Genomic DNA, 57,671 nt, shown 5'->3' with positions numbered 1-57,671 from the left:
TTCTTCCTATTTCTTATGGATACATCAAAATGCTTGGTGGCGAAGGCTTGAAGAATGCTACAGAAATGGCTATTCTAAACGCAAACTACCTGTCTAAGAAGTTGGAAGGTTGCTTTAGCACCCTTTATACAGGAGAGACTGGGCGTGTTGGTCACGAGTGTATTATCGATGTTCAGCATCTTAAGAGAGAGTATGGTGTGGACGCTACAGATGTGGCAAAACGTTTGATGGACTATGGATTCCATGCTCCAACCTTATCGTTCCCAGTTCATGAAACCTTAATGGTTGAGCCAACAGAGAGCGAATCGGTTCAAGAAATTGACCGTTTTGTGGAGGCTATGATTTCTATTAAGAACGAATGTGAGGAAATTAAGAACGGAACAGCAGATGCTGAGGATAACGTTCTTAAGATGGCTCCGCACGTGGCTACAGAGGTTTCAGCAGATGAGTGGAACCATAAATATAGCAGAATGAAAGCGGCTTATCCGCTTAAATGGATCGAGGAGAATAAATTCTGGCCTGCATCTACTCGTGTAGATAACGGATACGGAGATAGAAACTTGGTTTGTACTTGTGCTCCAATCGAATCTTACCTATAAGATTAATAGAATAAAAAATAGCGCTATCACACGGTAGCGCTATTTTTCATTTACACCTTTGGCTTTGTCGCCCCAATGGAATTCTCGTTTAAAGCTTTCCATAGCTTGTAGTAATCGTTGGCGATATAGCCCAACAAGCCAAACCAAAGGATAATTGCTGAAGTAAGAAAAATTCCCATAATCCCCTTTTTTAATTTCCCCATCGACAAAGATAGCATTGTTGGTGAATTTTGAAACATTAACATTGTTAGATGTGTGGATATTTGTAAGGGAAATTCTTCTTAATCTTTGTATATCGTCTTTTAGCCTGTTTAAGGCTGGTTTTGCACCTGTAAATTGGTGTGAAATATTTTTGTTAGACATCTTTTTATTTTTACGTCGATGCATTTTGTTTAAAAAAGTGTTTTTTTTGAGGCGCATTTCTTCCCATTTTGCGTTTTTGAGCGATTTTCTGAGGAAATGTGTTACTTGCTGAGGCTTTTTAAAATTTGTTGAACAAGATTTGTCGCTCCCTCAAAAATATCTTTAATGCTCGAATCTAGCATGTAGCAGGGGGTTGTGAAAATCTTATTCTCGCCATCTTCTACCACTTCTCCTTTATGGGTATTGGTGTGTTTCGAGCCAAATTCGCTAATTGCAGCAGCAACACCGCTATCGTTACCAATGGTAACATTAACTTTTCCAAGTATTTTGGCAATAACTACAGGAGCAATGCACATTGCGCCAATCGCTTTGCCTGCGCTGTGAGTTGCTTTAACCGCTTTTTCTACATCTGGATTAACGCTCATGTTTGCTCCTTCTGTTGCAAAGGTGCTGAGGTTGAGTGCTGCCCCAAATCCACCAGGAAATAGGATGGCATCAAACTCGGAAGGGTTGTATTCGTTAAGCGGTTTTATATTTCCACGAGCAATTCTTGCCGACTCTACAAGTACGTTGCGTGTTTCGCTAGTTGGTTGACCCGAGAGGTGGTTTATCACCCTTGTTTGGTTAATGTTTGGTGCAAAAAGTTGGTAGGTGGCGCCCGCCATATCAACCGAAAGCATTGCCATTACCGATTCGTGGATTTCCGCTCCATCTTGAACGCCACATCCTGAAAGTACAATTGCGAACTTTTTCATGGGTGTCTACTATTTGATGAATGTTAAAAATTTGACCCGATATATTGGTATTTAAAATCTCGTTGTATGGTTTGTGTCGGCGTTGGAAGCTGCATTTTTTCTTTTTTTCTTGGCCTTCTCCCACCTCCACAGGCTGGCGTCAAATTTGCTTTCCAACTTTTTTTCAACATCGTCGGGTAGCTGGTAAAAAAAATCGATGCCGGTAACTTTTTCGAGGCTGTCAACCGATACTGCGAAGGTTTTTAAAGGTTCTGTACTCCCTTCGTTGGGAAGGATGAAGCCGATTGCCTTAATTTCAGGATCGGTATAGTCGAGTATAGCCTTGTAGTAGTATTTTGGAACAGCCACATGGCTGGGCCCAATAGTTTCCATGTCGCCTTTTAGGATCGGTCCAGTTGCAATATAAAGCTTTTCGTTATCCTTTGCCCATTCCCTAACCTGCTCCTCCAACTTTTTCCAAATTCCACGGTTGAATTCGGGCGTTTGAGGGCTCATGTTGCTAAAGAAGAAGGATTCTTTCATGGTTTCTTCCGACCACGACATGTCTGCAGCAGGGGCAAGGTGTCCTCTGTCGTACCCCGACTTTGAGTAATCCTTGTTGGTGGCCGACCCCGTTGAAACGAGAGGGTCTTCAATAAACTTGTTGGTTCGCTCAAAACCTCCACCAACATTATTGCCGGTTAGCTGGTAGGCTACCCACGATGCCTGCTCATATTTTTCGATGTAGTTAAGGGTATAGGCGGTGTGCTTTACTATTTCTCCTTTTCTTTTTTCCTTAGGAAGCTCGTAATGACTTCCGTCTGAAATATTTTTAGTTGGACTTTGGTTGCTGAAGCCAACCATTGAGGAGATTGCAATGGTTAGCTGAAGTATAAGGTTAATCATGCCAGTTTATTTTACGTAAAAGTAGAAATATTGGGTTAGTTAAACTACCCACACGGTTGTTTAAATATTGTTTGCTGCTGTTCGAATGGCTACATAATCGTTATAAATAGAATAGAAGGTAGTCGGAGTGTGGAATTTTGAAGTTTACACCAATAGCATCATATTTAGGCAAATTAGATTGACGTATAGATGAAACGAAAAGCACTTGTCATATTCTCTGTATTTACGGTTGCTTTGCTACTCTCCTGTAGTAGAAGTAAAGATGTTGAGGAGGTTAAACCAACTCCCGAAGTACCTACATTGCCTGGAGATGTGGAAGCATTACGCTATGTTTTTGACATCGAGGCGTTACCGGAAATCGTACTGGAGGTTACCACTGCTCAGTGGAATACCCTTTTGTCGAACTTCGATACCAACCCGCAGAATGAGGAGTACATTATGGCCAACTACTTGTTTACAAAAACCGGAAAGGAGGCGAAAATTGATAGCGTTGGGATTAGAATTAGAGGAAACACCAGCCGTCGTAGGCCTGAAGGTGCCCATGGAGAGGCTCATAATGGCATTAACCCCAGCTGGCATCATGCCCATTTTGCGATAAACTTTAAGAAGTATGTAAAAAGTAAGCGCTTCAATACGCTACAAAAGATAAACCTGAAGTGGTTTAAGGATGATCCGACCTATTCTCGCGAGGTGTACTGCTACGACCTCTTTGAGCGCTATGGAATTTGGACTGCACCTAAATCGAGCTACGTGCGCTTGACCATAAAGATTAAGGAGGATGGAAAAGCTGCTTACTTTGGCGTTTACCAGCTAGTCGAGAGCGTCGACGAGGACTATATTGCCAATAGAAAAGTAGGTTTTGGCGATACGGATGGCTTTTTATGGAAGGCAAACTATGGAGCCGATTTGCGAAATGCCGATCAGTCGCGTATGGGGGTTGAGGATGTTAAGCTAGATGCTAACCTCTCGAAGTATTTTGTGTACGACCTGAAAACAAACGATAAAAGGCTGGCCGAAGCAAAGGCTCAGCTGGCATCATTTATCCAAAATTTCAATGCAAAGGCTGGTGCAGACTTCCAAAGTTGGCTGCAAGGACAAATGGACGTGCAGCTGTTTCTTAAAACCTACGCCGTAAGCGTTATGGTTGGGATGTGGGACGACTATTGGGGCAATTCCAACAATTTTTATTTCTACTTTAATGCTAGCGGAAAGTTTTTCTTCATTCCATACGATTACGACAACACCTTAGGAACCTCGCTTATTGTTGGTAATTCAGGAACTCAAGACCCAACCAACTGGGGGAAGGATAGCAATCCCATTGTAAAGAAAATTTTGTCGATTCCCGCTTATCGCTCGGCCTACATATCCTACCTAAACGAGCTGGCCAACCCAAGTAAGGATTTATTTGCTTTTGAAAGGAGCGTACCCCGAATTGTTAGGTGGCAAAGCATGGTGTCGCGTTACGTTGCTAATGATACCAAGGAGGATAATACTATAGAAGATAGGCCAGCCAGCTGGGGAAACTGTGGTTTTTACCGTCTACTTAGCGGCGATGGCGCAGGAGGAGGCACAGAGGCCAACTTCTTTAAAACAAAAATCAGATCGATACCTGCCAACTAGATACTCCTCCTCACTTTAAAAGTGGGGAGGCTTTTTTATGTTGATGAGTTCCGCATCCTGCCAATGGTTATCTTTACCTAAACAAATGCTGGTTATGAAAACACCAACGGATATACTATCTAACGTATTTAGAGGAATTGCTTCGGAGCAGGAGCGGGCAAGGCTCGATAGCTGGATTGCTGAATCGGCAGACAACCGCTCGATTTACGAGCAAGCACAGGCAATGTGGCAGGAGCTTGGCTTTGCGTCGGAGGCGTTTACGCAAGATCGTGCCGCAGCCTGGCAGATGATGGCCTCCGAAATAAGGCCGATATCCACCGAGGAGCAAAAATCGTTGAGCCGATCTATCGTAAAAATGGTGGTGTTGATTGCAGCCCTATTTGCCATCGCTGGGGTTGCGTCGTTGGTGCTAAATATAGGAGGCAACTGGCAGGTGAAGGCCTCGAAAAGAGCGGAGCTGCTGCTGCTTGCCGATGGTACCCGAGCGTACATGGATAGCGGCGCAGCCGTTAGGTATGGAAAAACATTTGGAACTCGAAATAGGACGATAACATTAAGTGGAGAAGCGATGCTGGAGGTTTCGCTGGTTGCAGAAAGACCTCTAACCATACGAACTGCAGCCGCGAAGGTGTTTGCAAACGATGCTATTGTAAATGTGGTGGCCGCAGGCGCATCGTCTTTTGAAGTTATTGCCATAAAAGGGGCGGTGGAGGTGCTGGTTGCGGGAAAAACGTATAAAGTTCCGATGCAAAATATGGCTACGCTCGACTCTACAGGAGCCGTTACGGTTATTTCTGCCGACCTAAACCTAATTGCTTGGCGCAGCAATAAGCTTGTGGCGGATAAAACACCCTTGGCTAAGCTGGTAAAGCCAATTGAAAAGCTGGTAGGGAAAAGGCTTGTGTTTAGAGCCAGCGTTAGCATGAGCAATCCGCTAACATTTACCATCTCCCCGGTATCTGCCTTGGCTACCTTAGATACCCTATCGCAGCGGTTAGGATTGTCGTATAAGGAAGATAAAGATCAGGTAGTGTTTTACTAAAAAGGAATATGGCAACTTGATATATGGCTGGCAACAATTAAGGGTTGCCAGCCTTTTTTGTGCAGGTATTTGATGCTTTTATAAAATTGGGTGCGAAAAGTATTAGAGCAATCCTGCTGCTATAAACCTTATTTGGAGCAAGAAGTAGATCTGCTGCAGAATATACTATTGGGTACTTATTAGGTTACAAGTACTGGGTGGTTAGGTGTTTTTTTGCTTTTAAAAATGGCATTTTCAACGAAGGAAACGCCAAAAACAACGTTGAAAACGACGATTTCATCAATGGAGATGCCAAAAACAACGCTGAATTTGCCAAAAACAATGTTGAATTTGCCAAAAACGACGTTGAATTTGGCAAAAACAATGTCGTTTTTGCCAAAAACAATGTTGAAATCGTCGATTTCAACACTTACAGTACCCCCTGTTAACGTTGTATTTGGTGTTTTTGATGTGCCGAATGCTGCTAATGCTTGCGAGTAAAGATGTCTATGTGCTCAAATAATCAGCACTTTTGCTACAGGATAAGGTTCTTCTATTTGATTTACCTGTTTTTTTGAAAAAGAGAAAGGCTACCCGCTATGAGGTAGCCTCTCCTTTTATGATGTTTGCAAACTATTTGCCTACAATTAGCATTTTGGCAACTTTGGTGCTTTTGGTTCTAACCATAACAATGTAGCTACCCGATGTGTAGCTGCTTACATCAAAGTTTACGAGAACTGCTTGGCGCGATTGCTTAAACTCCTGGTTGTGCATTAGAATTCCGCTAGAGGTGTATACCTCTACAATGATATCCTCGGTTTCCTTTGCGAAAGCTTCGATATTAACCAGGTTAGAGGCGGGGTTAGGGTAAACGTTTACATCTATACTTGCCTTTTCGGAGCCCTCTTTAACCTCCACCTTATCGCTGGCAACGCAGCCTTGCTTGCTGGTAACGGTTACGGAGTACTCGCCTTCCTCTTTTACGATAATGTTGTTGGTTTGCTCGCCGGTGCTCCAAAGGAATGTGTACCCGTTGGTAGGAAGATCTATCTTCAGAACGCCTGGTAGCGAACGGTAGATAACATCCTTGCCAAACTCAACAACCGGAAGCGGATAAATCTCGAATTGAGTGCTTTTTTCGAGACCTTTTATCCCGTTTACGGTAGTAAAGCCGGTTACAATCTGCTTTCCAGGAACCTCCTTTATGATATTTTCGGTTTGTTTTCCGAGCGAGGTCATGTTTTCGAACTTGTATCTCTCTTTTCCGGTAGACTTCAAGTCGGTTGGTAGGGTTAAACTTCCGCTAAACTTGTACTCCTCCAGCTTGCCATCAGCCTTTGTAATTTTGTAACTGCATTCGATGCTAACGTTGGTGCCCTTTGCAACGGTAGTGTTGAGGCTTTCGTTGGTAACGAAAACTTCAAATGGTGCAGAGGCATCCTGTAGGCACTTGGTTTCGCTTACAGCGGGATAAACCATCAGGAAGTTCTTCGATTTCGGAACGATGAAGTCTATCTGAACATTCTTGGTAAGGCTACATCCGTTGGCGTTGGTACCTGTTACCTTGAAGATTGCATTTTCGTAAACTGTTGTAATGCGAGAGGTGCTTCCTGTTGACCATAGGTAGGTCAAATCGGTTTTGTTGGCCGTTAATGTTGCCTCGCTCTTATCCGCAACGGTTTTCATGTCGATGCTAAAGGTTGGATTGGCGACCACCAGCATATTTTTGGTGGCCGATTCGTTGCTATGGTTATTGTCGAACTGGTATGATACGTTGGCCACAACCGCTACCGTCTTGCCTTCGGTGGTTGCAGGAATCAGGGCTGTGGTGGTAATAATGGTGGTGGCTTTTGGCTGCAAGTCGTCGGTAAGCGTATAGGTCGCATTAAAGGGAACTCCATCTGCGGTACCGTTTATGCTGATGGTTTCACCTTTTACAATAGCCGATAGTCCGTCGTTTCCAATTTCGAGGATTAACGGATTGCCGGAGGTAGATTGGCAAGCCTTTTCGCTATTCTTTATGCTCTTTAAGGCAATATCGCCAAGCTTAAAGATGACGCGGGTTGCTGCAGATGCCGAACATCCGCTGCTGTTGGTTACCGTAAGCGTATAAGTTCCTGCCGCATTTACCGTAATGCTTTGCTCTTTTCCTACAACAGTAGCGCCATTCTTCCATTCGTATGAAGTATAGCCATCCGGACCTGTAAGTTTTTGGGTGTTTTCGGGAGCTACAATCTCCGCAGGAAGCGTAACCGTAGGAGCCGAATTGATGGTTATGCTCTTTTCTGCCGAATTGTTGGCTGTTACCACCTCGCCTTCTAACGCAACTACAACGTTTACCTTGTAGGTGCCTGCTGTGCTAGTTGGAAGGGTGGTTGTTAGCGTAACATCTATAGTTGCATTGGGTATTAAATCGGCCGTTAAGGTTTTTGTTTGATTAAAGGCCGTTCCATTTACCGATCCGCTAAAGGTAAGAGCAGTCCCGTTGGGAATTGTTTTGGTTCCTGTATTGGTAATGGTAACCATCAGAGGCGCAGCTTCCGTATTCTGGCAGGCATTGCCATTCTTTATAGCGGTAAGACTTATATCTGCGCTAAAAGAAACGGTGGTAGTTTTGGTGGCCGCACAGCCAAAGGCGTTGGTGGCGGTTAGGGTGTAGGTTCCGCTGGTGGTAACCTTTATCGATTGGGTGGTTGCACCTGTATTCCATTCCCATTTAGCCATGTCAGCAGGCCCTGTAAGAGTATACTCTGTTCCAGCTGCGCTGATGCTTGTAGGGAATGCTATTTCAGGAAGCGGATTAACCGTAAGTTCCTTGCTTGCGCTGTTATTGGCGCTTATGCCATCGGCGGCAAAGGTAGCCCCTACGGTAAGCTTGTAGCTATTGGCTGCAAGGGCTGTCACAACTTTTGTAAAGGTATAAGCCTTGCTTTCGCCAACGGCAAGAGGTGCATCAAGGATTAACTCTTCGGTGGCGGTTGCAATCTCAGTTCCTGAAGTTGCTGCTATCTTGTAGGTGAGCGTAATTTTTTCTTTTGCAGGTATGGGTTCGTAGCCGCTATTTTTAATGTTAAGGCTAACTTTTCTACTTTCTGCAGAGAAGCAACCGTTACCTGGAGTTTCTATGGCGGCGGCTTCGGCAGCAATATCAAACTTGTTGAGGGTGACAATAATCTTATCGCTTGCGCTACATCCCTTATTGTTTACCGTCAGAGTGTACTCGCCCGACTGGCTAACGGTGTTGTTGCGGGTGGTAACGGCATTGCTCCAAAGGTAGGTGTAGTCTGCCAATTCGGGGGTAATTGTAGGAAATATGGTGACGTTGGCATTGGTGCTGGTAATGTCATCGCCTAACGATACAGTTGGTGTTTGCGCAACCTGAACGTTTACAACTTCGGTAAAGTTGTTGGCAAAGGTTTCGTCGTCCATCTTAATCATAGCCGAAAGGGCTTTGGTGCCCGCAGCATCAAATACAACCTTTTTGGTAAAGGTGTAGATTGTGTTGCCTGTAGGCTTGAGCTCTTCGGTAAGCGTTATATTTTCGTCAACGGTTACATCACCTACTTTGTACGATACAGGGACTATCGCGCCAACTTTAAGAATGTCATTTCCGGTGTTTCTAATTCTTACAGATACAGGATACTCTGTTGTGCCTGTACAAACGTTGTTGTTGGTGCCATAGCTCGATGTTAAGTCGATGGCCAAGTCGTTACGGATAAAGGTAACGGTAGAGGAGAAATTGTCGGAGCAGCCATTGCCATCGGTAATGCGAACGGTGTATACGCCATTTTTTGATACGGTAATGGCTTGACTAATTTCTGTCGTACTCCAAAGGTAATCTACAAATCCAGCACCAGCATCAAGTTTCGCATCGACATCTTTAGTATTTACCGTCGCAGGGAGAGTAGATACTGGAAGCCCAAAGGTCTTAATGTTGGCCGATAGGGCGTTGTTGTCAGCAATAAGGTCTCCAGCCAGCTGAGAGATTACTTTAACGGCGTAGTCTCCCTTGGTTTGTATGTCGATAGGCTTGCTTAGCGTAGCGTCTAACGTTGTTCCTGCTGCAAAGTCGGAAGTTAGCACAAAGCTATCGGCATGCTTAACCCCATTTACTTCAACTTCGAAAGGGATAGTTGTCCCATTGGGAATGGCTACATTTCCCTTATTTTCGATGGTGATAGATGGCTTTAAACCTGCCTCCTGCGTACATTTTGTTTGGATGTTGTTGAGGCTTTTTATGGCAATATCTTTTATGGCAAAGGTGATGGTTGCCTCCGATTTGGTAGTACAGCCGTTGTTGTCGGTAACCGCGCACCAAATTTTACCACCGTCGGGACCTGGTGCGCTAACCTTATTGGTTTGTAAGGTGGATGCATCGTACCACTTGTAACCTTTATAGCCTGCTCCGGCATCGTAGGTATAGTCTAGCGCTTCCACAACTTGTGTTTTAGGCGTAAGCACAAAGTTGGGGTATCCAAACGATTTGATGGTTGCATCGAGTATATCGTTGGCGGCGTTTACATCGTACATCATGGTAACCGATGGCTTTACGCTGTAGGTTGTTCCAGTTGCCGACATGTCAAAAACGTCGGGGTAGATATATTCGAGGGTTGCGCCGGGAGCTAAGTCCTTATCGAGCTTAAGCTGATGGGCTGGCCCGGGGATGCCCTTAAAGTTTAGCTGAAGCGTAAGGATCTCGTTGGCTCTTATGGTATCTATATCCCTACCTGTATTCTTAATTATAACCTTAAACTGCTGTTTTTGCTTATGGCTGCAGCTATCAATAGGGGTTACAATCTTCAGCATGGTAATGTCGGGGTTGCGCTTGTAAACATCGGTGTTGCTACTAACCTTACAGCCCGAAACAGCGTCGGTGAGGGTAACGCGGTAGGTTATCTTATTGTTGGGGGCAATAAAGTCGGTAATCTTTGCGATTCTTGTATCACCACCACCTGCGCTGGGCGACCAAGTCCCGTTAACTTTTGTCTCCCAATCTACCGTATATCCAATCGAATACTCGGAAATATTAAATTGATGCTGTTCTTTTACTCCAGCAAGAAGGTAAACAGTAGGACCAAGGTCTACAACTGGCTTGTTTACTCTAATAGTTTTGGTAAAGCTGTCGTTGTTGGTTTGGTAGAAGTTATCTGGATCGTCAAAAGATTTAATGATGATCTCGTACTTTCCACCTCGGTCCATGTTAATGGTCTTTACGGTTGTAAAGGTTTGTTCCGCATTAATGGCAAGATCGGTTGGTAGCGTGAATTCCTCCTCGAATTTTTCTACCTTGTTAACTACGGTTAATAAAGGCTTAGAGTAGTTCGATTGGAAGGCTACCTTAATTTTAGTGCCTGCTTTTGCAGTCTTTATGCCGTAATTTTTGATCTTAAAGGTGATTTTTTCTGCGTTGGTATAGCTTGCGCAGATATCGCCTGTTGTAATTTCTACGGGTGCAACAAGTGCCGATACGCCAAAATCGTCGGGTGATTCTTTTATGGTGAAGGAGTTGATTGCTGCTCCCTCAAAAATGTTGTTTTGGGCGTCGCTGGTAAAGTTAAAACGGAATTTTATTCCCTTTAATCCGTAAAGCGATGCAGGTAGGAGGTGGTTTACCGTTAGCCATCCGTTGCTGTTACCCGTAAATCCAACCTTTGCAGCGGAAGCAATGGTCTCCTGCTTATTCCAATTCCATAGATTATCCCATGCGTCGGTATTATTTCCAATAGGCTGCCATGTTTGGCCATTGTCTGCCGAATATTCGACGGTAAAGCCATCCTTCCCCTTCTCTGTAATGTAGTTGGTTTTGAATTCGAGCATCGGTTTTTCGAGACCAACGATGTTAAAGCAAGGTCCCGTAAGGGTAGACCTAGAGTTATTCTCGTAGTTTCCGTTTAGGTTGGTAATCCACATTTGATCATTCGGAGAATCGCCTTGGATGTTGGTAATGGCAGAGGTGCCATGCTTCCAGTTCGCTCCTTTGGCAAACCAGTCGTCGGCTACATCAAAACTATTGTTGTAGGGGGTGTCAAAGGTACGGGAGATAAAGACATTTGTGGAGAGCGTATCGTTAGATAAGTCCTCGTCATTGGGTAGCAGCAGCTGCGCTTTTACGTTTATATCTCCGTAAAGGTTGGCCGGAAGCGTTTGAGTTAAGGTAACCGTTGCTTCAGTGCCAGGCGCAATATTTTGCTGAATATTGTCGTTAAGAACCGTTGTTTCATTCAGAAATATCTTAACAGGAATAGGAGCAACAGCCTCTTTAGAGCCTGCATTTTTTACCTTTAAGGTGATGGGTTGGCCTGCAGTGGCGCTACCGCAGCTGCTTGTTGGGCTAATGATGGCTCCCATTGCAAGATCTTTTTCCATAAAGTTTCCGATTACCGAAAAGTCGTCAATGTTCCAGCCGGTAAACTCTCTGGTATCGTTGGAGTAGGAGAGGGTGAAACGAACTCGAATCTCCTCTTTGCGGTCAAATTCGGATGGAAGCGTGATGGAGTGCGACTGCCAGCTGTCGTCGAGAGCATAGGTGGAGTTGTACCATACGGTTTTCCATGTAACGCCGTTGTCATTACTCGCTTGCACTTTTAGTGTGTCAAAAAGATCGGCATTCAACCATCTCTTGTAGTTGATTACGACGCCTCTATAAAAGGATGCGTTTATTTTGGGAGATGTAGCGGTGTAGGGAGCATTGGATCGTACATTTGGATCGTAAACTCCATCGTGGGTTAAGTCGTTACCCAAAACTTTGGTGCCGCTATATGCGATGGAAGGGTCTGGGTTTCCGTATAGTCCCTTTTTACCCTGGGGTACATCAATCTCAAAATCTCCGTTTATAGCCCATCCTTTGTCTGATTCGAAGTCATCGAAAAAAAGATTCTGCTTTATTACTCTTGTTCCAGGAGAATTGAGTACTGTTGAAGGCGCTTTAACCGTGTTAACGAGGATTCCATCAACAGGAATAGATGCATCTACTATGTTTTTACTTTTTGCTGCAGCCGAGATGTCGTAGGTTACCCATATATAGGTATAGCCAGTCTCTAGGTTGGTGTTTGGACTAAATGTTACGCTTGATCCGTTTAAAGACTCGGCTGCAAGCAACGTCGACGTGTTGAAAAAGGGCTCCTTGGTCGCATATAGCTTTACCTTTGTAATATCAGCAACGTTTGTTCCTGTAGCATTTACGGTAAGCTTGTTTAGTATGGCGTTTCCTTGGTTTCCAGATATCCTTAATCGGGTGCAAAGGATCGGGTTGTTATTGGTTCCGTTAGGGATTATATCTTCAGAGGCATTTTCGATGCTTGCCGCGGCCAAAAAACGATCTAACGATCCTGTTTCCTCTATTTTTATTTCATCGAGACAAACCCCCATACCCCAACGGCTTAACCCTTCGAAGGCAAAGTAGACCTGTTTTTGGCAAGCTTCGGCTGGAATGGCAATTTGAAAATCTCTCCAGCTATTTTGGATAAAGTTGTAGGTTTGTAGTAGCCTCCAGCCACCAGTTGAACCGACCTTATAGTATACCCGTAAAATGTCATTGTTGATTCCTGTAGCAACCCTCCATTCGTGAAGAGCTAACCAGAAGGAAAGCGTGGGGGTAATCCCGAAACTTAAATCGATGGGAGGTGTTATCAAGCGTGTTTGCTCTTTTCCGATACCTTGGGTGAAAAACCAAGAGTTGAAGGTGCCCTTGTACGCATGGTTTGGATTTCGGAGCATATCGAATTTTTCGGACGGGGAGCTGAGGTTCGGATCTGCGGGGTTGTACCCTCCGTTTCTAAATCTCCAAGGAATGGAGCCTTCAATAGTTTCTTCCGACCAATTATTGGGTTTTTTCCCTAATTCGAACCCCTCACTGAAGTAAATCGTCTGTGCTTTGACAGCGGTTAAATCGCTAATAATGAAAATGGATATGCACACAAATATCCTCAACAACCTTTCTTTCATATTCCCTCATTATTTCTTATAGCCAATATCGACGGGAAATTTAGCGTTAAAAAGCAGTTAAAAAAAGGTGAGATGTTAAATTTTTTAATGTCTTTTTTAAAAAAACTTTACTTTCTTTATCCTTGTGAATGGGGACATATAAGGGGCTATCCCTTAACTATAGATTATACATTTAAGGTTGTTGGATATGAGATTGGAGGTTGTGCCTAAATTTATTAGGCGCTTTGTGCTTATTTGTTGTTTCTCCATTTTGGGACTTCATTCGTTCGCACAGGTAGATACAGAGTTTTGGTTCGTCGTTCCTGATGTAACTTCATCGCATGGTGCCCCAGGGGGGAAGGATGCCTTACTCACATTTTCGAGCTTCGATATGGAGTCTACGGTGACTATTTCGATGCCGGCAGATTCTCGGTTTGTTCCCATAGTGGTCACGATTCCCGCTCACGCTTCTCGAACCATAAATCTGAATAATTTTATTGATCCTGCAGCAGGAGTTCCTGATTTGGAGAATAAGTATGAGAATGGAACTCCCGGAATTCCCAATAAATGCGGTTTGAAAATTTCTGCGACAACGCCAGTAACTGCATACTATCAGATTAAGAATCCATTGAATGCTGAGATTTATGCGCTGAAAGGCAAGAATGCGCTAGGATCTAAATTTTATGTTCCTTTTCAGACTCGACGAATAAATGGAAACTATGGCGTTCAGCCATATTCTTCAATAAATATTGTTGCTACAGAAGATAATACGCTTGTTACAATTACTCCAAGCCAGGATGCTTATATGCACGGTATTGCAATTCCTAAGGGAACCAGTAGACAGATTGTTTTAAAAAAGGGAGAGGCGATATGTGTCGTTCCTGCATTAAAAGGTGGGACACCCTCGAAACCTGGGAGCCCGAGCAAGGCTGCAGCTGATCGGTTGGCGGGAACATTGGTCACTTCCGATAAAAAAGTTGCGATTACGACAAATGACGATTCCGTCTCAGGGCTAACCGGTTGTGACGACACTATTGGTGATCAGATACTAAATGAAGATGCGTTAGGTAAAACATTTGTTGTTTTTAAAACGGGACTTTTTGCAGCAGACGAGGAGGACTGTTACATTACAGCTTACGAGGATAACACTGTAATTACAGTGAGAAATAACAATGGGACAGTTCTTACTTCTGCTACAATAAATGCTGGACAGCAGCATCGGGTCGTTCTTTCAGGAAGTTACTGTTCTCTGAATGCTGATAAGCCGGTTTCTGTGCTTCATGTCGGAGGTTTTGGTTGCGAGCTAGGAGGTGCAATGATTCCTTCTATTGATAAGTGTACGGGGAGTACGCAGGTTGCCTTCAATTATTTACAGGAATCAGGTAAGACTTTTAATGTAAATATAATGGTTCGATCTGCAGGTAAAGATGAATTTTACCTCAACGGGAAAAAAATAAATATTGAAGTTGTTGCTGGAACAACATGGAAGCAGCTTCCTGGAACAGACTGGTGGTTTCTTCAAATATTGGACTGGAGGAAGGCTACATCTCCAGATTTGATTGTTGGTACTTCCAATATTCTTAGTAATAAGGGGGATTTATTTCACTTTGGAGTCTTTTATGGCGGACCAAATAGTAGTTGTAATTATGGCTACTTCTCAGATTTCAATGAGTTGAAGTTGTCTGCCAATGTATCGGGAGTTGATGCTTCTTCTGTAAGAGTTTGTTATGGAGCACCTGTGCAACTTTACGCTCAAGGTGGAACAACCTACAAGTGGACTCCTGTTGATTATTTGAGCGATCCTGCTATTTACAACCCTGTTGCTAATGTGCCTGCAGCAGGAACTAAGCGATACACCGTAGAGATTTCTGGTGCTTGTGGAATGAAGGCAACTAAGGATATTGATGTAGAAATTTTTGATCCAATCAATGCGAATTTTAGTGTTGATAATATTACAGGATGTTCTCCTTTAAAAGTTACTTTTAAAAACACGTCGTTAAATGCCGCGCTCCTCGACTGGAATTTTGGTGATGGGACGGTTGCTTCTTCTAGTAAATTTGATCCAGCAGGCCTTGTAGAGGAATTTACCCATGATTATGTCAATAATACGGATAAGCCTATTACCTACACTGTTCAGCTGGTAGCAAAAAACGCAGGCTACTGCGGGAGCATTATTGAAAAGCAGATTACGGTTTATCCTGCTGTAACTGCATCTTTGAATCGGGTTGATCCAACTCCTACATATTGTTCTCCGCGTACAGTAAAGTTTGAAAATACGTCCCCAACAACGGCATTACCAGCTGGGGATATCTCCTTTATTTGGGATTTTGGCGATGGTGTTAGCTTAAATACGAAGAATCTGTCTGTTCAACATGAATTTACAGTTCTAGATAAGGCAAAAAAGACGCATGACGTGACTTTGACTATGATGAATAAGTATGGTTGTAAGTCGGTTGCGAAAGATACTATTGACGTGTACGGTAAAGTTGATGCATATTTTACGCTTGATAAAAATACAGGTTGTCCTAATCCCGATTTTACGGCAGTAATTACAGATGCATCTTCGGGTATGATTGCTTCTAAAACGTGGAATTGGGCTGCCAACGGATTTTCGCATGTGTCGCCTACAGATCCCAATGTACACATAATTACAGGTGCTAACTCTACTGCAAATCAATCATCTAAAGATGTGCGGACAATACAACTTGAGGTTACAGGCGCTGGAGGTTGTAAGGATACTCATCAGGAAACGGTTACGATTCTGCCGTACGTGAATGCTCTTTTTACATTTGGAAGTACAAAAACTTGTGACGGGACTATAGCTAACATAACAAACAACTCATCCGCTGGATCTACGAGTTTTTACTGGGAATTTGGTGATGGAATGACTTCCTCAGACAAGAATCCAATTCATACCTACTATAACAATACTACTGCTCCTGTAAACTATAGCGTAAAGTTAACCGCTAAATCTGATGATGGTTGCCAGAGCGTTTATACCTTGCCTACAACTATAACTGTTTACTCTAAGATTGATCCAAACTTTGTTGTTAAAGACTTAGGAGGTTGTGCTCCTTTTAATGCGACTATTGTAAATACATCAAAAGGAAATCCTGCAAATAAGTACGAGTGGACTTTTAACGACGGATCTCCTGTTTTAGTTGAAAATGGATTTGTATTAGAGAGGCAGCATTCTTTTGCGAATACAACCGCAGATCCTAAGGACTATTCTATAGATCTGAAAGTTACCAATGAGGGTGGATGTTTTGAAACAAATTCTCATTTTGCGAGAGTGTACCCTCAGCCTGTTGCCGATTTTTCGTTAGACAAAAATTTGGGATGTAATCCGCTGCCAGTTGCTTTTAGAGCATCAACGGCAGAGGCAAAGTACGACTACTCTTGGTCGTTTGATGATGCTGGTACGGGTGTTGGTGCAAATGTTTCTCATACGTACAATAATTTTGATCCGATTAACAATGTGCTGTTTAATCCGACGTTAACAGTTAGCTCCATATATGGTTGTTCTGCCTCTAAAACTAAACCAGTTACGGTTTACCCATTCTTAAAGGCGGCTTTTACGCTTGAACAGCCTTCCGTTTGTACTCCATTTGATGTGACAATTACTCCAAACTCTTTGGGTGCAACTTCTTATGTTTGGAACTTTGGAAATGGAACGGCAACTAAAACAACTGGAACTCCGTTTACGGTAAACTATGATAATGTAACGGCTGCTCCTCAGAATTATACGATTTCGATGGTTGCTACCAATGCAGGAGGAGTTTGCCAGGCAACTGCGGCAAGTGCAACCATTACCGTTAATCCACGAGTTGAGGCAAAGGGTGCTTTTACTGTTGACGACAAATGTACGGGAACTGTTACCTTTACGAATACCTCTAAAGGAAGCACAAAGTATACATGGGATTTTGGTGATGGACAGTCGCTAAATGTGACTACAACAGCACCCGTAAAGCATGTGTACGAAAACAGAACGGCCGCACAAAAGACCTTTAGCGCAGTATTGACGGCAGAAAATGACAAGGGGTGCAAATCGATACAAACATTTTCTGTTGCCATAGAACCTAGGGTGGAATCCTCTTTTACATTTGATGTATTGGAGAAATGTACTCCAGTCAAGGTAAATTTGGTAAACTCTTCGCTAAATGGAACCGAATTTAAGTGGGATTACGGCCATACTATTGGTGGTGTTGCTCAGGTTGAAACGCGCACAAGTAAAAATCCTTTTGAGAAGATATTGGATAGCGAAGAGCCTTCGAATGTGCTAACCTATACCATAACGCTCACGGTTACCGATAAAAATACGGGGTGCTCTGCCGTATCCACTCGTGATATTACAATTTATCCTCGTGTTGTTCCCTCGTTTGTGGCAACTGTTGTAGATAAGTGTAAGGGGATTGTGTCCTTCGAAAATAAAACGACAGGCGCGAATGGCTACAGCTGGACATTTGGTGATGAATCTTCAACCTATAGTACCGATAAGTTGGATCCTGTAAAACATGCCTACCTTAATAGAAATGCTGCGGATAGAATATTTAATGCTCGATTGAAAGCGGTAAATGCTATTGGTTGTATTGCTGAAGTTGTTCAGGATGTTACAATCGTTCCTCGTGTCGAATCTAGCTTTACGTTAGACGAGTTGGATATTTGTACGCCTGTTAGGGTGAAGCTAACCAACACATCGCTTAATGGTCAGGAGTTTCAGTGGGATTACGGGCATACAATTGGGGCGGTTCCTCAGAAAGAGGTAAAGTCTGATAAAGCCGCGTTTGATAAAATTATTGATAGCGAATCTCCTAATACGATTCAAAATTATCCAATTTCATTAACCGTTGTTGATAAGAATACTTCTTGTTCAGATGTGTTTACAAGAACCCTAACTGTATATCCTCGCGTAATACCATCATTTACGCCTGATAAAATAGCAGGATGTTCAGATCTGCCAATTTCAATTACTAATACTTCGACAGGTGGAGTTCTCGCCTACGCATGGGATTTTGGAGATGGAGAATCGGCCAAAACGGCTGCGGTTGATGAGGTTGTTAACCATACGTTTATCAATAGAGGTGCAGTCACTAAGGCTTATACAGTGGCGGTTACGGCTGTAAATCAGAAGGGATGTAAGGCTATTGCTAATAGAACAATAAATGTGTATCCCAAGGTGGAGGCGGCCTTTACTTTTACTCAGCCCTCAAAATGTACGCCATTTCCAATTGATGTAACGAATGCCTCCTTGAATGGAACCGAGTTTAGTTGGGATTTTGGCCATTCGGTTAATGGAACAAAGCGCGACACATTGACTACCGATAAAAATGGATTCCGAACTTATATTTATAATGAGGGAGCGGCGACTAATACCTATACGATGAAACTTATCGCTCGCGATGTCACAACTGGATGTTCTGCGGAGGCAACAAAAACTGTAGATGCACAGCCCGAAGTTAAATCTGCTTTTGATTTGAGCTCCAATAGAGGATGTAATCCGTTGACGGTTTCATTTACAAACAATACAACAGGAGCCTCTGGCTATACTTGGTCTTTTGGTAATGGTATAACATCTTCAAAGATTACTCCAGATCCTATTGTTTACAACAATACGGATACCGTAAATGTGAAGATTTATAATGTTACGTTAGTCTCCAGAAATGCTGATGGATGTACCAGCACTTCAACTAAGCGTGTTGATGTTTTCCCTAAGGTAATGGCCGATTTTTCTTTAGATAAGATAGATGGGTGTACTCCTTTGGCCGTGAATGTAACGAATGCTTATCCATCTTCCGCCTATCGTTATGAGTGGACTTTGGGGTCAAATGGACAGAATACAACGCAGCAGATTCCTACTTTGAATTTTATTAATTCAACGCCCGATTATAGTATACAAACTGAAAAAATTAAGTTGAAAGTGTTCTATAAGGGCGATGCAGGATGCTTTAAGGAGGTCGAACGTTCTGTGAATGTCTACCCAGGAACGCATAGTGATTTCGATATGGATGTTACTGAAGCATGTAACCCGCTCGTGGTAAACTTCACTAATCGTACAAAATCATTCAGTAATGCAACTTCGTATAGTTGGACATTTGGTGATTTAGGGAGCTCGGCAGAGGCCAATCCCAAATTTACATTTACTAACTTATCGAATACTCAGAATAAAAGTTATTCAGTTCAACTTCGATCTAGTTCGGCTCATGGGTGTACAGATTTTACGACTAAAACAGTAGTTGTTCGTCCTGTACCTAAGGCTCAAATGGTAATTGGCACTTCAACTGGTTGTGCTCCTTTTAGTGTTGATGTTAAGAATTTATCGGTAGGAGCAATGCCGTCTTACATCTTTTGGTTGGATGCTGATAGAGATAATTCTATTGTTCGCAATGGAAATTCTAACGTTCAGTTTAGTATAGACAACTTGAATGATGTAACGAAGGAGACTATTGTTTGGCAAAAAGTTGTGAGCGATTTTGGCTGTAAAGACAGCACCTCGCAAAAGGTGTATACTTATCCTCATGTGAAATCGTTGTTTAGTTACACACCTTCAGATGCAGGATGTAATCCTCTTACAGTAACTTTTGCCAATGAGTCGAAGAATGCAACCTATTTTGACTGGGATTTTGCTGATGGAGTTACTGCTCATATTGCTTCGCCTAGCCATGTATTTCAAAATTTAAGTCAGGATGACAAGACGTTTAGGGTTAAGCTGACTGCAAAATCAGAATTTGGATGCGTAAACTCTTCTACTAAAGATTTTACGGTATTTGCAGCGCCAACAGCATACTTTACAATAGAACCTCCTTTGCGAACCTATCCCGATGCGTCATTCTTGATTACGAATAAAACCGCTCCAATGTCTCCAAATTGGAACTATGAGTGGACTTTTGGTGATGGAGGTAAGTATGTCGGTATAACTCCACCTGTCTATACCTATAAGACATGGGGACCTGAGGCTAATGAGTATAAGTACAATGTAACATTGAAGGTTTCCAATGGGAATTGTAAAGATGAGATGACTCAATTTTTGTATTTAAAGCCAGGTGTTCCTATATCTATCTTTTCCGCAACTACAAGTAGTAGCTGTGCGCCTTTAGAAACACAGTTTATGCATCAGGCTAAGTACTATAAATCTTTGGAGTGGGATTTTGGAGATGGAACTAAGTCTACAGAGGAGAGTCCTAAGCATACGTATCCTAAACCAGGGAAGTATCATGTTCAGCTAACTGTAAAAGGCGATGGAGGGACAACATATTCCTACCATACGCTCGATGTTTTCCCGAATCCTATAGCCAGCTTCAAGTTGGCTCCAGCGGAGGCTATGCTGCCAGAAGCGAAGGTGCATTTTTATAATACATCGACTGAAGGTTCTACGTTCTCATGGGACTTTGGGGATGGCGTTGGATCTTCAACGGTTCAATCACCAGAATATTTGTACAAAAATTTAGGGAACTATGATGTCCGATTAACTGCAACATCAGCCAACGGTTGTGTTGATGATACGCTGGTAAAAGCAGGTGTAAAGGTTATTGGCGAAGGGATTATTAAATTCCCTAATGCATTTATTCCTAACATAAACGGTGGAAATGGCGGAGTCTTTGAAACTCCAGATTATAAAAATGAGGTTTTCCATCCTGTAAGTGCTGGTGTTGTGGTGTACAGGCTCCTTATCTACAATCGTTGGGGGAATCTCCTATTTGAAAGCAATGATATTAATGTAGGTTGGGATGGCTACTATAAGGGAAAACTTTGTGAGCAAGGGGTGTATGTATATCGAGCAACAGGTCGATATACAAATGGTAAGACATATGATGTTAGAGGTGATGTAACATTGCTTCGCTAAACAAGAGGATTTTTGTTATGAGTTTTAAAAGATTTTTATTATTGGTAGTGTTGCTTTGTGGAGCAATGCTTTCAAAGGCACAGGATCCTCAGTTTACGCAGTTTTACGCCAACACGCTCTACTTATCGCCCTCTTTTGCTGGGGCGGTAAAAGATTCGAGGGTTTCTGCGAGTTTTAGAAATCAGTGGAATGGAATTGCCAAGCCGTTCAATACCTATAATATTTCGCTCGATCACTATTTTTACAACATTAAAAGCGGCTTAGGCCTTATTGCTATGAGGGATGGAGCTGGAGCCTTGAATTTAGCAACGACATCTGTCGGTTTGCTGTATTCATACAATATTCCTATTACCTATGAATGGTATGTAAGACCTGGAGCGGGATTTTACTACTCTCAGCGCTCAGTTGATATGTCTGGAGCCAAATTTGTAGACGAAATGATCCCTGGAGGCCCTACATCATCAACCACAAATTTAAATGGAAAGATGTCGAATAGGGAGTTAGACTTTTCAGCATCTGCGTTGCTTGTTGGTAACAATGTTTGGATGGGGGTTGCTGCAGACCATATGCTTCGTCCAGATAGGAGTTTGTTGGGGCAGGAGGATCGGCTGCCTATGAAGTTTTCAGTTCATGGAGGCTACCGTTTTGTAATTAAAGGATACTACATGCGTACCGTTCGTGAGAGCGTTACGGCTGCTTTTAACTATAAGCAGCAGGCTAGCCATAAGCAATTTGATGTGGGGCTATACTGGTATAAGCAGCCCCTAATGGTTGGAGTATGGTATCGTGGTATCCCCGTTGTTAAAAGCGATTTTGGGACTGATGCTTTAGCCTTTCTTATTGGTATTAAGGTTCCTAATTTTAATATAGGATATAGTTACGATCTTACTTTGTCCAATTTTGGAGTAGACTCTGGCGGTGCTCACGAGATTTCTATTACTTACGAATTTAGCACCGTTGGTCGAAAAAGGTGGAAAGCTGTTCCTTGTCCAGAATTCTAGCCTTCTAAAAGAGCCTATTTTTTGGAGTAAAGCGGTATAGCGTAAAGAAATTCGTATATATTTGCATCAAACACGAAAATCTAAACTGTATGAAAAAAGGAGCTTTAATTTTTTATGTGATCATTTCAGTAGCCGTTGTGGCGCTTTACGTACTTTTCTTCGTTAAGGGTGGTAGCTCAGAACCACAAGTCGTAGCTCCTGCAGGTTCGAATGGTGGCACCATTGCTTACGTAAATATTGATACTCTTGTGGCTAAATATGATATGGCTACAGATTTAAATAAGAAACTAGAAGATAAAACAAAGAAAATCGAAGCTGATTTTGGTTCGAAGGTACAGAGCTTTCAACGTGAAGCTGTAGATTTCCAAGATAAGGCTCAAAAGGGGTTAATTACCCGCTCTCAGGCAGAAGATATGCAAGGGAAATTACAACAAAAGCAGCAGTCGCTTTCTCAGCAAGAGAACCAATACCGCATGCAGCTAGCCGAAGAACAACAGGTGGCTCTTCGTAATATCCATGCTAAAATTGTTGAATTTCTGCAAGAGTACAACAAGACTAAAGGGTATTCTATGATTATTAGTACGACTCTATATGGTGGACCTGTACTTGTTGGAAATAAGGCCTTAGATATTACTAGCGATGTAGTAAAGGGTCTTAATAGCAAATACGATAGCAGCAAGTAGATTTAACCTGATGATATAAGAAAGGCCACCTTAAGGTGGCCTTTTTCTGTTTAATGGCTAAAAATCAAATATCACATCTCCTATCTCTTGTCAAAAAGATGGTTGCATGTAAAAAATATGCTCGCTATTGCTTACTTTTATAACGAACTCAAGTCAACGTGTAAAGTAATGCTAATGCGTAAATAAATGGGAACAGAAAAACATCTTAAGCAATGGCACACCGTGGAAGTTTCCGATGTGCTATCCGATTTGAAAACTCAGGAAAAGGGGTTAACTAGAGATGAGGCTGCTCGGAGATTGGAGGATTATGGCAAGAACGAGCTGGCTGCAGAGGAGAAGGCTTCGTTGTTGTCAATACTTGCTTCGCAGTTTATCAATGTGCTAATTATAGTGCTACTAGTTTCGGCTACAATTTCGTTGATACTAGGTAAGCAGGTCGAGTCTATTTCTATTTTTATCATAGTAATTCTTGCTGCAGTGCTTGGTACGCTGCAGGAGTTTCAGGCAGGTAAGGCGCTGGAGGCGCTTCGTCGCATGGCATCTCCGTCAGCAACTGTTATTCGTGATGGAGAAACAACCGAAATTCCGGCGTCAGATTTGGTGCCTGGCGATATTGTGGTGGTGAATTACGGAAACAAGGTTCCCGCCGATATCCGTATTATCGAGAGTAATAACCTACAGGTAGAGGAAGCTGCTCTTACGGGAGAATCTTTGGCGGTAGAGAAGATGACTGCCGCTATTGAAGGTGATAATGTTCCTCTTGGTGATAGAAAGAATCTTCTCTTTATGGGGACTTCAATTTCGCATGGAAGAGGGAAAGGAATAGTTGTAGGAACTGGGGCTAATACGGAGTTTGGGAAAATAGCGTCTTTACTTCAAAATACAAAAACGGAGCAGACGCCTCTTCAAAAGAACTTGGATAAGCTGGGAAGCCAAATAGGCATTATTGCCATTGTGGTGGCATTGGCGCTATCTACATTCTCTTATATCTTTAATGGAGGTACCATTCTCGATGCCTTTATTTGGGCTGTTGCGCTAGCGGTTGCTATCATCCCAGAAGCATTGCCTGCGGTGGTAACCATAGGTTTGGCTTTGGGCGTAAAGCGAATGGTTAAGCGCCAGGCGCTTATTCGTAAGCTTCCTGCAGTGGAAACCTTGGGTGCCGTTAACGTTATCTGTACCGATAAAACGGGAACGCTAACTAAGGATGAAATGACTATCCGCAAGGTATTTGCTGACAGCTTAGTTTTTGATGTAGATGGTAGTGGGTATTCGCCCGAAGGTGCAGTTAAGCACAAGGGAAGCAAAGTAACCCATGTCGATAACGCGATTCTTTCGAAGGTGCTTACCTATGGAATCCTATGTAGCGATGCCGAGCTGAAGCTTACAGAGGAGGGGTGGGACGTGCTTGGCGATCCAACCGAAGGTGCAATTGTTACAGCGGCAAAGAAGGCGCATATAGATACGATTGCTGTCGAGCGTAATAACCCTCGTGTAGAGGAGATTCCTTTTTCGTCCGATAAAAAATATATGGCGACGGCCCATAAGACGGATGCCGGGAAACTGATTGTCCTTAAGGGCGCTTTTGAGGTGATACTAGGTAAATGTTCGAAGGTTGATACTAGCGCTGGTGCTGTTACAATTACCTCCGATATCGAAACAAATATTCTGAAGGTTACCGACGAGTTTGCTTCGCAGGCATTACGTGTTATTGCGGTAGCCTACTCTTTTGTGGCCGACGATGTAGCGCTCGACGAATCGATATTGAAAGATTTAACCCTTGCTGGTTTTGTGGCTATGATTGATCCTCCACGTGAGGAGGTGAAACCTGCCATTGCAACCTGTAAGAAGGCAGGTATTCGTACCATAATGATCACAGGCGACCATAAGGCAACCGCGTTTGCAATTGCCAAGGAGTTGAAGATTGCTGATAGGGACTCGCAGGTTTATTCAGGTGTAGAGGTTGCTAACATGAGCCAGTCTGAACTTGATAAGGCGGTGAATGAGGCTTCAGTGTTTGCTCGTATTGCTCCAGAGCATAAGCTTCGTATTGTGGAGTCGTTGATGAACCAAGGTAACGTTGCCGCCATGACTGGGGATGGAGTAAACGATGCTCCAGCACTTAAGAAGGCTAACATTGGTGTGGCAATGGGTATAACTGGTACCGATGTAAGTAAGGAAGCTGCTGATATGATTCTTACCGATGACAACTTTGTTACCATTGTTTCTGCGGTCGAAGAAGGTCGTACCATTTTTGAGAACATTAAGAAGTTCCTTATTTTCCTACTTAGCGGTAATGCGGGAACCGTTTTTGCCCTAATGCTAGCGTTTGCCTTTGGATTAGAGCTCCCAATGACGCCTGTTCAAATTCTGTTTATAAACTTTATTATGGATGGACTTATTGCTATTGCAATAAGCTTAGAGCCTACAGAAGCGGGTATTATGGGACGTAAACCTCGCAAGGTGGCCGAAGGTATCATTTCGGGTAAAGGGTTGCTTCGTATTATGACGTTAGGCGTTGTTATTGCTATCGTAACTTTTGGAGTTTACTACTTTGCTCATAAGGTTTACGGATTAGGACTTGTAGAATCACAAACGCTATTCTTCCTAACCCTAATCTTTGCACGCCTATTCAATAGCTTAAACAACCGTTCGCTTAATGCTTCGGCGTTTACCATGAATCCTCTTACCAATAAGCCGCTAATCGTTTCTAGCATAATTGGGATGCTGGTAGTGTGGACAACAACTGCCGTGCCCGTGCTTCAAACTGCATTTGGCAATACCTATATCAACCTACAGGGATGGCTGGTGGCTGCCGCTGCTGGTGCTGTAGTCTTAATCTTTGGGGAGCTGTTTAAGCTGCTAAATAAAAATAAGATTTAGGATTATTTCTTTTCCATTATAGGCCTCCCACAGCAATGCTGGGAGGCTTTTTGGTATCTGTACTATTCGTTATGATGCCGAGGGGCTCTCAAGCATATATTTTAGGCTTAGGCTAGCTTAAAAGTTATAATTGGGCAACAAATGTTGGCAAGGAGTGTTATATTTGGCGCAATGAGAAAAATACAACATATACAGCGAATTTTTGCAGCAACTCTTTTTGCTGTAATCGCGCTTCTTGCTTCAGGAAGCTATGTTGCCTATTTCTCTTCGTGCGAGGGTATGCAGAAAAGCTCTGTTTCCATAAACGAGCTCTCGTCTTGCTGCTGCTCCGATGCGCCTACTGCTGGCAAACTTTCTAATCCATCCGAATCGGTTAACGAGGAAGGGTGCTGCAGCTTATCATCCAAAATTCTTAGCGTTGATGACTACTCGTTTAGTCCTAAGCGTGTGCTGGATGATGGCGGTTCTATGCAGAGGCTTTTTACTCATTCTGTTTTTACTCTAGTAGCTGTTGCTCCTCCTACCGCTTATGGTTGCTGGAGAGACGATATCCCGCCTGATAAGCGTATACTCTCGGGTACCGATATAATTTTCGGTATAACCCGTCAGCTGCGTCTGTGATTCATCTATTTTAAGTCTTACGGCTTTTAGCCGTTGTGGCATGATGCTACAATGCGCTTTTCTGCACCTGTTGCTGGCGTTTCGTTTCGAGGCCAGAATTTGGTACAGGATCAACCCAAAGCGGGCTGCTGCCGAGCGTTAAGCGCAGTGCCTCGCCCTATGTCTCATAATAGATGAATCGAAAAAATGAAGAATATAATGCTTTTAGGCTTCCTTTTGCTTGCTTGGGGAAGCGCCCACTCTCAGGGATCAAACGCTGTGGGGGTGGTTTATGGAGTTGGACCCGATGGCGCTAAAACGCCACTGCCGGGTGCTAGCGTAGTTTGGTTGGGGACAACCAAAGGGGTTACCTCCGATGCGAAGGGGACGTTTAAGCTGCCCCAATCGAAGGTAGGAAAGAAGTTGGTGGTAAGCTTTGTGGGCTACCGCAACGATACGGTGGCGGTTTCATCCTCGTCGAAGCCTATGGAGGTGCTGCTTAACGAGGCAGGCGTAGCAATGGAGGGGGTTACCGTTCGGGCACGTACTGGCGGCAGCTTTATCTCCAAGCTAAACCCCGTAAAGGTGGAGGTGATTACCCAAAGCGGCCTCCAAAAGCTGGCCTGCTGCAACCTTGCCGAGAGCTTCGAGAACAGCGCTTCGGTTACGGTTGGCTACTCCGATGCGGTAACTGGCGCCAAGCAGGTCGAAATGCTGGGCTTAGCCGGTATTTACAGCCAAATGCTAGAGGAGAACATATCGCTGATGCGAGGCGTGCCTGCCGCTTACGGTTTAGGTGCGGTGCCTGGCTCTTGGATGCAGTCCATTCAGGTTTCGAAGGGGGCCAGCTCGGTGGTTAACGGCTACGAATCTATAACGGGGCAGGTTAACGTGGAGTACAAGAAACCCGAGAGCACCGATCCGCTTTTTGTGAACCTTTACGGCGATTCGGACAGCCGTTTTGAGCTAAACGTAGATGGTGGAGGAAAGCTAAACGAGAGGTGGAGCGCCATGGGGCTGGTGCATCTCTCCGGAAATTTTGCCGAAAAGGATCATAACAGCGATGGCTTTATGGATATGCCTCTGGCTAGGCAGGCCAACCTATTTGGACGGCTAAACTACATGGGCGAAAAGCTCGAGTCGCGTACTGGTTTTAAGTATCTAAGAGACGAGCGTACGGGTGGCCAGCTCGGATTCGGCTTGGCCGATAAGGGATCGTCGGCTATTTGGGGAACGCATATTGCCAACGAGAGCTTCTCGGTGTTCAATAAGACCGGCATCCCCTTTGCCGGAAAGCCCTACCAGAGTATTGGCGTGGTTACCAGCTTTACGCACTACAATCAGGATGGATTTTTTGGGCTAAGGAACTACGATGCGCAGCAGAACAGCGCTTACGCCAACTTCCTTTTTCAATCCATCATCGGAAATACCAACCACAAGTATGTGGCAGGCGTTAGCTTCTCGTACGACGATATTCGTACCGATTTAGACAGCCGCTCGTTTGATAAAAGGGAGGTTGTTCCGGGGATTTTTGCCCAGTACACCTACTCGCTGGGCGAAAAGTTGAACGTTATTGTAGGCGCAAGGGGCGACCATAGCTCCCGTTACGGGTGGCTCTTCACCCCACGGCTCCACCTAAAGTATGCCATCATGCCTAGCCTATCGCTAAGGGCCTCGGCAGGCAAAGGCTTCCATTCTCCCAATCCGCTTTCGGAAAATCTGGGCGTTTTGGCCAGTTCGAGGGAGGTTACCTTCTTGGAGGATATCGGGATGGAGCGTGCTTGGAACTACGGCATCAACCTAACCAAGGAGTTTAAGCTATGGGGAGGCCGCCCGGCGTCTATTAGCGTAGATTACTACCGCACCGACTTCCAGAACCAGCTGGTGGTGGATATGGAGCGCGACGCCAGCCACGTCTACTTCTACAACCTGGCCGGCAAATCGTACTCCAACAGCTTTCAGGTCGATTTGAGGGCCGAGCCATTGGAGCGGTTTGAGGTTTACCTGGCCTACCGCTTTAACGATGTGAAGCAAACCATCAACGGGGTTTTGGAGGATAAGCCGCTGGTGGGCAAGTACAGGGCGTTGGCCAACCTGTCGTACGCCACGCGCTTCGACAAGTGGAAGTTCGACTTTACCGCCCAGCTAAACGGTAGGAGCAAGCTCCCCGACATGAGCGGCTTTCCCGAAAAGTACCGTATGGGCGACTACTCGCCCGTGTACCCGATGCTCTTTGCGCAGGTTACCAAAAAATTTAGAACGGTAGACCTGTACGTGGGCGTCGAAAACATTCTCGACTACCGCCAGATGCACGCCATTGTGGGTGCCGACGCCCCATTTGGGCCCTACTTCGACTCGTCGATTATTTGGGGACCGCTGATGGGCCGCAAGATTTATGGCGGGCTGCGCTGGACCATCTCCCGAAATTAGCGGATGATCCCTATCTTGCAAAAAGAAAGATGTTGTATCAGAATCATAAAAACAGACGAATATGAAACGAATTTTAGGAATGATGGCGGCCGTGCTGATGGTGATCGTTGCCGCCGCTCAGGCAAAGGTGGAGACCGCCACCATCAAAACAACCATTCAGTGCTCGATGTGCGAAAAGCGCATAATGAAGAACATCCCCTTCGAAAAGGGGGTGAAGGATTTGAAGGTGAATGTGGACAACAAAACCGTGTGGGTGCAGTTTGATGCCTCCAAAACCAGCGTCGACAAGATTAGAGCGGCCATTGCCAAGCTGGGCTACGATGCCGACGAGGTGAAGCGCGATGCCAAGGCCTACGACAAGCTGCCCGCCTGCTGCAAGGAGGATTCGGGCATGGGGAAGCACTAGCAGCCCCACTTGCGGTCAGCTGTGGCGTCTTCGGTATTGCTGATTTTTGATAATCCCTAAAGGGTGGATGTTGGCAGCGCTGCCAGACGCCTAGTTTTGGGCTACAAGTATGGCCTGATGGTGGCAAACGGAGCCTTTTTATGGTGAGGCCGTAGCTTAAACGATAGCGGGAGGCTGTTCTTCGGAGCAGCCTCCCTTTTTGTTTGGGGATGGCTGCGCACGCTTGGCACTTACCACCTGCCGATGCGGTGCGTAGGCCCTTTCTGAGGCTGTCGGCGCCCACCGAATGGTCGCTGGTGCTTTCGAAAAGCGCCTTTGTAGCCCCTTACAGCTCGGTACTTGGGTGCGTTGGGTATTCGACGGGTGTCGAATGTTATCTAAACTTAATGAAAACCCATTCATCACCGGTTGAATGTTAATCAAAGTTATTGAAAAGCCATTCGTCACCTGTTGAAAGTTAAATAAAGCTTTTAGAAATCCATTCAACACCTGTTGAAAGCTAATTAAAGCTTTTTGAAGGCCATTCGTCTGGTGACGAATGGCTAAAAAGCGAGCAGAGGCTCTATTCGCCATCCAACGAGCCAAGATTTGGACGCCTAGGGGTGGGGTAGCCTGTGCATAAATCCCCCTAAAACGGTATTGGAGGTATTTGTAGGGTGCTTTGTTGGGCGTTTGTTCCTTTTTAGGTGCTTGGCTTGTAGGTTAATTTGGGTGCTGCTGCTTTGGCTGGATGCTGCGGGTGTTGTTGCCCTTAAGGACCGTTTTGACGGGATGTTTTGGTTGTTTTATGGTAAAAAATGAAATTTGAGTGTGAAAAAAATATAACAATAGCAATTGAATGTTAATGATTGTTTTCTATTTTTATCGGAGTCTAACCAACTATCTCGATTATGATAGAAGATTTAAGATACCGAAAGCTTCTCTTAGAGGAAAAACAAGCATTTGCGGACGAGTTTCTTACTGCCGCAACCAAGTATTTTAAAGACAAGCCTGTCTATAAGGATTTGCTCGAATCCGTTGACACCTGTTATAATAATCTAGTAAAAACAACCCAAGGAATTGGGCATCCGGAGTTTGCTGCCGAGCTGGTGGCTGGCGACGACATGCGCGATGGCGGCTTGGGTGGGTTGAAATCGACGGCTACCCGCGGTGCATCGCGCCTCGATCCGGCCTGGCAGAATGCCGGTAGGCTGGTGCTGCAAGCTTTTCGGAAGTTCGACGAGGGGATTGCCTACCTGCCACATGCTCAGGAAACGGCCGTGGTGGACAACCTGCTAAATGAGATAGACAAGAATCCCGATTTAAAGAAGAGCATAACCATCATACAGGGGGATATTTGGGTGCAGGATATCAGAGATGGGCAGCAGATGGTAAAGCAGGCCTTGGCAAAGCGTACCGGAAGCCAAGCCGACAAGATGGCTGAGTCTACCTTTGAGGCATCCATCCCGCTTGGCGAAAGCATCGGTAAGCTTGTTCGCTTTGTGAATAACAAGCTGGAGTTTGAGTCGACACCCGAGCTGGTGGCGTTTGCCAACGAGGTAAATAGCGTTATTACGCGCTACAAGGCTGGGCTTAAGACGCGCGAGACGCTGCACAAGCAGGCCATCGAAGACGAAAAGAAGAAGCGTGAGGGTAAAAAGTAGGCTGGTGGCGTGTTTTATGCTCCAAGTTAGCCCGTAGGGAGGATTTGGGGAGCCATTTGCAGCTGGCCGCATAGAGGCAGGACCTTGCGCGTATGACGAAGCTCGATCATCGACTATTAGAATATAAAAGTTTAGTGTTATTTGAATAGGGTTCCCCATCTGCGAAGACAAGAGCCTTAAATTAATTCATTCAAGGCAGGTGTTGCTCTCCACAAGGGGGTAACACTTGTTTTTTTGGGGGATGCTAAAGAAAGCGCGGCTTGCAATCTTCCGTTTGTGGCAATTAGTATAGCTGCAGAGGATGGATTTGCGGGGATATAAAAAGCAAATAGCCTGGCTGAAAAGTATCACGATACTGCTTTTTAGCCAGGCTATTTTTATAGGTTACTCTTTAATGAGCTTTTTGTACTTCACGCGGTGGGGTGTTACATCGCCAAGGCGCTTCTTCTTGTTCTCCTCGTAGTCGGTGTAGCCCCCTTCGAAGAACACCACCTGCGAGTCGCCCTCGAAGGCCAAAATGTGCGTGGCGATACGGTCGAGGAACCAGCGGTCGTGCGAGATTACCACAGCGCAGCCAGCGAAGCCTTCTAGGCCTTCCTCTAGCGCACGTAGCGTATTCACGTCGATGTCGTTGGTAGGCTCGTCGAGTAGCAGCACGTTTGCCTCCTCTTTAAGCGTTAGCGCAAGGTGTAGGCGGTTGCGCTCACCTCCCGAAAGGTTCTTAACCAGCTTTTCCTGATCGGCGCCACCGAAGTTAAAGCGCGATACGTAGGCTCGGGCGTTGATTGACTTTCCGCCAAGCATCATCAGCTCGTTTCCTTCGGAGATTACGTTGTATACGCTCTTCTCCTGGTCGATGCTTTTGTGCAGCTGGTCGGCATATCCCACCTTTACGGTGTCTCCAACCGAGAAGGTTCCGCTATCTGGGGTTTCAAGTCCCATGATAAGCTTAAATAGCGTAGTTTTTCCTACCCCATTCGGACCGATAACCCCAACAATACCTGCTGGTGGAAGCGAGAAGTTCAGGTTTTCGAATAGCACCTTGTCTCCATAGGCCTTGCTTACGCCCTGCACGTCGATAACGTGGTTGCCCAAGCGGGGGCCGTTGGGGATAAATATCTCCAGCTTTTCTTCCTTCTCCTTGCTATCCTCGTTAAGCAGCTTGTCGTAGGCCGAAAGGCGCGCCTTGCTCTTTGCCTGACGTGCTTTGGGAGCCATACGTACCCATTCGAGCTCGCGTTCGAGGGTTTTACGGCGCTTGCTTTCCGTTTTTTCCTCCTGCTCTAGGCGCTTGCTCTTTTGTTCTAGCCAGCTGCTGTAGTTGCCCTTCCATGGAATACCTTCTCCACGGTCGAGTTCAAGGATCCATCCCGCAGCGTTATCGAGGAAGTAGCGGTCGTGGGTAACGGCAATAACGGTACCCTTGTACTGCTGTAGGTGCATTTCGAGCCACTGGATACTTTCGGCATCAAGGTGGTTGGTCGGCTCATCGAGCAGCAGCACGTCGGGTTGCTGAAGCAGCAGGCGGCAAAGGGCCACACGGCGGCGTTCGCCTCCTGATAGTACGCCAACCACCTGGTCGGGTTCGGGGCAGCGAAGGGCGTCCATGGCGCGCTCTAGCATGCTGTCGAGCTCCCATCCGTTTACGTGGTCGATCTGTTCGGTTAGCTCGCCTTGGCGTTCGATAAGCTTGTTCATCTCATCGTCGCTCATGGGCTCCATAAACTTGGCGTTTACCTCTTCATACTCCTTAAGCAGATCCACAACGGGCTGTACACCCTCCATTACGATATCCTTAACGGTTTTGCTCTCGTCGAGCTGAGGCTCCTGCTCGAGGTAGCCTACGCTGTAGCCAGGCGAGAACACCACATCACCTTGGATAGACTTGTCTAGTCCAGCAATGATGCGTAGTAGGGTAGATTTACCCGAACCGTTTAAACCGATGATACCGATTTTGGCTCCGTAAAAGAACGATAGGTAAATGTTGTTTAAGATCTTTTTATTGTTGTTGGGGAGAACTTTGCTCACCCCAACCATCGAGAAGATAATCTTTTTGTCGTCGGACATATTGTTGTTAGATATTAGACTTTACAAAAGCGATATGCGATTTGTGATATGCGATATGTGATGGGTTCTCATGTCTCACATCGCAAATCTTACACCTCATATCTAGTATCTGGCAATTCGTTCGATATCCCAACGGGTGAAGCCGCCTCTTTGAAGGGCGTTTGCCTTGTGGTAGCCGTAGAAGTAGAGCTTTGCATCGTCGGTACCGAAAAGCATCTTGTAGCAGCGGGCGTAGCCATCACCTTTAGGGTAAACCAAAAAGGAGACTACCGTGTTTGGGCGGCGTTCCTCTACTGCTTTGATGATCTCTTCGCGAGATACGAAGCGCACGTCATTTTTTACCTTTTTGTTCATGCGCTCTTCGCTAACGCCCGAAGTAACATCGTCCTTGCAAATAAGGATGGTCTTATTCTCGAGCTCGGCTACGTTTTTGTTGTAGTAGCGAAGGCTTTCATCTACGACTTTTGGATTCCTTTTTAGGTTGTCTACGTGCTTTTGTAGGAACTCAAGCAGGATTGGCAGCATGTAGGTATTCTCATCAGCATCGTCGATGGTGGTGCTAAAAGGGATGAAGCCAAGGTCGGGCATTTCGGCATAGGAGCCGGCATTGCCACCTACCGAAAGGGTTAAAAAGTAGTAGGGCTTTTCGCTCTTATCGTTGCTGTAGGTTACCTCGCTAATTCCTAGGAACGAGTTTTTGGCATCCGTTCTCATGTCTTCAAACTCCGTGAATCCGATATACTTTACCGGTGTTACCTTCCAGTACTTTTGGATGTTCTCCTTTACCGTAAGATCCAAAAATTTATTCTCGTTGAATAGCAGCACGCTGGTGGTTGACTTAAAAAAACGGTCGATATCGGAAGGTAGCGGCTTCTTTCCTTGCGAGAATGCCGTTACCGATAGCGTTGCTACAAACAGTAAGGTTACAATTTTTTTCATTGTGTTTCGAGTTGGTTGTAAGTGAACAAAAATATAAAACGAATTCGGAACGATGCTGACGTTGAGCCTAATTAGCTCAATATACAGCAAATGCTTTTTGGTGCTAGGCTATGGCTACTTCTTGGCCATCTTTTTAAGATCGGACTCTAGTAGGCCGTCTGTTTTTGAACCCGAAATGCGGTGCATGTCGTAGTAGTAAAGCATTCCATCTTTTGCTCCAAACACCATTTTGTAAACGCGCTCCTGCATGCGCTGTCCTTCTGGACCAACCTTATGCACGAAAAGAACGTTGTCGTTGCCATCGGCAATTGCCTGCTCGATATCTTCGGGGGTTACAACCTTTAGCGGGAATGGGTAGTACTTGCGTTGAACGGTAATATCGCGAAGCTCCTTTGTCAAGTCTTTTTCGGTGAGCCAAAGCTCCTTTTCCTTAATCTTGGGTGCATTGTCGCTGTAAGGTTCGAGCATGTCGTTTTTTAGGATAGCAGGGTTGGCCTTCATGGCTAGGATATGCTGCTGCATAAAGCGAACAACGCCCTCTACCTTGTAAACGAACGACGCCTCGTCGGCTTTGGCGTAGGCCATTGGCACGCCTATAACCTCGGGCATGTCGGTAACCTTGCTGGTTGCCGATCCGTTTAGCGCACAAAGGTGCGTGTAGTTTATCGAAACATTCTCGTCGGGAAACTTAAAGGCAACAAGCACTAAGAAGGACTTGTCGCGCTCTTTGCGCATTTGCTCGAATTGAGATGCAGAGATGTACTCGAACTTGGTAACCGTCCAGTTTTTCTCCATAATCTCCTTCATCTTCATATTGTAGGCGCTCATTGGGTTGCCTTCCATTACCACGTAGGTGGTGTTTTTTAGAAACGTGTTTACATCGTCGGTAGTTGGTTTGTACTTCCCCGCAAAACCAGCAGCTGCAAGTAACGACAGCAGCACCACAGAAACCAATTTTTTCATACGAATATAGTTTTTATCAAAGTGAATACATGGTTGGTATAACAGGTTCGGGAATCATCCTCCGGTAACCCATTACGCGTTCTTTTTCGTTGTTGTAATATGCAAGTGATTGTCCCCTCAAGTAGTAGCCAGCCTGCTTGGTTGATGGTAATCCGCATCCAAAGTTAGTTTTTACCAGCAGATCACAAAATACGGATGCGCATGATTGCTGTGGTATACGAAAATTCATTTTTAGGAAATGGTATTTTAATGGTGCAGTGAGGTTAGGCATTCGAAAATTCTGCTATTTTCGACAAATTATAATACACCCATTATGAAACTTGTAAAAGAAGAAGACTTAATGAAGGCAACCAATCTTCAAGGGATTGGTGGTGAAGGGATTGCTAAGCTGCTTATGTTTGTGCTTGGTTTCAATAAGGTAAATGACATTTATTCGAAGATTGGTAATAATACGGGGCTTGACTTTATAAAATGCCTGCTTGATGAGCTGGATCTCAAATACGAAATAAACCCAGAAGAGCTAAAAAGGATTCCACAAGGTGGTTTTATCACCGTATCGAACCATCCATTTGGAGGTATAGATGGGATTTTGCTAATGCTATTAATCCTAGAGCAACGTCCCGACTTTAAGGTGATGGTAAACTTTTTGCTTCAGAAGATTAAGCCGATCGAAGATTTCTGTCTCCCTGTAAATCCTTTTGAGAGTAAGAAGTCTATCAACTCGAGTCTTGCGGGTATTAAGAGCGCCATTAAGCATGTTAAAGATGGGCATGGTTTGGGTATTTTCCCGGCAGGGGAGGTATCTGCATTCAACCAAAGCTTATTTAACGTGGCCGATAAGCAGTGGAACGATTCGATCCTGAAGCTAATAAAGGGGGCCGAAGTGCCAGTTGTTCCTGTTTACTTTCATGGATCCAACTCCAACCTGTTCCACCTGTTGGGGATGGTGCATCCGATGCTGCGTACCGTAAAGCTTCCATCCGAGCTGCTAAACAAGAAGAATAAGACAATTAAGATACGTATTGGCACACCGATAACCGTAGCCGAACAAAAGACGTTTGCCGATGGCGATATTGCCAGGTATGGCCGCTACCTACGTGCGAAAACCTATGCACTTAGCTCTCCGATTACCGATAGCGAGGTGAAAAAGTTCTTCAAACCCCGTATTCCGAAGAAGACGGTTGTGGAGGATATTATTGCGCCAGTTGAGCCGAACATTGTAGAGGAAGAGGTACGTAACCTGAAGAAGGATTACCTCCTTTTTACCAACAAAAACTATTCGGTTATTTGTGCACCTTCGGTAGAGATGCCTAACATCATTACCGAGATAGGGCGCTTGCGCGAGGTAACCTTCCGTGAAGTAGGTGAGGGAACAAACCAGAAGATTGACATCGACGAATTTGACCTATACTACAACCAGCTCTTTATTTGGGACGATGACGAAAACCGTATTGTAGGTGCTTACCGGGTAGGTAAGGGGCAGGAGATATTGGATCGTTACGGCAAGAAAGGGTTTTATATCCAAACGCTATTTAAGATTAGCGACGAGTTTGCCCCTACTCTCAGTCAAAGCATAGAGCTGGGCCGTTCTTTTATCGTATCCGATTATCAGCGTAAGCCGTTGCCCCTGTTTTTGCTTTGGAAGGGTATTCTCTACTTCCTGTTAAAGCATCCGGAGTATCGTTACCTCATTGGACCAGTAAGTATTAGCAATAGGTACTCCTCCTTCTCGAAGAAGCTAATTGTGAACTTCCTTAAGGAAAACCACTTTGACTATGAGTTTGCCAAGATGGTTACTCCGCGTAACAAGTATAAGGTTAAGTTTGACAATATTGACTCTGAGATTATTATAGAGCAGGCCGATGCTGATATCAACAAGATTGATAAGTTTATTAGCGATGTGGAGCCGGAGGATTACCGTATGCCTGTATTGCTGAAGAAGTACCTGAATCTTGGAGGTAAGATAGTGGGATTAAACGTTGATCCTCTTTTTAACGACTGCATAGATGGTTTGCTGGTGCTAGACCTCTTTGAAGTTCCATTCAACGTTATTACCTCACTATCAAAGGAGATTAACGACAAATCTATTCTAGAACGATTTAATCAGTCGGATTATACCTTCGAAGAGTAGTCGAAGGGGCTGTATAAGAAAGGTATCACGATATGGGTATCACCCCAATTGCGAATTACTAAGCATCTGCTCTAGGGATGTGTTAAGGTTGTTCGTGATTGGTAGCGTAGAGTTTGGCAACATTTGCCAACTTTTTGCAGGTGGTACGTGTGTTGTGATACCTTTTTTTTATTTCTTTTTCCTGTTTTTTTACTGTTTGTGCAGTCTGTTAGCTTAAACTGTTGACTTTTCAGCTTAATCGCCTTAACTTGAGGAATATTTTGGTGAGGTAGCTTAAAAAACAGTTAGGATGGACCAACAAATAAACCCAGTCGGGCGTGCTGTAAGGCGTGCTTTAGGTGTGATTGGATTTACCACTCTTGGAGTTATTAGCGTTTATAGTCAATCGGTAAGTGAAAGTAGGCCTGTTATTCCTAACCTTTCACCCTCGTCGATGATGGTGCTGCAGCAGCGCGGAGTCGCCGAAAAGGCGCAATACGCTAAGGCGTTTATCTTAGAAAAGGCTTCAGGGAAAGTTGTTGTAAATGGAATCGCAAAAGTAGATTTGGCAGCGATACGGCAATCGGAGCTGTTAGCCATCGGTATTTCTATCGGCAGCCAAATAGATGATATCTGGACGCTATCAGTTCCCCTCGAAAATCTAGAAAAGCTATCGGCTCTTAGCGGGGTTGTATACTTTGAGGCGGATATGCCTATCCGTCCGAAGCTCGATACCGCTGCCATCTTGGTTAAGGCAAACCGCAAGCTCTTTAATGCCATATCCCTTTCGGGTTACAACGGTAAGAACGTGGTTGTCGGTGTTGTTGATGGTGGTTTTGACTATACGCATCCCAGCTTTGAGGATAGCCTTGGACAATCGCGAATTTTATCGGTATGGGATCAGAATGTTTCGGGGACACCACCCAACGGTTTTGGGTATGGGGCGGAGCTAACCTCGTCTAACCAAATAAAAAATGCGCATACAGACACGCCATACGGCACTCATGGCACCCACGTCCTTTCTATAGCGGCGGCAGGAACGGCAGCCGCTCCATTTGTGGGCATTGCCCCTAAATCCGATATCATCTTAGTTGCCTACAAGGGCCCTAGCACCGAGGAGGAGTACATGTCCACCTCGTTGAGCGGGGTGCTAGATGGGGTGAAGTACATATTCGATAAGGCCTCGCAGCTGGGCAAGCCCGCGGTTGTTAACCTTAGCCTTGGCTTTCACATGGGGCCACATGACGGAACCTCCCTTTTTGACCAGGCGTGCGATAAGCTGGTTGGCGAGGGGCGTATCCTTGTTGGGGCGGCAGGGAACGAGGGCATGCGAAAGCTCCATTTGGGGTTAAACTTTACGGCCAACGACACCCTGTACCGAACATTTGTAGGGTTAGGAGGCTGGGGTGCTACCAGCGTTGACTCGTGGGGCGAGGTGAATAAGAACTACTGCATTCAGCTGTCGCTTTTTAACAAGGTAACGGGAACAGACATCGCCAAGACAGATCGGATTTGTACTTCGGACAATCAGTTTTACGGTACAGTACTGAAGGGTACAGAGGGCTACAATGCATCAATCTCCATCTACGCATCGTCTGCAGCGGCAGTAAACGGCCGTCCTCGGATAACTATTTATGCCAATAACCCAACAGGCGCTTCGCTGAGGATGGTGGTAACATCGCCTAGCAGGGATAAGCATCAGGTTAACTTCTGGAACGACGCCTACGGCGACGCCTCCAACTTTAATAATATGGGGTTGGCGGGCTATGCCGAAGGGAATGTCTCGACATCGGTTGGCGAAATAGGGGGTACCGGTAAGCGCATAATCAGCGTTGGCGCCTATACCTCCAAAAACACCTATCGCAACCTATCCAACTCTAGAATTGAGGTGTCCTACTTTACGCGGGTAGGGCTTATTGCCCCATTCTCGAGTAGAGGTCCAACGGTTGATGGCAGAATAAAGCCAGAAATAACCGCACCCGGCAACGGGGTGGTTGCTGCACTCAACTCCTTTTGCACTGGCTACAACGTTAACTCGACTAATGCCGTAAAGGCGCTTACGCACCAAGGCCGCTCGTACATATTCGGTTTGATGCAGGGAACATCGATGGCCTCGCCAATGGTTACGGGAGCCGTGGCCCTGCTGCTGCAGCAAAATCCGAAGCTGACACCCGAAGAGGTGAAGCTGCTGCTCGCAAAGGGGGCCATACGCGATCCGCAAACAGGATTGATGGATCGTGCGACAGATAACATCTGGGGGGCAGGTAAGCTCTCGGCAATAGGAGCCTTATCTGCGCAGGCTGGTAAAGATTTGCTCGCCGAGAAGAATAAGCGGACAATCGGTATTGATTGCAGGCAGGTAAATAGCACCAGCGATGGGGTTATTGATGTTGTTTGTAAGGAGAGCGGGCGGTTTAACCTAAGCGTTGCCGATCTATCGGGACGAGTTTTGTACAACGGATTTATAGAAGATCATAAGATAGTTGATTTAAGTCCATTTGGTAATGGTTTGTACTTTATAAAGGTCTATGGGATTTCGACTAATGGGAAATGCAAGGTGGCTGTAGTTCGTTGAACTGTAGAGTTATGAAGCATTGTTGTGTTTGGTTGCATAGACGGCAACGTAGAGCAGTGTCGGGGCTTATTTGCGCGCTGCTGCTTTCGTCGTGTATTGATGACGCGTACGATTTTAGTAAGGTGGGTGTAGATGTGGCGCTAAACCCTAGCGTTGCCATTCCTATTGCCGAGGGGACAATGTCCATCGCTCAGCTTTTCCCAGACGACACCACCGGAAATCCGATTGTAAGGGCCGACGAGAATAAGCTGGTGCATCTCTACTACAAGCAGACCCTGGCAACCATTACCTACGACGATTTTGTGGGTAAGGTTGAGGATCAGCAGCAAAAGGTAAGCCTGCTGCCGATACCTGTAAACTTACCCGTAGGGTATCCTCTGAAAGGAAATATGGATGTCAACTTTCCGCTATCGCTTACCAGTCCCGATCAGATAATTGAAAGCGTGGAGCTGGAGGATGGCCAGCTGACCCTTGAGCTGCTTACCAATATGGTGGTAAGCTCGAATGGGGCGCTAACCATATCTTCGGACGATATTACTATGGGCAACGGGCGCCGCTACGAGGCAACCTTGAGTCCCACGATAAGAAAGAAAACCGTCTGGCTAAATGACGCCGTTATCCGAACCTCCTCGTTGAATAAGGTAAAGTTTTCGCTCTCCTTTAGCCTTACAAAGGTTGATAAAAGGCCTGTGTGGGATACGGTTATGTTAAAATTCAGCCTAACCAAAATGAAGTCGAAGGCAACGGTAGGGTATTTAGGGCGCAAGCTGTATAACCTAAGCATGGGGAAGATAGATCTGAACTACGGCAAGAAAATATTTGAGAGCGAGGAGGCCCTGATAGAGGCGCCAGTGGTGAGGCTGGAGTTTGAAAATGGGATAGATGTACCCTTTGAGTATAGGTGCTCCGACATCTCGGCGTATGCCAAGAATCAGACATATCACATATCCGGATTCCCCGAAGCAACGTTTATCCGTAAGGGGGCTACCATAGTGCCCAAGGAGGTAAAGTCGTTTGCAACGTTCGAGAGCACGACTAACTTGATTACCGTGCTTTCTAGGTTTCCCGAATATATTAACTTTAGCGGCAATGTTGTATCTAACCCTAAGGGAGAGGTAGTTACCAACAGAGTTGAGCGTGGGGATAAGATAATTATTAAAGGATATATGGATTTGCCGATGCAGGTGCTGCTAAAAAATGTAGTTTTGTGCGATACAATTAAGTACAACTTTTACGATATCGGCAATAATAAGGATATTGATATTTTTAAGGTAATGCTAACGCTATATAATGGGTTTCCGGCTGATTTTAAGCTGAATGCCTATATGCTTGATGAAAATAAAGTAGCTATTGATACGCTTTTTAAGGATTACGTGAACGTGAAGAGCTCGGCGGTATTGAATAGTATTGCAACATCGCAAACCAAGACAGCGGTGGATGTAGAGTTTAAGCAATCGAGGCTTTTGAAAATTAAGAGAGGAAGGTATTTGGTGCTGCGAGCATTGGGAACAACAGCTGGTGCTTCGGAGGGGACAAAAGTAAAGATACTATCCACGAATAGCTTGAACGTTAACGTTGTGGGGGCGGCTCAATTTAGGCTGAATAATAAGTAGAGAATGAAGATTTTTGTAACTATCATACTGTTGAGTATTGTCGTACTGGTGAAGGCTCAGGATAAAACGTTGATGTTTCTGGATGCTGTACCTCAAAGCAGCTACCTAAATCCAGCTTTCATTCCAGATTATACGCGCTATGTAGGGATTCCGATAATGTCGGCCACCTCGTTTAGTGCCAACAGCTCCACCTTTTCGCTTCTGGATGTGGCCTCGACCAAAAAGGGGATTAAGGGAGACTCCCTAATCTTTGATAGCAACCGCATTTTAGATAACCTGAAGGCCAACAACAACGTTCGGATGGATGCCAACGTGGATATCCTCTCGTTTGGCTTTATGAGAAAGAAGGTGTACTGGTCGTTTAATATGAGCCTTAAGTCGTTTGGCAACGTGTTTTACCCCAAATCGTTGGAGACCTTTAAAAATGGGAACGTTGATTTGGCCACCATGACGGCAAAGGATATAATCCTAAACGATGTAGATGCGAACGTTTACCTCTACTACGAAACGGGCTTTGCCGTGTCATATCCGATTAACGATAACCTGAGAGTTGGGGGGCGATTTAAGCTGCTTAGCGGAGTGAGCGCGGTTAAAACGGCGCAGTTTAGCTCGAGCGTTAAGACCTCGTCCGATTTTAAGACGAGTACCGTTGAGGCGCATGCGAGCGTTTACGCCTCGTCGAAGAGCTTGGAGTTTGAGACCGACGAGAAGGGGTTTGTGACCGGGGTATCGCTATCGGGAAACATTATGCGCTTTCCGTACCTAACCAACCTAGGGATGGCTGTCGACCTTGGTATCGAGGCAAAGCCGCTTCGAAACTTTAGGGTATTTGGTAGCTTGGTTGATTTGGGGTTCATCTCGTGGAAGTCGGACTGCTCTAAGATATACACCGATGGGAGTTACGCCTTTAATGGCGCCAACCTGACACCCGATAAGAATGGGAATATAGATTTTGATCGTGCGGTAAAGGATGTTGTCGATACCCTTCGAAATAAGTTTAAGGTAGAGCAGGGGGAGGCAACCTTTTCCTCTGGGCTGTTTACCAAGCTGTATGCCGGTTGCGAGTATCAGTTTAACGGATGGCTAAAGGGCGGCTTTCTTTTAAAGGGAGCAATTTACGATAAGGTGATTGATCCGGCCATTGTTATCTCGGCAAAGGCCACGCCCGTACCCAACTTTAGCGGATTGCTAAGCCTATCGTACTACAATAAAACATTGAATAACGTGGGGGTGGGTGTTGTTGTGGGGAGCTCGCCCGTGCAGTTTTACTTGGCCGCAGATAACATACTATCCCATTTTATAAAGAATAATACCGATCAATCGTTCTATAGCAGCCTTCCTATTCCAAGCCGAACCCGATCGGTAAACGTGCAGCTTGGGGTAAATATCCTATTTGGCGAGCGGAGCTACAAGCTACCCTGGCGATGGAAGGTATTTGAGCAGGGAAGAGGACGGAAAAAGTAGGAAGCTCCTTCCAAAAAGAATCACAGCACTACCATTATAAATAAAAAAACTACCCCAGCTTGCAGTAAGTAGGGGTAGCTTATTATTATGTGCATATCGTAATGGGTGATATCCCTTTAAGATATCACACCTTTCTTATTCTGATAAGAATGGATACTTGTAGTCGGCTGGTGGATTAAGGTTTTCCTTAATAGAGCGTGGGTTGGTCCAGCGGATAAGGTTAAGGTAGCTACCTGCCTTGTCGTTTGTACCAGAAGCACGGGCACCACCAAAAGGTTGCTGACCGACAACTGCACCAGTTGGCTTGTCGTTAATGTAGAAGTTACCAGCGGCATACTTTAGGCGCTCGAAGGCTACCTCTGTAGCATACCTATCGTTCGAGAAGATAGAGCCGGTAAGGGCGTATGGAGAGGTAGAGTCAACCAAATCGAGGGTCTCCTCAAACTTCTCGTCCTCGTAAACGTAGATGGTAAGCACTGGTCCAAAGATCTCCTCCTCCATGGTTACGAAATGAGGATCGTGCGCTTGGATAACCGTTGGGTTTATAAAGTAGCCCTTGCTCTTATCGTAGGTACCACCAAACACAATCTCAGCATCCTTTGTGTTGCGAGCCTTCTCGATGTACTGGGTAATAGAGGTAAATGCAGCCTCGTCGATAACGGCATTTACGAAGTTGGTAAACGAGCGAACGTCGCCCACCTTTATATCGGCAAGCATTTTACCAACGCTCTCCTTTACGGTTGCCCACATCGACTTAGGAAGGTAGGCACGAGAAGCGGCCGAACATTTCTGTCCTTGGTACTCGAATGCACCACGAACAAGCGCTACGGCTACCTGCTGAGGATCGGCTGAAGGGTGAACCATCACAAAGTCCTTTCCGCCAGTTTCGCCTACCACCTTAGGATACGAACGGTAGGTTGGTAGGTTTTTAGCCATCTCGGTCCAGAAGGCGTTGAAGGTCCAGGTAGAACCAGTGAAGTGTACGCCAGCAAACTCCTTATGCGAGAAGATCTCCTTACCAATAACCGAACCCTTACCAGGGATGAAGTTGATTACGCCATCAGGAAGGCCAGCCTCCTTGTAAATCTTCATCAGGTAGTAGTTAGATAGGATTGAGGTAGTGGCAGGTTTCCAAACCACCGCGTTACCCATAATGGCGGGCGACATGCACAAGTTAGATGCAATGGCGGTGAAGTTGAATGGGGTAACTGCAAACACAAAACCCTCAAGCGGACGATACTCTACACGGTTGATGGTGTCGGTAATCGACATTGGTTGGTCGCTATAAATTTGCGACATGTAGTATGCGTTAAAGCGAAGGAAGTCGATAGTTTCGCAGGCAGAGTCGATCTCGGCTTGGTAGGCATTCTTGCTTTGACCAAGCATGGTGGCGGCATTCATTACGGCTCTGTACTTTTTCGAGATAAGCTCGGCTATACGAAGAGCGATAGATGCCCTCTCTACCCAAGGTAGCTTTTCCCATTTAGCGCGAGCTTCGACAGCAGCTTCGATGGCCATCTTAACCTCCTTTTCGCCAGCCATGTGGTAGGTGGCCAAAACGTGGTTGTGGTCGTGTGGCATAACCACCTTTCCGATGTTGCCTGTTCTTACCTCTTTTCCGCCAATAATTAGTGGAATTTCAATCTGTTGAGCAGCCATTCTTTCCAATTCAGCCGTTAGCTCTTTCCGCTCGGGTGAGTTGGGAGCATACGACAGAACGGTCTCGTTCTTCGGCTTTTCAAATTTAAAAATTGCGCTATTCATGATTGTAGTATTAAGTTCTTCTTACAAATCAAAGTTAAAAAAAACAAATAAGTATAACAATTTATGGCGATTTTTCGCTTTTTATTTACACAATGTAACGTATAGCCCCTAAATGTGCTTAATCGGCAAGCTTGCGTTGCCTGGCGAGCGTTTTTGTGGAGCCCCATGCAAGATGCTCTATGCTGGATTTTTGATTTGGCGTAGATGTGGATAGGTTATTCACATTTTGGGTTGTTTGATCTGTTTTTATGTAAATAAGTAAAGGTGGCGTTTGATGGGTGCTTTGTTCGGGAGAGGCTTTGTTCTGTAGAGGCTGTCGCCTCTACAGAATCTATTCTGCAGGCTGTAGCCTGCAATGATAGGGTCGACGAAGGCAGGAGCCTTCGCCGAACGGAGTTTCTGCGGTGCGAGCCTTCTCGCCGAACGGGGATTACCGATGCTGCCATATGAGCAGCCGCTGTTGCTATGGTGCTTTGTAGCTGTAAGGGGATGTGGCGCCATTTTGCATTTCAATTTTAAGACTTTTCCATTCTGCTTAGTCCGATTACAGGTGGGCGCACTGCCGTTGCAGGTGCGCTTGGGCTGTGTGCTGCCGTGTGCTGCCAATGTTGCCTCGTGCGGAGCCGCTGTATGAGGCATGATCTGTAGCTGTGCATACGTGTGGAGGCGTTTTGCGGCTGCTATTTCGCTCTTTACGGTTGTGTTTAGGGGTATTGCAGGTGGGAGTAATGCCGCTGCAGGTGCGTTTGGGCAAAGTGCAGCGCTGCTTTGGCGGTGTTGCCCCATGCGTGGCCTAAGTATACGGCTTGACCTCTATAAGTATATGCGTGAGTAGCCATTTTGCAGCTGTGATTTGGCATTTTGCAGCCGTGATTTTGATTTTTGCATAAAAGATGGAAGTAATACAATGTTATTTTTGATGGGTAGAAAAAATCAAATTAAAAGTATAGAAAAAATTAAAGCTATAAGCTGTAATTAAAATGTGTAAAATAAAGATTTGTAATGGTTTAGTTACGTATTTTAACTATTTACTTTTTGTTGGTGGCGCCGTAAATTGTCCCTGTGAAACAAATAACAAGGAGTATGAACAGTAAGACAATTTTATCGAATCCTATCTTATTTCAGAACGAACAATCGGCCGTTGTTTGTGATATTTACGATAGCAATGAGGAGCTGCAAACTATTCCAAGTCTAAGCGACATTATGGAGGAGCTTAGAAGTACTGTTAAGGGGATTGACGCGATTATTGTTGGGCTTAACGAGCAGAACATCGACTACCCATCTATGCAACAGATTTTGCTGAAGAGGTTGGTTGGTGATATGAAAAAGCCAATCTCCAAGCTGGTGGCGTATGCCTCTACTACTACCGACGTGATGCTACAGCACAGCGTTAACGTGAAGCTCTCTGATTTTGTACGTAAGAGCGAGCAGGAAAGCTTTGAACGTATTGACAAAATGATGGCGCTGATAGTTGAGCACATGGTTCATATAGAGCCATTCTACTACACGATGGCTAGCCTTAAGAAGCTGCAGGATGGTGTTGCAGAGCTTAAGGAGCTAGCAAAGGATAAGAGCAGCAGCAAAAACTTATGCGAGACGCTGAAGACCAAGGCCAAGGAGCAAAGCGTACAGCAGAAGAGCATTTTGAAACAGGTGCAGGTGCTTGTATCTAGCGTAGACGATGTACACCACCGCGATGTGACACAGATGGTAAGCGCAATTAAGGCAAAGCCTTCGCGTACCCCTGGCGAGATGTCGATATCGGCTATGATAAGAGGCTGCGACGGGAAGGAGCTGAACAACGCAATATTGGAGTTTTACTACGATCCTGATGGCTCTATTTACGATAAGTACTCGGAGCATAAGGAGCTTATAGGTAAAGATCAGCTGCAGCCTACCTTTACCCGAATTACCACCACCATGGGCATCTCTAGGTGCAAGAATGTGCCGGCAGGCTACTACACCGTATTCTGTAAGATGAACGGCTACGAAATTAAGGTGGGCTACTATCCCGTAAACGACCATAACCTTACCCGTATTTCGTTGGTGCTTGATCCGCTACCCGATAGGCTACCTCGCTAGCAGTGGGTGTGCTACCCTATACCAAAGCCCGGCTAACAGCCGGGCTTTGATGCTTTATGGGGAGGGAGAAGTAGGCTGATTTGGAGCAATGGCAATTGCAAGCGGGTATAAAAAAGGTAGCAAGTATTTGCTTGCTACCGCGATATTTTAAAAGAAGATGATTTTGAATTAGAAGAGGTCAACCTGATTTTTAGGGGATGTTTTAGTGAATTAACTATTGATATATATAGTTAGATGTAATCCTGTAAAGTTCTTTCTTCTGAAATATATCCCAATTTTTTATTTTTCTCTAAAAGAATTATTCCAAGTCTAAAAAACTCATTAGGAGTACTAGACCACTCAGAAAGAACGTCAATCATATTCTCCATATCATTAGTTCTTGCCATCCTTGAATCTGCTCCTCTAGTTCCATAAGTTAAGTTGCTTTTTTCTTTGCCAGTCAATAAAATACAAACTAATTCACGAATAGGTTTGCTAATTTCATTGTCTTTGGGTAAGAAAGTTCCTAGAAATTTTTGTATGTTGCTGTAATAAAGATTGTATGATTTCTGAGGATCTTGTAGTGGGATTTCTAAAATTTCAGAAATATTTTCAGGCGACTTAAGAGTCGGAAATAAATTGTGCTCTTGAGAACTGTTTGCTTCAACTATTTTTTCAACAGCACTAATTAAATCGTCAAGTTTCTGTTTTGAAATTTCCATAATTAAGTTCTTTTAGTTAAATGGCTATGCGATTCAAGTTGTTTTTTATATTTTCAATGGCTTCCTCTAAAGAACGTCTCGGTATCGCATCGAATTCGACATATCTGATTGATTCTTTTGTTTCTTTAAGCATGTGAGTGTACTTAGCGAATTCTAAAGGTTGCTTTTCTTTAGGTAAAGTTTCTAAGTAGACACCATATAAAATACTGATATCAATATGTAGATTTTCTGATAATGTATTCATTTTGAATGGGAGGGATACAATTTTGTGTAATTCTCTCTGAATGTTGGGATGTACAAGTACATCAATAGCAAACTGATTTGCTCTTTCTTCGTTTAAAAGAATATCTGGATTTTCGGGATTGGATACATGATATTTCATTGTTTCAAGTAAGTCAAAATCATTGATTACATGATATAGTTCATGGAGAAGGGTAAGCCATAGTTTATGATATTTTTTTTTCATATCTGTTATGACGATACAAGGCTTTCCATCTAAAATCATTGTAACACCAAATGCACCTGTTTTAGGAATGTATGATTGAGTTAATACAGTTATACCTAATCTGTAAAGTATTAAAACTACTTTTTCATAGCCATGTTTTGAGTCAACTGTAAATTCTCTAATTCTTTTAAGAAACTCTAAAAGCAGTTCTCTATTATATTCATTTGGATTATTTATTTTAGAAAATGAATAAATAGAGCATTTTAGCCAAAAGGTTTTCATTTTTTGCTCTTTATCATGAGCAATTGAGGCCTTTGACTTACTAAAAAGGGTTGGCATTAATGATGTGTCGTCATATTCGTAGATAGACTTAAAGCCAAAAAAATCGCAGATTTGTTTTTCGAATATATCTATTCTTGCACGCTTAGGAATAATTCCTAAATTTTTCAGAGTAGGGATATCAAAATTTCTTGCTATGTAAGATAAGCGTTCTGAGTTTTCTATTTGTTTTAGTTCTTCGTCTCCGATTTTCTTGTTGTATAGCGAAATAAATTGACTCTCAGTTAAATTTAGGAGTTTCATTATTTTAATAGCCTGATTTAGTTTTAAATCAGTTTCACCCTTTAAAAACTTAGACAGCGTCTCCCTATTGATACCTATTTCTTCTGCAATAGCGGATTCTACGATTCCATTATCTACCAGAAATGCGTTTAACATTTCAGCTAAGGAGGTGTTGCCGTCTATGATAAAATTATCTGAGTTGCTTTTTGAAATATACATGGGGTATTGTCGGATTACGTCAAAATGTGTGTTATTGCATACAATGATACATGTTTCATTGTATACAAATATACAATGAAAGTTTGGCTTGCGCGAATTTTTAAAAAGAAATATTCAAGAGAGTTTGGCTGAAAAAAAGTTTATTAAACGTTAATTTTGTATTGTGTTTTGAATTTGAGGAGAAAAAAGAAGGAGCGGTAATTTGAATCTGAGGATTTTACTACAATGAGATCATCTGATAAAGGAATGGAGTTTGTTTTTTAAGAGGCTTAAGTTTATGGTCTATACCATTGAAAAGAATGATACTGCAAGTACAATTGTGATTGAGGTGATGTGTTTTAGTTTTTCTGGGAACGGCGACTGCCTATTGCATAATTGAATCCGCAAAAAGATTGAATAGAAAGTTATCGGCAAGTTGGCTAGATGGCGTAGGGTAGGGGTGAACGATAGTAGAAGCAGGTGCGATTGCTCTATTGGTCGATAATTGTGCTACCTTAGAAACCTAAATAATTCTACGATTCTATGAGTAAACCTAAGAATTATAGTCATTGGATAACCTTGGCCATATCTCTCCTTTTTGGAGCTTTTGTGGGTGTCTTCTTAATGGTATTTATTGACCATCTGACAAAGGGCTCATCGCACAACGACCTTTACCCCCTTTGGGCGCTGCTCATTTTTTTTGCTAGTTTCTTTGTGCAAATCATTGTCCACGAGGTTGGTCACCTGGTTTTCGGGGCAATTTCGGGCTACCGATTTGTTTCGTTTCGGATTCTTCGGGTGATGCTAGTCCGCGATAACGGTAAGCTGAAGGTGCGACGCTACCATATTCCCGGTACTGGTGGGCAGGCGCTAATGATGCCTCCCGAAGGTATTCAACCCGTTCCTTACGTGCTCTACAACTTAGGTGGGGTGCTGATGAACTTTATTGTATCAACTAGCTGCCTGTTGCTGCTGTTCGTATTTAGCTTTACCTCTTTCTTTTCTGTAATAATTCTTGCCACGCTCGCTGCATCGGGAATCCTAATTGTGCTTACCAACGGAATTCCTATGGTGGTATCGGGAGTTCCCAACGATGGGAAGAATCTCTTCACCCTTAAGAAGGACGACTATGCGCGCCACGTATTTTGGTTGATGCTTCAGGTTAATGGGCTGCAGAGTAGCGGTACGCGGCTGCGTGACATGCCTGAGGAGTGGTTTGTTCTACCCGAGCAGCCCCGCTACGGCAGCTACATGCACATGTTCGTCGCGCTGCTGCGTGCGGGTTGGCACATGGATAGGAAGGAGCTGGCGCAGGCTACCGAGTGCCTAGATCTTATCCGCCCGTTTGCCCCTAAGCTGGCAATGCTTTACCGCTTGGAGTGGCAATGTGAAATGCTTTTCTGCGAGCTTATGGGGGCACGTCGTTCCGATGAGGTCGAGGCGCTTTACACCAAGGAGTTGAAAAAGTATGTTGGCAAGAGTGAGCGCTACCAAGTGGGGAAGAAGCGGCTGCTGTACGCCTACGCTCTGCTTGTGGAGAATGACACGGCTAAGGCCGATAGGCTTTTTGCCGAGGCCAAGCGTTTGGCCGAGCGATCGCCAAATAAGGGGGAGGCTAAGAGCGAACTCGAATTGATAGAATGGGTGCGCGAGATGGCTGGCAAAGCCTAATTGATAAGTAGCTTGATAAAATATACCTGATCTGAGAATGAAAAATCTACTTGCAGAATACCATGATATTTTTGAGGATAGTGAGAGATGGAAATATTACGACAAACTTACCATTGAAACTAATCCTTTCCACATGGGATGTGGGCACGATAACAATGAAAATGCAAGGCGTTTTATTGAGTCTTATTTTGGAGCAGCAAACAAGGATGTGACTCTTTTAAAAATGGACAGATCAAACCGCCAACTTCATTCTGTTTCATCTTTTTTTCTAGGAATCCTGATTAAAGAAAAGCTCTTCCCAAAACTTTTAGAAGAAGGGCCTGGGTTTCTTTACTTATGGTTTCTTACCAGTCTTTACCACGATATGGGATATGTGGTTGAATTAAATAAGGAAGAATATCCTCCAGAAGAAACTTGTTTAGAATTACTTAATCAAAGATTGGGGTGTTGGCTGCCAATTTATTCTACGTATTATGACCTTCTCAAAGAGGGAGAATCAAGTTCCCTTTACTCGGTTGAAACGATAAAAAAATACTATGAATATTGCCGTACATCGTGTATTAATACTGTTAATCATGGAATTGTGGGAGGTTTAGTACTTTATCATAGGCTGAATGAAAATTATGTAAAGTGTCAAGAACTTGCAGAAGCTTATTATAAAGAGAGAGGAGAAGTATTCAACCCTGATGATTTTAAATACAAAGGTCTACATTATGATAAAAACCACAAAAAGTATTATAGTATAGCCGCAAGTACAATTATGGATCACAATATTTGGCTTGCAGACAAAAAATCAAGAAATACTTATCAAGAAAATGACCTTAAAGAGTTGATTCGTGGACCTCATGCATGTAGTCCAGAAAATCAGTTTCTTTTCCTACTCGCACTAGTTGATACTATTGAACCGATCAAATTCTTCAACCAGCATACCCCTGATTGCTTATTGGGAAAAATTAGCATTGAAGTAGACGGGAATAACGGGATTGTTACCTTGGAGATTGATAATCGTTGCATAGCATTTGAGGATTGGTTCAAAAAGATTAAGAGTTTAGAAAGATGGTTTAAAGTCAGTGTTAAGGACTCTAATAATATAATTACGATAAAATTGGTGTAAATCTCCAAAAGCCTTTAATCTACGGTTATATGTAGCAGCGTCAATTATTTTTTTATTGAGGATAGACACGAATTTTGCTATATAGTAAAAACAGCAGGAGCCGCACAATACGATTCCTGCTGTTCGTTATTGGATAAAAGATCTACTATTAGAGTTTGTTTATTACGAGTTCGGTGCGCCTATTCTTGGCTTGCTCGCTTTCTATTTCATCAGCTCTACTCAATTACATTTTGTTACTATTCTTATGGCTCTTCACCATCTTGGAAAACGTTTTTTCGTACTTACGTTTTTCATGAACGGAGGTGTTATAGTGCCATGCCTCCCTACGGAGCTTAAGGTAGCTTTCGTAAACGCCTCTGTCTATTTCTCCATTTTCGACGGCTTCGATTACGGCACATCCTTTTTCGTTAATATGCTGGCAATCGTTGAATCGGCATTTATCCTGATAGTCTGATATATCTAAGATTTCCGATAGGCTATCGGAATTGTCGTTTGTAACGCCAAATAGCTTTACACCTGGAGTGTCAATCAGCACACCCGAATCGGGCATTAAAACCATTTCTCTACGAGTGGAGGTATGCTTACCCTTTCCTGTTGAGTCGCTAATTTCACCAGTCTGCAAAATGTCCTGCCTGCAAAGCGCATTTATAAGCGTACTTTTACCTACTCCCGACATTCCTGTAACGACAATTGTTTCGCCCGTAGCGATATATGCTCGAAGCCGATCGATGCTTTCGGGCTTTTGTATGCTCGTATAAAAAATGGGCAACCTACCGGAGATATGCTTCAAGGCTCTACCTGTTTCGTCTGGATTGAAGCCTAAGTCTGCCTTCGTTAAGACTAAGATTGGCTGAATTTCTTCGTCTGCGGCTTGAAGCATAAAGCGTTCAATTCGGCGTACATTAAAGCTGCTGTCTAGGCTTTGCACGATAAACGCTTTGTCTATAAATGAAGCTACCGCCTGCCTTTCTGAGATTGCTCCGCTTTTTTGCCGGTAAAGCGCCTTTTGTCGAGGGAGTAGGTCTAGGATGATGCCTTTTTGAGCATCTAAAGGATTAAAGATGACCCAATCGCCAGTGCAAGGATATTCGGAGCTGCTCTTTCCGTAAAGCATATTGCCCGCTAGCTCGCAGGTATAAAAACCTGCTTCAGCAACCACTTCGTAGCAAGTTTTATGAGTAACGGTTACTCGTGCGTGTATGAGGTCTTTGTAGTTGGAATTTTGTTTTTGTTGGAAAAGATTCTCGTTCCAACCATATAGATACAAGTTATTCATTGCTTCCGTTTTTAAACGCAAGTGAAACCTAAAGTTATGATAATATAAAGATGCTTCAGAGAAGAACTCTCCGAAAATGAAGGGACAACCTGTACGTAAAATACAGATTGTTTACTTAACCAAATCCGATTTAAATGCTATTGACATAGGCTGCAAAGGTAGGACTTTTTGTTTTAACTGCAATTACAACAATTTGAATATAAAACGGAGGGCATTGCCTTGCTTCTGGTAGGCTAGTCTACTCCCTTTCAAGTTGTATTACCGATTAAGATAAAAGGAGCGAGTATAGTGGCATATCGCATGCCTATATAAAAAACAGCAGGAGCCGCGCAATGCGATTCCTGCTGTTGGTTATTGGATAAAAGATCTATGGCTAGAGTTTGGTGATTACGAATTCGGTGCGCCTATTTTTGGCGTGCTCGCTTTCGGGGCACTTCGATTTCTTTGGCCCTTCGCAGGCGCACTTGTTTATCAGGCGGCTTTCGCCATACCCCTTAAAGGTGATTCGTTTTGCATCTATCCCCTTAGATACGATGTATTCGGTGGATGATTTCGCACGCTTTTCGGAGAGGGTCTGGTTAAACTGGGCCGATGATCGGCAGTCGGTATGCGAGCCCAGCTCGATCTCCATCGTTGGGTTTTCCTGCATTACCTTTACGATCTTATCCAGCTCGACAGAGGCATCGGGGCGGATATCCCATTTTGAAAGGTCGAAGTAAATGGGGTTTATGCTTATCAACTTACCGATATCCTTGCCCACCTCAAATGGTTCGAGGGTGATATCGAGCTCCGACATCATGTCTATTTGCCCCGGACGGGTTATCCTCTTAGAAAAGGTTAGCTGCTTGGGGATGTACCCGTTTCGCTCTAGGTTAATCTTATAGGATAGCTGATCGTTCATTTTAACGCCTTCGAGGACCTTTAGGAAGCTACCGCTTTCGTCCGTATTGAGCGAAAGGAATGGGGCGCCCGTTTTGGCATCCACCATTTCGACCTTTACCTTATCGAGCGGCTTGGCGGTGCGCTTATCCACTATTAAGGCATATAGCGATACGCTAAAGGTAGGTGTTAGCGGAACGGTAACCTCTACGCTGCTCTTCCCCTTGGGGAATGTTGAGGCGATGCTTCCATCGATAAAGCTGAGCTTCGACCCGTCGACCTTAAAGGCTAGGGGATCTTCGACGATGAAGGTGAATCGGCCTAGGCTGTCGGAGGTAGCGCTGCCCAGCTTGGTACCCAACGAATCGGAAAGCGTGATGGCTGCATTAGGAAGTACCTTTTGCGTCTCCTTATTAATCGACACGCCCTTTATTATGTAGTCTGTCGAGAAGGGGCGCTTTAGCGTGAGCAGGTAGATATCATCGTCGCCAGCGCCGCCAGCTCGGTTGGAGGCAAACAGCGCGGTTTGCTTGTCGGCCGAGAACTGTATGCCGAAATCGTCGTTGTTGCTGTTTACGGGTAGGGGGATTATGCGGGGATTGGCGGCACCGTTAGGCGTTAGCTTGGCGTAAAGGATGTCTAACCCACCATGAACGCGCTGTCCATCGGAGGAGAAGAAGAGGACGGTGTTGCCATAAAACGAGGGGAAGATTTCATTCCCTTTAGTGTTTATGTTCTTCCCGGCATTTACAGGCTGGCTCCAAACCCCATCCTTTTTGTACGAAAGGTAGATATCCATCCCTCCAAAGCCGTTGGGCATATCGGAGGCAAAGGCAAGGATGTCGCCCCGCTCGTTGAGCGATACGTGGGCCACGTTGTAGCTGTCGTTGTTGAATGCAAACGGGGTTTCGTTTGTCCATTTAGCCCTTGCGCTATCGTAGGTATAGACCATCACCTTTAGTATCGATTCGCTTTGTTCCTGCTTGCGTATCTTTAGGTAGGAGGTGAGGTTTTGGGTTACGTAGAGCTTCCGCTCTGCCGCGCTGTAGAACGATGGGCCGTTGTTGTAGCGCGAGTTGAGCTCGTCGTGTACGATAGGCTTTGCCGTGCCCTTGGCCTCCCTAAGCGAGTAGAAGTCGTTGCCCGTCCAGCCATGTCGGTTGTTGAGGTAGTCGTTTACGAACTGGTTGGATGAGTATAGGATGGACGATCCGAAGAACGCCGCCCCGATTTCGCTGCTTGGGGTGTTTATCTGCTTGAGGTTTACTATGGAAAAGCCCAGAGTATCCTCGAAGTAGTAGGGTTTCTGATTCTCTATGGCATCGAGGATGTTGCTGTAGGTAACATCCTTTCCATCCGAGGGGTTGTTGATTTTTGCCACCTCCTTAGCCCTGTCGAAATTCCCGAGCTGCATCAGCGTTTGGCTGTAGTAGTAGGGTTCGCGGTTCTCTAGCAGGCCTCTTTTTTCGAGCACCGCATAGGTGGCCGCAGCGTTGCTGTAATCCTCCACCAGGCGGTAGCAGTCGGCCAGCCTATGTACGGCCAGCTTGTTGGTGGAGTCGGCATTAATAGCCTTCTTGTAGCTAGGGATGGCATCGGCATAGGCCTTCGCCTTGTAGCTCTTTTCCGCCTTTCGCATGCTCAGCGACTGCGCCTGAACGCCCATCTGCAAGCATGCAAGCAGGGCTACAACTAAAAGTTTCTTCATCATCTATATCGCTAAAAAATACGTGGGGATACAATCTTTTTGGCCTTAAGGCTAAAGTCGTAGCCGAAGCATATCTCGTGGGTGCCATGGTTGTACTTCGAGAGCTCGGATGTGGTGTGGTCGTACGAATACCCGATGCGCAGCTGCGGCGTGAGGTAAACCGACGTGAGGAAGGTTATCGCATCGCCGCTACGCCAGCCGGCCCCTACCCAAAAGGTATCGCGTATTACCAGCTGCCCGGTAAGGTCGAGCTCGATAGGTGCGGCATTTACCACCTTAAGCATGGCGCTGGGTTGAAACTTGAGCCCATCGTTTAGGTTGAAGTAGGTTCCAGCCGTAAGGAAGTAGTGCATGTACTTATAGTCGACCTTATTGATAACCGAAAAATTATCCTTTGGGTCTATCTGATTCTTTATAAGACGGGGAATGGAGAAGCCCACGTAGTACCTGTCGGTATAGTAGTAAACGCCAAAGCCTGCGTTGGGCATCTTTGCCCTGGGCGAATCCTCCTGAAACTGTACATCACCCGGATCGGTTGTTTCGGCACGCGAATAGTACTCCTTTATCAGACCGAGTGCGGTAGATAGGCCAAATGCAAGGGTGGAGTTCTTAAAGCGAATGCTATAGGAGTAGGAGAGGTTAAGGTAGTCGGTAGAGTTTACCCCAATCTCATCCTTCAGGTAGTTAATGCCCAAGCCAACGCGCTCCTTGTAAACCGGTGCGTTGAGCGATATGCTCTTGGTTGTAGGGGCACCCTTCATTCCGACCCACTGGTTGCGGTACAGTCCGACAAGCGAAATAGCATCGCGCGAGCCCGTGTAGGCTGGGTTAATGGCCACCTCATTCCACATGTACTGCGTAAACATGAAATCGTACTGAGCCTTGCCTGTTTTTGGCGCTAAGCTAATCGCCGCAAGGGCGATTAGCGTTAGTACCAGCTTATTTATTTTTTTCATAATTACTCTATTGCTTAGGGTTGGGTTAACGCTTAATTACAACGAAGCTAGTTTGTGGTTTCGAGCCATCTCCCAAATCGAGAATGTAGTAGTAGGTTCCATCCGGAAGATCTACACCGATATGTAGCCCCTTGCCACCATTCTTTCCGTCCCAAGAGTTGTCGTAACCCTTCATCTGGTAAACGATGTTACCCCAGCGGTTGAAGATTCTTAGCACGTTGTTTGGATAGGTTTCCAACCCCTTAATTACAAAGCGATCGTTAACGCCATCGCCGTTAGGCGAGAAGCCATCGGGGATTTTTACATCCAAGCCGCTAACCGTAACGTTAACGGTTGCTGTTGCGCACATTTGAGGATTACCGTTATCGCAAATCCTGTAGGTGAAGGTGTCCTCGCCAACATAACCCTTGTTGGCCGTGTAGGTTACCGTTCCATCACCGTTAACCACAACGGTTCCGTGCTGTGGCTGATCGAGAATTGTCAGCGTTTCGGGAAGCAGCTGGCTATCGGGATCGGAATCGTTAGCTAGTACGCTTATTGTAACAGGCGTATCACCCTTAGTTGTGGCATTGTCGTTTGCCGCAACAGGTGGCTTTATGTTGTTAATTATTTGGGTAATGACGATGTTGACTGATGCCGTTGAGCAATCGCCATTTGCATCGCATAGCTTATAGGTAAAGCTGTCATTAGCCGCATAGCCACCCTTTTGAGTATAGGTAAACGAGCCATCGCTATTAAGAATAACCTCGCCATGAGCAGGAAGACCAACCAACGTAAAGGTGTTGCCACCATCGCCCGAGAGCTTATCGTTAGCCGCTAGATTACCCGAAAGAAGGGCCTTTTCGTCGATCATAAAGCTATCGTTGGTAGCTTCGGGAAGATCGTTTACCCCAGCAATCTTTATGGTAACAACCGCAGGAACATCAGCGTACCCAGCGCTATTTTGTCCCTTCCACTTAAAGGATGTCTCTCCATTCCAGTTAGGAGTTGGGATAAAGGTCAGCATATCTAGATCGGCCGAGCTGATTTCGTCGCCTACCTTAACGGGGCTACCGTTTAGCACCAAACTTCCATTTTCGGGTAACGATTCAATCTTAACCTTTAAGAGTTCGGTCTTGTAGTCCTTGTCGAAGTTATCTGCAAAACCGTTCTTAGGAATAGAGACCGGACTATCCTCTGTACCCGAAACCTCGAAGTCGAAGTTCAGCGGTTTAACCATCACATCTGTAATAGTTCCTATAGCCTCTGGAACAGCAATAGTAGCATTTGTAGCACCCGATAGCACCAGCTTAACCTGCTCATTGCCCTCTACAATAGCATCTTTAAGAGTAGAAACCTCCACCCATTTTTCAAGATCGCCAGCAGCAAAAGTAACGGTAATAGAAGGTAAAGCGCTGTAGTCGCTGCTACTTGTAGTGATATCTTGAAGTCCAATGTTAACAGAAACCTCATTATCCGATACCTTATCAAGAGTAATCCTAAAGCGAAGCTTATCACCCTCGATTGCTGTAGCATCAGCAACAGAGATAGCGGGAGTAGCATCATCGTTGGTTATCGTTCCGGTAGCACTGCCATCGGCTATGGTAGCGTTGGTGGCGTCTGTCAGCTCAAGCGCTATGGTTTCGTCGCTTTCGAACTTGGTGTCGGCCATAGTTGGTACCTCCACCACCTTGGATACCTCGCCTGGGGCAAAGGTTACCGCTAGGTTGGATACGGAAGTGTAGTCGTTATCAGCCGTAGTAGCGGAGCCATCGGCGGTGGAAGCCTTAACGGTTACCGCCTTGCCGCTAGCTGCGCTGAGGCTCACCACAAACTGCAGCTTGCCGCCTTCGGCTACCGTTGCGTCGCCTACCGAAAGGGTAGGAGCGCCGTCGTTGTCTAGGATCGTACCCACGCCAACCAGCTTGTCGGGATCAACATTTACCAGGCTGCC

General features: G+C 44.8%; 34 protein-coding genes (1 of these 34 running past the window's edge). 19 read left to right on the top strand and 15 right to left on the bottom strand.

Annotated features, from left to right (window positions below):
• Positions 1-599, top strand: the end of a protein-coding gene (gcvP, locus tag L990_RS16820) for an aminomethyl-transferring glycine dehydrogenase (protein WP_047451840.1). It extends 2,260 nt beyond the left edge of the window; only the last 599 of its 2,859 coding nucleotides appear in the window; its start codon lies beyond the left edge, outside the window; it ends in the stop codon at positions 597-599.
• Between the two features lie 39 nt (positions 600-638).
• Here gcvP and L990_RS20130 read toward each other — a convergent pair whose 3' ends face one another.
• The 3 genes from L990_RS20130 to L990_RS16810 are packed head-to-tail and all read right to left on the bottom strand — an operon-like array spanning position 639 to position 2,602.
• Complete coding sequence (locus L990_RS20130; RefSeq protein ID WP_156121661.1) at positions 639-1,019, bottom strand: hypothetical protein; 381 nt, start codon at positions 1,017-1,019, stop codon at positions 639-641.
• Positions 1,020-1,063: 44 nt separating this feature from the next.
• Positions 1,064-1,717 carry an isoprenoid biosynthesis glyoxalase ElbB gene (gene elbB, locus L990_RS16815; RefSeq protein ID WP_047451836.1) on the bottom strand — a complete coding sequence of 218 codons (654 nt, stop codon included), beginning with the start codon at positions 1,715-1,717 and terminating at the stop codon, positions 1,064-1,066.
• A 51-nt stretch (positions 1,718-1,768) separates the two neighbouring features.
• Entirely contained in the window at positions 1,769-2,602 is an 834-nt protein-coding gene (locus tag L990_RS16810) for a DNA/RNA non-specific endonuclease (protein ID WP_052181108.1), read from the bottom strand.
• A 189-nt stretch (positions 2,603-2,791) separates the two neighbouring features.
• On the opposite strand from L990_RS16810, the gene L990_RS16805 reads away from it, so the two are divergent.
• From L990_RS16805 to L990_RS16795, 3 genes are all read left to right on the top strand, one after another.
• Positions 2,792-4,222, top strand: coding sequence for a CotH kinase family protein (locus tag L990_RS16805; protein ID WP_047451833.1), 1,431 nt, complete (start codon positions 2,792-2,794; stop codon positions 4,220-4,222).
• Between the two features lie 94 nt (positions 4,223-4,316).
• Positions 4,317-5,264: a FecR family protein gene (locus L990_RS16800; protein ID WP_197057323.1), complete on the top strand. Its 948-nt coding sequence runs from the start codon at positions 4,317-4,319 to the stop codon at positions 5,262-5,264.
• 225 nt (positions 5,265-5,489) lie between these two features.
• On the top strand, positions 5,490-5,744 hold the full coding sequence (locus L990_RS16795) for a hypothetical protein (RefSeq protein WP_156121660.1): 255 nt from the start codon (positions 5,490-5,492) through the stop codon (positions 5,742-5,744).
• Positions 5,745-5,876: 132 nt separating this feature from the next.
• Here the strand turns inward: L990_RS16795 and L990_RS16790 are convergent, their stop codons facing one another.
• Complete coding sequence (locus tag L990_RS16790; protein WP_047451829.1) at positions 5,877-13,187, bottom strand: T9SS type A sorting domain-containing protein; 7,311 nt, start codon at positions 13,185-13,187, stop codon at positions 5,877-5,879.
• 187 nt (positions 13,188-13,374) lie between these two features.
• Between L990_RS16790 and L990_RS16785 the strand changes: the two genes are divergently transcribed.
• From L990_RS16785 to L990_RS16745, 8 genes are all read left to right on the top strand, one after another.
• Positions 13,375-21,006 carry a PKD domain-containing protein gene (locus L990_RS16785; protein ID WP_047451827.1) on the top strand — a complete coding sequence of 2,544 codons (7,632 nt, stop codon included), beginning with the start codon at positions 13,375-13,377 and terminating at the stop codon, positions 21,004-21,006.
• A 17-nt stretch (positions 21,007-21,023) separates the two neighbouring features.
• On the top strand, positions 21,024-22,007 hold the full coding sequence (locus tag L990_RS16780) for a type IX secretion system membrane protein PorP/SprF (protein WP_081981770.1): 984 nt from the start codon (positions 21,024-21,026) through the stop codon (positions 22,005-22,007).
• 89 nt (positions 22,008-22,096) lie between these two features.
• Positions 22,097-22,690: an OmpH family outer membrane protein gene (locus tag L990_RS16775; RefSeq protein ID WP_052181106.1), complete on the top strand. Its 594-nt coding sequence runs from the start codon at positions 22,097-22,099 to the stop codon at positions 22,688-22,690.
• Positions 22,691-22,876: 186 nt separating this feature from the next.
• Positions 22,877-25,573, top strand: coding sequence for a cation-translocating P-type ATPase (locus tag L990_RS16770; protein WP_047451826.1), 2,697 nt, complete (start codon positions 22,877-22,879; stop codon positions 25,571-25,573).
• Between the two features lie 171 nt (positions 25,574-25,744).
• Positions 25,745-26,194, top strand: coding sequence for a hypothetical protein (locus tag L990_RS16765; RefSeq protein ID WP_047451825.1), 450 nt, complete (start codon positions 25,745-25,747; stop codon positions 26,192-26,194).
• 186 nt (positions 26,195-26,380) lie between these two features.
• Positions 26,381-28,603 carry a TonB-dependent receptor gene (locus L990_RS16760; protein ID WP_052181105.1) on the top strand — a complete coding sequence of 741 codons (2,223 nt, stop codon included), beginning with the start codon at positions 26,381-26,383 and terminating at the stop codon, positions 28,601-28,603.
• A 61-nt stretch (positions 28,604-28,664) separates the two neighbouring features.
• Positions 28,665-29,009, top strand: a complete 345-nt coding sequence (locus L990_RS16755) for a heavy-metal-associated domain-containing protein (protein WP_047451823.1) — start codon at positions 28,665-28,667, stop codon at positions 29,007-29,009.
• 890 nt (positions 29,010-29,899) lie between these two features.
• Positions 29,900-30,652 (top strand): DUF6261 family protein, encoded by a 753-nt coding sequence (locus tag L990_RS16745; protein ID WP_047451820.1) that lies wholly within the window; start codon positions 29,900-29,902, stop codon positions 30,650-30,652.
• Between the two features lie 384 nt (positions 30,653-31,036).
• On the opposite strand, the gene ettA is transcribed toward L990_RS16745, so the two are convergent.
• The 4 genes from ettA to L990_RS16725 form a co-directional block, all read right to left on the bottom strand.
• Entirely contained in the window at positions 31,037-32,719 is a 1,683-nt protein-coding gene (gene ettA / locus L990_RS16740) for an energy-dependent translational throttle protein EttA (protein WP_047451818.1), read from the bottom strand.
• 102 nt (positions 32,720-32,821) lie between these two features.
• A complete protein-coding gene (locus tag L990_RS16735) occupies positions 32,822-33,658 on the bottom strand; it encodes a hypothetical protein (protein WP_047451816.1) in 837 nt (278 codons plus the stop codon).
• Positions 33,659-33,772: 114 nt separating this feature from the next.
• Entirely contained in the window at positions 33,773-34,621 is an 849-nt protein-coding gene (locus L990_RS16730; protein WP_047451813.1) for a hypothetical protein, read from the bottom strand.
• Positions 34,622-34,637: 16 nt separating this feature from the next.
• On the bottom strand, positions 34,638-34,850 hold the full coding sequence (locus L990_RS16725; RefSeq protein WP_156121659.1) for a hypothetical protein: 213 nt from the start codon (positions 34,848-34,850) through the stop codon (positions 34,638-34,640).
• A gap of 84 nt (positions 34,851-34,934) precedes the next feature.
• Here L990_RS16725 and L990_RS16720 point away from each other — a divergent pair, with 84 nt between their 5' ends.
• The 4 genes from L990_RS16720 to L990_RS16705 all read left to right on the top strand — a co-directional run bounded on the left by L990_RS16720 (position 34,935) and on the right by L990_RS16705 (position 42,383).
• On the top strand, positions 34,935-36,752 hold the full coding sequence (locus L990_RS16720; RefSeq protein WP_047451809.1) for a lysophospholipid acyltransferase family protein: 1,818 nt from the start codon (positions 34,935-34,937) through the stop codon (positions 36,750-36,752).
• A 289-nt stretch (positions 36,753-37,041) separates the two neighbouring features.
• Positions 37,042-39,306, top strand: a complete 2,265-nt coding sequence (locus tag L990_RS16715; RefSeq protein ID WP_047451807.1) for a S8 family peptidase — start codon at positions 37,042-37,044, stop codon at positions 39,304-39,306.
• Between the two features lie 11 nt (positions 39,307-39,317).
• Positions 39,318-40,919, top strand: coding sequence for a hypothetical protein (locus tag L990_RS16710; protein WP_156121658.1), 1,602 nt, complete (start codon positions 39,318-39,320; stop codon positions 40,917-40,919).
• Positions 40,920-40,922: 3 nt separating this feature from the next.
• Positions 40,923-42,383, top strand: coding sequence for a DUF5723 family protein (locus tag L990_RS16705; RefSeq protein WP_047451803.1), 1,461 nt, complete (start codon positions 40,923-40,925; stop codon positions 42,381-42,383).
• Positions 42,384-42,518: 135 nt separating this feature from the next.
• On the opposite strand, the gene pruA is transcribed toward L990_RS16705, so the two are convergent.
• Positions 42,519-44,147 carry an L-glutamate gamma-semialdehyde dehydrogenase gene (pruA, locus tag L990_RS16700; protein WP_047451801.1) on the bottom strand — a complete coding sequence of 543 codons (1,629 nt, stop codon included), beginning with the start codon at positions 44,145-44,147 and terminating at the stop codon, positions 42,519-42,521.
• Positions 44,148-45,230: 1,083 nt separating this feature from the next.
• Here pruA and L990_RS16690 point away from each other — a divergent pair.
• Positions 45,231-46,229, top strand: coding sequence for a hypothetical protein (locus tag L990_RS16690; RefSeq protein ID WP_047451797.1), 999 nt, complete (start codon positions 45,231-45,233; stop codon positions 46,227-46,229).
• Between the two features lie 230 nt (positions 46,230-46,459).
• Here L990_RS16690 and L990_RS16685 read toward each other — a convergent pair whose 3' ends face one another.
• On the bottom strand, positions 46,460-46,930 hold the full coding sequence (locus tag L990_RS16685) for a hypothetical protein (RefSeq protein WP_047451796.1): 471 nt from the start codon (positions 46,928-46,930) through the stop codon (positions 46,460-46,462).
• Between the two features lie 16 nt (positions 46,931-46,946).
• Complete coding sequence (locus tag L990_RS16680; RefSeq protein ID WP_047451794.1) at positions 46,947-48,155, bottom strand: helix-turn-helix domain-containing protein; 1,209 nt, start codon at positions 48,153-48,155, stop codon at positions 46,947-46,949.
• Between the two features lie 522 nt (positions 48,156-48,677).
• Here L990_RS16680 and L990_RS16675 point away from each other — a divergent pair.
• Positions 48,678-49,805, top strand: coding sequence for a site-2 protease family protein (locus L990_RS16675; protein WP_156121657.1), 1,128 nt, complete (start codon positions 48,678-48,680; stop codon positions 49,803-49,805).
• Between the two features lie 37 nt (positions 49,806-49,842).
• Complete coding sequence (locus L990_RS16670) at positions 49,843-50,919, top strand: hypothetical protein (protein WP_047451790.1); 1,077 nt, start codon at positions 49,843-49,845, stop codon at positions 50,917-50,919.
• A gap of 223 nt (positions 50,920-51,142) precedes the next feature.
• Here the strand turns inward: L990_RS16670 and rsgA are convergent, their stop codons facing one another.
• From rsgA to L990_RS16650, 4 genes are all read right to left on the bottom strand, one after another.
• Positions 51,143-52,195, bottom strand: a complete 1,053-nt coding sequence (gene rsgA, locus L990_RS16665) for a ribosome small subunit-dependent GTPase A (RefSeq protein WP_047451788.1) — start codon at positions 52,193-52,195, stop codon at positions 51,143-51,145.
• A 373-nt stretch (positions 52,196-52,568) separates the two neighbouring features.
• A complete protein-coding gene (locus L990_RS16660; RefSeq protein ID WP_047451786.1) occupies positions 52,569-54,785 on the bottom strand; it encodes an OmpA family protein in 2,217 nt (738 codons plus the stop codon).
• 8 nt (positions 54,786-54,793) lie between these two features.
• Positions 54,794-55,738 carry a type IX secretion system membrane protein PorP/SprF gene (locus L990_RS16655; protein WP_047451784.1) on the bottom strand — a complete coding sequence of 315 codons (945 nt, stop codon included), beginning with the start codon at positions 55,736-55,738 and terminating at the stop codon, positions 54,794-54,796.
• Between the two features lie 25 nt (positions 55,739-55,763).
• Positions 55,764-57,671, bottom strand: a 1,908-nt coding sequence (locus L990_RS16650) for an Ig-like domain-containing protein (protein ID WP_197057322.1), incomplete at its 5' end; no start/stop codon positions are given.

The sequence above is a fragment of the Alistipes sp. ZOR0009 genome, from assembly GCF_000798815.1.
Taxonomy (GTDB): Bacteria; Bacteroidota; Bacteroidia; order Bacteroidales; family ZOR0009; genus Acetobacteroides.
This window is presented reverse-complemented; position numbering and strand designations above follow the sequence as displayed.

Coding starts and splice junctions, on each gene's coding strand:
- L990_RS20130 (WP_156121661.1), bottom strand. CDS start 1,019: ATGCGCCTCAAAAAAAACACTTTTTTAAACAAAATGCATCGACGTAAA.
- elbB (WP_047451836.1), bottom strand. CDS start 1,717: ATGAAAAAGTTCGCAATTGTACTTTCAGGATGTGGCGTTCAAGATGGA.
- L990_RS16810 (WP_052181108.1), bottom strand. CDS start 2,602: ATGATTAACCTTATACTTCAGCTAACCATTGCAATCTCCTCAATGGTT.
- L990_RS16805 (WP_047451833.1), top strand. CDS start 2,792: ATGAAACGAAAAGCACTTGTCATATTCTCTGTATTTACGGTTGCTTTG.
- L990_RS16800 (WP_197057323.1), top strand. CDS start 4,317: ATGAAAACACCAACGGATATACTATCTAACGTATTTAGAGGAATTGCT.
- L990_RS16795 (WP_156121660.1), top strand. CDS start 5,490: ATGGCATTTTCAACGAAGGAAACGCCAAAAACAACGTTGAAAACGACG.
- L990_RS16790 (WP_047451829.1), bottom strand. CDS start 13,187: ATGAAAGAAAGGTTGTTGAGGATATTTGTGTGCATATCCATTTTCATT.
- L990_RS16785 (WP_047451827.1), top strand. CDS start 13,375: ATGAGATTGGAGGTTGTGCCTAAATTTATTAGGCGCTTTGTGCTTATT.
- L990_RS16780 (WP_081981770.1), top strand. CDS start 21,024: ATGAGTTTTAAAAGATTTTTATTATTGGTAGTGTTGCTTTGTGGAGCA.
- L990_RS16775 (WP_052181106.1), top strand. CDS start 22,097: ATGAAAAAAGGAGCTTTAATTTTTTATGTGATCATTTCAGTAGCCGTT.
- L990_RS16770 (WP_047451826.1), top strand. CDS start 22,877: ATGGGAACAGAAAAACATCTTAAGCAATGGCACACCGTGGAAGTTTCC.
- L990_RS16765 (WP_047451825.1), top strand. CDS start 25,745: ATGAGAAAAATACAACATATACAGCGAATTTTTGCAGCAACTCTTTTT.
- L990_RS16760 (WP_052181105.1), top strand. CDS start 26,381: ATGAAGAATATAATGCTTTTAGGCTTCCTTTTGCTTGCTTGGGGAAGC.
- L990_RS16755 (WP_047451823.1), top strand. CDS start 28,665: ATGAAACGAATTTTAGGAATGATGGCGGCCGTGCTGATGGTGATCGTT.
- L990_RS16745 (WP_047451820.1), top strand. CDS start 29,900: ATGATAGAAGATTTAAGATACCGAAAGCTTCTCTTAGAGGAAAAACAA.
- ettA (WP_047451818.1), bottom strand. CDS start 32,719: ATGTCCGACGACAAAAAGATTATCTTCTCGATGGTTGGGGTGAGCAAA.
- L990_RS16735 (WP_047451816.1), bottom strand. CDS start 33,658: ATGAAAAAAATTGTAACCTTACTGTTTGTAGCAACGCTATCGGTAACG.
- L990_RS16730 (WP_047451813.1), bottom strand. CDS start 34,621: ATGAAAAAATTGGTTTCTGTGGTGCTGCTGTCGTTACTTGCAGCTGCT.
- L990_RS16725 (WP_156121659.1), bottom strand. CDS start 34,850: ATGAATTTTCGTATACCACAGCAATCATGCGCATCCGTATTTTGTGAT.
- L990_RS16720 (WP_047451809.1), top strand. CDS start 34,935: ATGAAACTTGTAAAAGAAGAAGACTTAATGAAGGCAACCAATCTTCAA.
- L990_RS16715 (WP_047451807.1), top strand. CDS start 37,042: ATGGACCAACAAATAAACCCAGTCGGGCGTGCTGTAAGGCGTGCTTTA.
- L990_RS16710 (WP_156121658.1), top strand. CDS start 39,318: ATGAAGCATTGTTGTGTTTGGTTGCATAGACGGCAACGTAGAGCAGTG.
- L990_RS16705 (WP_047451803.1), top strand. CDS start 40,923: ATGAAGATTTTTGTAACTATCATACTGTTGAGTATTGTCGTACTGGTG.
- pruA (WP_047451801.1), bottom strand. CDS start 44,147: ATGAATAGCGCAATTTTTAAATTTGAAAAGCCGAAGAACGAGACCGTT.
- L990_RS16690 (WP_047451797.1), top strand. CDS start 45,231: ATGAACAGTAAGACAATTTTATCGAATCCTATCTTATTTCAGAACGAA.
- L990_RS16685 (WP_047451796.1), bottom strand. CDS start 46,930: ATGGAAATTTCAAAACAGAAACTTGACGATTTAATTAGTGCTGTTGAA.
- L990_RS16680 (WP_047451794.1), bottom strand. CDS start 48,155: ATGTATATTTCAAAAAGCAACTCAGATAATTTTATCATAGACGGCAAC.
- L990_RS16675 (WP_156121657.1), top strand. CDS start 48,678: ATGAGTAAACCTAAGAATTATAGTCATTGGATAACCTTGGCCATATCT.
- L990_RS16670 (WP_047451790.1), top strand. CDS start 49,843: ATGAAAAATCTACTTGCAGAATACCATGATATTTTTGAGGATAGTGAG.
- rsgA (WP_047451788.1), bottom strand. CDS start 52,195: ATGAATAACTTGTATCTATATGGTTGGAACGAGAATCTTTTCCAACAA.
- L990_RS16660 (WP_047451786.1), bottom strand. CDS start 54,785: ATGATGAAGAAACTTTTAGTTGTAGCCCTGCTTGCATGCTTGCAGATG.
- L990_RS16655 (WP_047451784.1), bottom strand. CDS start 55,738: ATGAAAAAAATAAATAAGCTGGTACTAACGCTAATCGCCCTTGCGGCG.